Genomic DNA, 55,763 nt, shown 5'->3' with positions numbered 1-55,763 from the left:
TTGAAGGGGCGCGCCTGCGAGCTGAGCCGGCTGTGGGGCCGTCTTCCCCCGCAGGCACGTAACCGACGCTGAGGCAGCGATCCCACCAACCTGCGCACCACGCCGACGGACGTCCTCCTGGGAAATTGCGTGGTGCTCAAGCGCGGATCCCTGAGCGCGCAGGGTTCGATTAGTGCAGAGAAGGGTCTTCTCGCCCCAGGAACAGGAAGCGTCAGCCGTCGGGAGCGGGTAACGCTGTTGGCGTGCGATGCGCACCCGCATCGAGTCCTGCGCCGTCGCCGGGCTCCCCGGTCCGCGGATCCGCGTGCGCCGCGTCCTGCGCGAGGTGCTGCCTGGGTCACCCTTTCCAGGCATGCTGCCGCCGCACTTCGCCCAGGTACGGGGGTCCGACCCTGGGGTCAGCTGGTCGTGTCCGGTTCCGGCGTGGTGAGGTCGGCCGGACTGGCACGGAGCATGGCCTTGTGGAGGGCGTCGTGCTCGGGCGAGGCAGGCAGAGGTCCGCGGGCCGGGGCCTCCAAGGACTGGATGAACAGGGCGACGACGCGCCGCCAGGCGTCGGGGGCGGCGCCGCCGGTGGCGTTGACGACACCGGCGTTGGCCATGTGGAGCAGCACTATGTCCGAGGAGTCGAAGTCCTCGCGCAACCGGCCCGCGGCCTTGGCCCGGTTGATGAGCCGCACCATGCCCTCGTACGCCTCGCTGCGGCGCCCCTCCATGGCCTTGGCGGTGGGGAAGGACGTGGTCAGCACGTCGGCGAAGCCGTAGTCGGCGGCCTGCATCGCGCAGGCGGTCTCGATGTAGCCGACGAAACCGTGCCAGGGGTCGGGGTCGTCGAGGGCGACGGCGACCGCGTCGGCGTAGGCGTCCATGCGGTCGGCGAAAACGGCCGCGACCAGCTCTTCCTTGGTGGGGAAGCGACGGAACATGGTGGCGATGCCGACACCTGCCTCGCGGGCCACGGAGGCCATGGAGGCGTTCAGGCCGTCGCGGGCGAACACCCTGCGTGCGGCAGCGATGATCCGCCCCCGGTTGCGCTCGGCGTCGCTGCGCAGCGGCGGGGCAGCGGTGTCGTCGGGGTGCTGGGAGCCAGGGGTCATGCCCGCCAGTCTAGCAATCGGATTGACCTATCCACTTTTAGTGCCAGTCTGACCTCGTTGACCAGATAGACCTATCCGGTTCTCGAATTGGATGGGTCCATCCGAATCGCTCCTCCCTGCCGAGATTTACGAAAGGATCACCATGACCACCATCGCCATCATCGGAGCCGGCCCCCCAAACGGGTCTGGCCATCGCCCGCACCTTCGGCTCACAGGGCTTCGCCCCGGGGCCTGACAGCCTGGCCTGAGAGCCTGGCAGGCGGCCGGGCTCAGCGGGCGTTGCCGTAGAGCGTTACTACGCAGGCTCCACCCAGGCCGATGTTGTGTTGGAGTGCGGTTTGTGCGTTGTCGACCTGGCGGGCGTCGGCTTGGCCTCGCAGCTGCCAGACGAGTTCGGCGCACTGGGCCAGGCCGGTGGCGCCCAGGGGGTGCCCTTTGGAGAGCAGGCCGCCGGAGGGGTTGGTGACGACCTTGCCGCCATAGGTGTTGTCGCCGTCGAGGACGAACTTTTCGCCGCTGCCTTCCGGGGTGAGGCCGAGGGCTTCGTAGGTGATCAGCTCGTTGACGGTGAAGCAGTCGTGCAGCTCGACAACGTCGATGTCCTCGGGCCCGATCCCGCCCGCCTCGTACACCTGGCGGGCGGCCTCACGGGTCATGTCGTAGCCCACCACCCGCATCATGTCCCCCGAGTCGAAGGTGGTGGGCGTATCGGTGGTCATGGCCTGGGCGCGGATGACGACCGACGAGCGCACGTCGTGCCGGCGGGCGAAGTCCTCGCTGCAGAGCACGGCTGCGGCGGCCCCGCAGGTGGGCGGGCAGCACTGCAGTCGGGTCAGGGGCCCGTAGATGCGCGGCGAGGCGAGGACCTCGTCCTCGGTGACGGGGGTGCGGAAGACGGCGTACGGATTGCCTGCCGCGTGGCGGCGGGCCTTGACCGCGATCTTGGCGAAGGTGGCGGGGCCGGTGCCATAGGCGTCGGTGTAGGCGACACCGGCGCCGCCGAAGAGCTGGGCGGCGACCGGTATGTGCTCGTCGAAGCCCTGGAGTTCGGTCATACGGTCGAGGAATCGGCGCAGCGGGTCGGGACGGTCGTCCCAGATGCGGCCCAGGGCGCCGGGACGCATCTGCTCGAAGCCGAGGGCGAGTACGCAGTCGGCGCCGCCGGAGGCGATGGCCTGACGCGCGAGCCAGAGGGCGGAGGAGCCGGTGGAACAGTTGTTGTTGACGTTCAGGACAGGGATGCCGGTCAGACCGAGGGAGTAGAGGGCGGCCTGGCCTGCTGTCGAGTCTCCGTACACGTAGCCGGCGTAGGCCTGCTGCACGGCTTCGTACGGGATGCCGGCGTCGTCGAGCGCCGACCGGGCGGCGCGCTCGGCCATGACGGGGTAGCTCTCACCCGCGCTGGGCCTGCTGAACGGGATCATGCCTACGCCGGCCACCCGAACCGTGTCAGACATGCGAACTCCTTTGCAGCAGACGGGACTTGACTTCGCTCTTGAGGACCTTGCCGACCTTCGAGCGGGGCAGGTCCGGCCAGACTTCGACCTGCTTGGGAGCTTTGACACCGCCGATGCGGGCTTTCACGAAGGCGCGTATGTCGGGGACAGTGGTGTCCGCCGGGCTCAGGTCCGGGTGGAGCTGTACGACAGCGGTCACCCGCTCGCCCCATTTGCCGTCCGGGAGTCCGATCACCGCGCAGTCCTGGACGGCGGGGTGCTCCATCACCGCCTGTTCGACTTCGGCGGAGTAGATGTTGAACCCGCCACTGATGATCATGTCCTTGGCACGGTCGACGATGAAGAGGTAGTTGTCGGCGTCGAGGTAGCCGATGTCGCCGGTGTGGTGCCAGCCGTACCGGGAGGCTTCCGCGGTGGCGGACGGGTTCTTGTAGTAGCCGGCCATCACCAGGGAGCCGCGCACCACGATCTCGCCGCGCTCGCCCGGCGGCAGCAGCCGGCCCTCGCCGTCCATGATGGCGACGGTCACCAGGGGGGCAGGGCGCCCGGCAGACGTGAAACGCTCGACGGCGGGCGAGCCGTCGGGGCGGAAATGGTCCTCGGGCGCCATGGTGGAAATCATCATCGGTGCCTCGGACTGGCCGAAGAGCTGTGCCATCACCGGGCCGATCCGGTCGATGGCCTCCTCCAGCCGGGCCGCCGACATGGGGGCCGCGCCGTACCAGAGGCACCGCAGGGAGGTCAGGTCGGTGGTCGCCAGGGCGGGGTGGCCGAGGAGCATGTAGATGAGGGTCGGGGGCAGGAACGTGTGTGTGACACGGTGGCGTTCGACCTGTGCGAGGAAGTCCGTGAGGTCGGGCGTCGGCATGATGACGATCTCGCCGCCCAGCGTCATGACGGGGAAACACAGCACCCCGGCCGCATGGGTCAGGGGAGCCAGCGCCAGGTAGACCGGCCGGGTGCCGAACGGGTAACTCATCAGCGTCAGCGCCGACATGGTCTCGATGTTGCGGTCGGTGAGCATCACCCCTTTGGGGCGGCCCGTGGTACCGCCGGTGCCGACGAGCATGACGGTGTCATCGGCTGACGCTGCCTCCCAAGGCTCGGCGGACACGTCGTCCAGCCATCGGCCGAAGGGCGTGCCCAGGTCCGGGGATCCGTCGAGGCAGACCAGCGTGGTCAGTTTCGGCAGGTCGGGCAGGATCTTCACGATCAGGGGCGCGTACGCCTCCTGGAAGATCAGGCAGGTGCAGTCGAAGAGGTCCAGCAGGTCGCGGTTCTCGGCTGCTTCGTTGCGGGGGTTGACCGGACACCAGACCGCGCCCGCCCGGGAGATGCCGAAGACGCAGGAGAAGGCGGTGGGGTCGTTGGCGGACAGCACCGCCACTTTGTCCCCCGGCCGCACGCCTGACCGGTCCAGGGCCCGGGCAACCTGCCAGGACAATTCCTGGACCTCGCCATAGGTGAGGGTGCGGTCTCCCATGGTGAGGCAGGACGCCCCAGGACCCAGGGACGTGCCCTTGTCGAGGTAGTCGGTCAGACGCACGGCATCATCCTTGCTTTCGGGCGCTCTCAGGCACTTTCGGATGCTGTTGGGCCGGGAGAATCAGCTGTGGACGGTGAGCACCGGGTCGAGTACGAGCCCGAAGCTCTTGAGCGCGCCCAGCAGTTCGCGGTGGCCGAACGCCTGACAGCCCGAAGCCAGGCCGGTGCGCCTGGGCGGCTGCTGGATCAGGGAGTACGCGGCGTATGCCTGAAGCAGCCCGGTCTGCTTGTAGTTGCTGTTGCCGTGGATCACGCAGTGGGCGCGTCCCAGCGGGCCCGAGGCGTGGACGGAGTCCACCGAGGTGTTGATCCTGGGGTTCTCCCGGGGTGGCATACCGGCCTGAACGGAGGCGGCCACCGTTGCGAGAGCGTCGTCCTGCTCGTCGGCAGGGAGAGTCTTGATCTGGGCCTCGACCATCTTCACCGTGTCGGCGACGCCCTGCATGACCGCGCGGTCCATGACGCCACCGAGGGCCCTGCAACTCGCCACGCGCGGGTCGTTCTTGAACCACACGGGGTGGCTGGTGCCGCCCCATGGCAGGGCGAGGGCTGTTTCGTGCTGCCCCGGGACGACGACCTCGACGGCGGTCAGCGGGTCCCACTTCTTGTACTGGTTCTCCTCCAGGTAGTGCCAGTCGGCCTTGAGGATGGTGAAGATCGTCTGCGTCGAGGCGTAGGTCGGGAATCCCTTCCAGAGCACGAGGATGTCGAGGGTGTCCAGACCCGGTGTTTCGAGGCAGATGTTGGCCGCGATCTCGCCGGTGGTGTACATCTGCGCGAGGCCGGGTGACAGGAGCAGCCCATTCTCGGCGTACTGGTCGCCCCACCGGGCCTGGGCGTCCAGGACCCAGTCCTGTTCGCCGGTGGTGTCCAGGTAGTGGCAGCCGGCCGCGAGGCTCGCCTCCACGACCTCCGGCCCGTACTTGATGAACGGGCCGACCATGTTGCTCACGACCCTGGCGCCGCGGAAGAGCTCGGTCAGCGGTCCGACCGCGTGCTCGACCTCGACGACTTCGTGGTCCACGGTCTCGATGCCGGGGACCTTGTCAAGGACTTCCTGGATGCGGGCCTTGTCGCGGCCGGCGGCGATGAAGGGGACGTTGTACTCGCGGAGGTACTCGCAGACGAGGCGTCCGGTGTAGCCGGAGGCACCGTAGACAACAACGGGCTTGTCACTGCTCATGGTCATGCGCCTTTCACAGAGGGAGGAGCGGAGTCACATGCAGCGGGTCACATGCCCATGCCGCCGTCGACCGGCAGGCCGGCGCCGGTGATGAAGCGGGCGCCGTCGGAGGCGAGGAAGACCACGGCGTCGGCCATGTCGGCGACCTCGCCGAGCCGGCCGAGCGGGGTCAGGCCGATGACGTCGCCGACGGCCGCCTCGGCGCTGGGCCACAGGCCGAGGGTTGCCATGTCGGTCGCGAGCTTGGCGCCCATCTCGGTCGGTACGAGGCCGGGGTAGACGCAGTTGACGCGCACGCCGTAACCCAACTTCCCGGACTCCAGCGCGGCCACCCGGGTGAGCCGGTCGACCGCCGACTTCGTCGCCGCGTAGCCCGCGATGCCGGGGAACGGGATGGTCGCCGCGACCGAGGAGATGTTGACGACCGCGCCGCCGCCGCCGGCCGGGCCGCCGGGCCGCATCGCGCGGAACGCGTGCTTGATGCCGAGCGCCGTGCCGAGGATGTTCACCTCCAGCATCTGGCGGACGTCGGCCGGGTCGAGGTCGACGACCAGACCGGAGATCTCGACTCCGGCGTTGTTGACGACGATGTCCAGGCCGCCCAGCTCGGCGATCGTCTGCGCCACCGCCGATTCCCAGCTCGCGTCCTCGGTCACGTCGAGAGAGACGAACCCGGCGGTGGCGCCGGACTTCGCCAGCGCCTCGGCCGTGGCCTTGCCCGACTCCTCCTGGATGTCGCCGATGACGACGGCGGCGCCGGCCCGGGCGAGAGCCTCGGCCATTCCGGCACCCAGTCCGCGGGCACCGCCCGTCACCAGCGCCTTGCGTCCGGTCAGGTCGTACACACTCATGGAACATCTCCTCATTGAGATGACTGCACTGCGTGACAGCGCCACACGCTGAGCCGTGAGCCGAGAGCCCGGTCCGTGGGACGTGACGTCAGCGTAGAGATTTCTTGACAGTCGTCAAGACTTTCTTGGACGACTGTCAAGAATTTTGCTGAGCGCTGGTCACGCGCCGCGATAGCCTGGTTCGGTCCGTCCGCATGGTGCGGACGGGCGGAGGATTGAGGGAGACGGGGAGACGCGCTGTGACCCAGGTCGTGGGCAAGAACGTCGTGGGCAAGAACCAGGAGAGGATCTCCCGGCGACAGGTCGACAAGTTCGCCGAGCGGCGGGCCCAGCTGGCCGCGTCGGCGCTGCAGACCCTGTCCGAGCTCGGCTACGCCCGTACGAGTCTGCGCGAGATCGCGCAGAACTCCGAGTTCTCCCACGGAGTCCTGCACTACTACTTCCGCGACAAGGTGGAGCTGATCACCTATTGCGTGCGGCAGTACAAGGCCGAATGTGTCACCCGCTACGACCGGATCGTCGTCACGGCAGATTCCGCCGAGGAGCTCAAGCACGGCTTCGCCGTGGCGATGGCCGACACGTTGCGCGAGGACGCGCGGATGCACCGTCTCTGGTACGACCTACGGAATCAGGGCCTGTTCGAGGAGTCGTTCCGTGACGATGTCGTCGACATCGACCAGAGCCTGGAGCGGATGATCTGGCGCATCGTCAGCCAGTACGCCGAACTTGCCCAGTCGCCCCCCACGGTGTCACCCGCAGTGGCGTACGCGATCTTCGACGGGCTGTTCCAGCAGGCGCTGCTCAGGCAGCTGACCGGTCGCGACAGTGCCGGGGCCGACCTGCAGGCAAGCGTGGAACAACTCCTGGACCAGTTGGTCGCCCACGCCTGAGTGAGTCTGCGTGTTACAGGGCCAGACGGCTTCCAGACCTTCCGGCCCGTGCGATGCTCCAACGCCGTGAGCAGCCCTCGTGGGCGGCGCGCTCGCGCCCTGCGTGTCCGCGTCCTCCGGCCGGACCCCAGGATGCACCTGCGCTGCATGATGCCCTCGTATGAGACGGCTACCCGTGCGGGTGGAGGGCCTGCGGGAGGAAGTCGCGCGGCTGGCTGAGGTGTTGGAGGCCGCGGAGATGCGGCTGGACCGGGGGTTGTCGCGCGGGAGGCGTCGGCCGAGGAGTCGGCCGCCTCCGCGGCAGGGTGGGCGGCTGCGGTGACCGAGACCCAGTTGAGCAGGAAACGACGCCCCCACCGGTGCCGGGCCGACGGTGGCGCCCTGGCAGGACGGGCTGCCGGTGACCGTCCTGGCACCGGGCTACCAGCGCATTCTGGCGGTGCTGGACGAGCGGCGCTCGGCGGGCAGGGGGTCGGTGAAGGCCAGGGAGATCGCGGTTCAACGGGGTCTGGAGACGACGTCGGCGAACGTCGGGCCGTTCACCGGGGTCCGTAAGGTCATGCAGGGCTTCGCCCAGCCAGCCGACCTCGCCGACCGAATGGCTTCAACGCGGCCATCCACCACAGCACGACACCACCCCGGCGTCCGGCCGTCAGCGCAGGACCACCGTGCGCCTGCCCTGGACGAACACCCGGCCTTCGCAGTGCCACCGGACCGCTCGGGCCAGGGCCGCCGACTCCGCGTCGCGGCCGATGGCGGCGAGGTCGTCGGGGGTGTGGCTGTGGTCGACGTCGATGACCTCCTGGGTGATGATCGGGCCTTCGTCGAGGTCGGCGGTGACGTAGTGGGCTGTCGCGCCGACGAGCTTGACGCCGCGTTCGTGTGCCTGGTGGTAGGGCTTGGCGCCCTTGAAGCTGGGCAGGAACGAGTGGTGGATGTTGATCATGCCGCCGGCCAGTCGGGTGCACAGGTCGTCGGAGAGCACCTGCATGTAGCGCGCCAGCACGACCAGGTCGGGGTCGCACGCGTCGATGATTTCCAGTAGCCGGGCTTCGGCCTCGGATTTGGTCGCGGCGGTGACCGGCACGTGGAAGAACGGGATGTCGTGCCAGGCGACGAGTGCCTCGTGGTCGCGGTGGTTGGAGACCACCGCGACCACGTCGATGGGCAGGTCTCCGCTGCGGGTGCGGAAGAGCAGGTCGTTGAGGCAGTGGCCGTAGCGGGACACCATGATCAGCACGCGGCGCCGGGTGCTGACCGGTTCGAGGTGCCACCGCATGGTGAAGGAGGAGGCCACGGCGGCGAAGTCACGGCGCAGGGTCTGTGGGGTGTTCTCGCTGCCGACGGTGGCGAAGCGCACCCGCATGAAGAAGTGGCCGTCGCGGCGGTCTCCGAACTGCTGGTTGTCGATGATGTCGCTGCCGTGCTCGACCAGAAACCGGGAGACGGCGTGGACGATGCCGGGAGCCTCGGGACAGTCGAGGGTGAGTATGTGCTCGACCGGCGCCGTGGCGGGGTCGGTCCGTGAGTCGGAGTGGGCGGGGGACGCGGCGGAAGCCGGGGAATCAGTCATGGTGTCAGCATTCGGTGGCGTTGACGGCGAGGCCGCCGCGGGCGGTTTCCTTGTACTTGGCCTTGGTGTCCCGGCCGGTTTCGCGCATGGTCTTGATGGCCTTGTCCAGGGTGACCTTGTGCGTGCATGACCGACCACAGGTGCAGCAGTCCTGCACGCACCTCGGCCTCGGGCCGCCATGCCTGCTCGTTGGCGAGCATGATGTCGCTGATGACGAGGTCTTCCCGCGCGCAGTGCGCGAGCAGTTCGGCTGCCGAGCCGAAGGGAACCGTACGCGTGTGGTGTCCGCGACGACGCGGTCGGCGCCGGTGGCGTCCTCGTCGACGACGAAGCCGCCGCCCACGGAGTGGTAGATCCGTTCGGCGAGCACCCGGCCGTCGGCGGCGAAGGCGTGGAACATCATTCCGTTGGGGTGCGCGGGCAGGGACTCGCGCCGGTGCAGCACCAGGTCGGCATCGCCGTCGAAGCCGACCCGGTGCTTGCCGACCAGGAGCAGGGTGTCGCTGTCGCGTGCCTGCGCGACCGGGCCGTCGGCCCGGTCGGTGTCCACGGTGGCGGGATCCTCGTCCTCAAGGCCGAGCACGACCGCCTTGTCCGAGCCGTGACCGTGACCGGTCGCGCCGAGCGAGCCGAACAGCTCGGCCCGCACCCGGCTGACCGAGGGCAGGAGGCCCTCCTCGTCCAGGAGCCCGACGAAGCGTCGGGCCGCGCGCATCGGCCCCACCGTGTGGGAGGAGGAAGGGCCGATGCCGCCCGAGTACAGGTCGAACGCGCTGAACGCCATCAGGGAATCTCCGGGCCGTGGTACTCGCTCATCGCGTCGATGAGCCAGCGGGCCAGGTAGTCGGCGAACGAGGAGCGCGGGAGGAGCCGGTACGTCGGCGTGTCGGCGACCTGCCAGAGCAGTACGGCGACGGGTCCCACCGTGGTCGACACGGCCTGGCCGGGGCCGAAGGCCCGGGGGTGGAGGTCCAGTGGGCAGCCCTTTTCCAGCACGTGCCGGGCGGCCGGGCCGCTCAGCTCCAGCGTGGTGCGGTTCGCCGAGACGTCCACGACCGAACCCGGGTCTCCGCCGAGTGCCTCCCTCAACTCTGCGGTCACAGCGGTCGCGTCGGCCTGGGACAGCACGAGCCACTCGTCGGGGCCGAGCCAGAGGACCGTGTGGGGTCCGGATGCGGAGGTGTGGCCGCACCGCGGCGGGAGTGGCGCCCCCAGGGCCTTCTCGATACGGTCGGCCGCTTCGGACGCGGGGTCGACGCGCACGTTCACCATGGTGAGGAACGGCCACTCGGTCAGCGTGACGCCGCGGGTGCCGGTGACGGTGGCGGCGCGCATCCGTTCCTCCAGATGCGCCACGGGGCTGGTACGCGATGCGGCGATCAGCTCAGCCATCTCGCTTGGTCCCTTCGGGGTCGTAGAGGACGAAGTCGGCCACCTCGACGGGCACGAGATCCTCGCCCACCGGGGCGAGCAGGGTCTCGCCGATCCTTGCCCGCCCGTCGGCGACGAGGGCGAGCGCGAAGGGGCGGCCGAGGGCCGGGCTGTGGTAGCTGGAGGTCACGTGGCCGAGCATCGCAACCGGCCCGGCCTCGGGGGTGATGGGTACGTCCGGCGCGACGAGTTGGGTGCCCTCGGGCAGCCGGGTCGTCCGGTCGGCCGGCAGCAGGCCGACCAACTGCTTACGGTCGGCGCGGGCGGTGTCGGCTCGGGAGTAGGACCGCTTCCCGACGAAGTCCTTCTGCTTCGACACCACCCAGGACATACCCGCGTCCTGCGGGGTGACCGTGCCGTCGGTGTCCTGCCCGACGATGATGTAACCCTTCTCGGCCCGCAGCACGTGCATGGTCTCGGTGCCGTACGGGGTGATGCCGTACGGCTGCCCTGCCGCGTACACCTGCTCCCAGACGGCCAGGCCGTACCACGCGGAGACGTTGATCTCGTAGGCGAGTTCGCCGGAGAAGGAGATCCGGCAGATGCGGGCGGGGATGCCGGAGGCCAGGGTGGTCTCGCGGAAGGCCATGAAGGGGAAGGCTTCGGCGGACAGGTCGACTTCGGGTGCGAGGTGGGCGACGACCTGGCGCGACTGGGGGCCTACGACGGCGATCGTCGCCCACTGTTCGGTCACCGAGGTGCAGTGGACGTCGAGTCCGGGCCACTCGGTCTGGAGCCACTCCTCCAGCCAGTCCAGAACGCCCGCGGCTCCGCCGGTCGTGGTGGTCATGAAGTAGCGGTTGTCGTCGAGGCGGAGTGTCACTCCGTCGTCGAAGATCATGCCGTCGGGCTTGCACATGACGCCGTAGCGGGCCGTGCCGGGCTTGAGCTTCTTGAAGGCGTTGGTGTAGATGCGGTTGAGGAACTCGCCCGCGTCCGTGCCCCAGATCTCGATCTTGCCGAGGGTGGAGGCATCCATGAAGGCGACGCCTTGGCGGGCCGCGCGGCACTCGCGGGCCACGGCGGTGTCCATGTCCTCGCCGGGCCGGGGGTAGTACCAGGGGCGCTTCCACTGTCCGACGTCCTCGAACTCCGCACCGTGTGCCACATGCCAGCTGTGGATGGACGTGGTGCGCTCGGGGTCGAACAGCTCGCCGCGCTCACGCCCGGCCAGGGCGGCGAAGGCGATCGGCGTGTAGGGCGCCCGGTAGGCCGTGGTGCCGATCTCTCCCAGTGATCCGCCGAGCGCCTCGGCGATCACGCCGATCGCGTTGACGCCGGACGTCTTGCCCTGGTCGTTGGCCGTGCCGAGCGAGGTGTAGCGCTTGACGTGCTCGACGCCGCGCATGCCTGCACCGGTGGACCGCCAGACGTCGCCGACGGTGACGTCGCGCTGCAGGTCGACGAAGTGGGTGTCCCAACTGCCGGGGTCACCGTCGGGGGCGGGTACCAGCCACAGTGCACGCGTCGGGGCGGCTCCGGACCGCGCATCGACGGGCGCCGGTACAGGAATCGCGAACCCTGCGTCCGTCGCGGCCCGCGCACCGGCCCGCGCACCCTCGGACAGACAGCCGTCGAGGTCGTACGTCCCGCGGGCCGCACCGACGACCTGCTGGTCCCGTACGGTGCCGTCGGGGACGAAGGCGACCAGGTCCTCGTCCCAGCGCAGTCGGCCCTGGCGCTGGCTGTGCAGGTGCACCACCGGGCTCCAGCCGCCCGAGGCGGCGAGCAGGTCGCAGTCGAACGACTCGGGAGCACCGGTGAGTCGACCGCTCTCGTCGAGGGCCTGGACGGTGACGCCGGTCAGCCGACCGCCCCCCTGGGTGTCGACCACCGCACTGCCCGTCAGCACCCGCGCCCCCGTCGCCACGGCGACCTCGGCGGCCCGGTGGGACAGTTCGGGGCGGGCGTCCACGACGGCGGCGATGTCGATCCCGGCACCGTGAAGATCGGCGACCGTGTCGTAGGCACTGTCGTTGGTCGTGCTCACCACGGCCCGCGAACCCGGCGCCACGGCGTACCGGTTGAGGTACGAGCGCACGGCCGCGGCGAGCATCACTCCGGGGCGGTCGTTGCCGGCGAAGACCAGCGGACGCTCGTGCGCGCCGGTCGCCAGGACCACCTGGCGGGCCCGGATGTGCCACAGCCGTTGGCGCGAGACGCCCGCAGAGGCTTCGGGGGCGTCGGCGCCGAGGTGATCGGTACGCCGCTGGAGGGCCAGCAGGTAGTTGTCGTCGTACGAGCCGAAGGCCGTGGTGCGTTCCAGTACGACGACCTCGGGTGCGGCGTCGAGTGCCGCGCGGACCTCGGCGACCCACTCCAGGGCGCTCTGTGCGCCGACCCGCTCGGTGCGCCCGGAGAGCAGCGAACCTCCCGGCTCGGGCTGGTCGTCGACAAGGATCACGCGGGCGCCGGAGCCGGCGGCAGCGGCGGCGGCAGCGAGCCCGGCCGGTCCGCCGCCGACGACCAGGACGTCGGTGTGGACGTACTTCTTGTCGTAGACGGCGGGGTCGGACGACGGGTCGAGCCGCCCCATCCCGGAGAGTGTCGTGGCGGACAGGCCGTCGTACAGCTCCGTGGTCGTCGCGGGCAGCATGCCCTCCGAGTACGAACCGTCCAGCTGCAACAGGGCGTTCGGGTCCTCGACGCCCGCGGCGACGATGCCGCGCGGGCGACCGCGGTAGAGCGACGGGGCGACCTCGACAACGCCGTTCGCCAGCATCGCCGATGCGACGGTGTCGCCGGGGTGCCCGGTCAACTCCCGCCCGTCGACGGTGAACCGCAGTACGGCGTCGCGGTCGACGCGGCCGCCTTGCCGGAGCCGGAAGTGCTGGTCGGTCATCGCTGTCCTCCGGCCTGGGGCAGTACGGGGCGGGGCTCGTCGGGCCGGTAGGAGGTCAGTACCTCGTGGGTGGCGGTGTCGCGCAGGACGTTGAACCAGCGGCGGCAGCCGATGCTGTGCATCCACCGCTCGGCGAAGGGGCCCTTGGGGTTGTCTCGGTAGAAGACGTACTCGGCCCACTGCTCGTCGGTGAGGTCCGCGGGGGTGCCGGGGTAGGGGACGTGGGCCTGTCCCCCGTAGTGGTACTCGGTCTCGTTGCGGGGACCGCACCATGGGCAGCTGATCAGCAGCACGGTGTCCTCCTCAGTGGGCCACGGCTGCGGCGCCGTGCTCGTCGATCAGGGCGCCCGTCGCGAAACGTTCGAGGGCGAAGGGGGCGTTCAGCGGATGCGGCTCGCCCGTGGCGATGGTGTGCGCGAAGGTCCAGCCGGCCGCCGGGGTGGCCTTGAACCCGCCGGTCCCCCAACCGCAGTTGACGTAGAGGTTCTCGACCGGGGTGGTACCGATGATCGGGGAGGCGTCCGGGGTGACGTCGACGATGCCGCCCCAGGTCCGCAGTACGTGCGCGCGGGCGAAGACGGGGAACAGCTCTACGGCGGCGGCCATCTGCTGCTCGATCACATGGAAGGAGCCACGTTGTCCGTAGCCGTTGTACGAGTCCACGCCGGCGCCCATCACCAGTTCGCCCTTGTGGGCCTGGGAGACGTACACGTGCACGTGGTTCGACATGACAACCGTCGGGTGCACCGGCTCGTGCAGCTCGGAGACCAGCGCTTGCAGCGGATGGGACTGCACCGGCAGCCGTACGCCCGCCCGCTCGGCCAGCACGCTGCTGTGACCGGCCGCCGCGAGGCCGACCCGGCCGGCGAGGATGCGCCCGCGGTTGGTCTCGACGCCCACGACCCGGTCGCCGTCCTTGAGGAAGCCGGTGACCTCGCAGCCCTGGATCAGGTCCACGCCCATCTCATCGGCCCTGCGGGCCAGCGCCCAGGCGACGTGGTCGTGTTTGGCGATGCCGGCCCGCGGCTGGAAGGTGCCGCCGAGGACCGGGTACCGGGTACGGGACGAGACGTTGAGGATGGGGCAGACCTTGGCGACCTCGTCCGGTGTGAGCCACTCGGCGTCGACCCCGTTGAGGCGGTTGGCGTTGACGCGGCGCATGCCCTCGCGGACGTCCTGCAGGGTGTGCGCGAGGTTGAGGACGCCGCGCTGGCTGAACAGGAAGTCGTAGTCGAGTTCCTCCGGGAGCCGCTCCCACAGCTTGAGCGCGTGCTCGTAGATCGCCGCGCTCTCGTCCCACAGGTAGTTCGAGCGGATGATCGTGGTGTTGCGGGCCATGTTGCCGCCGGCCAGCCAGCCCTTCTCGAGGACGGCGACGTTGGTGATGCCGTGGTTCTTGGCAAGGTAGTAGGCGGTGGCCAGGCCGTGGCCGCCCGCGCCGACGATGACGACGTCGTAGGAGGAGCGCGGCTCGGGGTTGCGCCAGAGCCAGTCCGGGTGCTCCGGCGGCGGCTTGGTGGTCATGCCGCGTCTCCGTTCAGGTGGGGGATGGTGGCTGCTCGCCAAGGAGTGCATACGAGGCCGAATTGGCTCGATCGTGTGATCGTCCGCTTATTGGCTTGCGGAGTCTGCCCTGGTCCGACCGGGTTAACGTGATCCTGCGACCTGGGACGCCGGGTACGGCGTCAGAACGCCGGGGACCAGTGCGCCCACGACCGTTCGGGGCGTGCGGCTGAGCGAGCTCGCTCATGCTCAGTCCACAGGAACGGTCGAACGGCACCGCGTTGCGGTTGACGGTGATGCTGACGTGATGCAGGCCGGTCCTCGGCCTGCTTCCCGTCGAGCACGGAGTTGATCTTCTTGGCCAGGTCGGCGCGGCTGAGGATCACCCCGCCGCGCGGACCGCCGGGGCGGACGGGGTAGCCCTCGGCGTACTTGCTGGTCAGGACCGAGCCCTGGGCCCCTAAGACGGCGGCCGGGGCGAAGTTCTCCGAGGCGATCGTTTCGAGGGTGGACTGCTGACGGTGCAACTCGGCGTCCACCGCGGTGGCAACCTCCGGGTCGAGCTCGCCGAGCGGGAGGGAGAGGGAGGAGGCGACCGTGGTGATCGACGGGTTGGTTGCCATCTACACACCATTCTGAGAGCCGACTAATGAACGACTGATATATCAACCTCTGCGGTAAGGTATGTGAACGTGCTCGACGGGTCAAGGGGGCTATATGCAACAGGCGGCGACAGAGCCCGGGGGCGAGGAGCTGTCCCTCGCCGAGCGCGCATACCGCGCCATCCGAGACCGGCTCGTCATGCTGGAGATCCGCCCGGGTGCTCCGATCAACGAGGACCAGTTGGCGCAGTCCCTCGGCGTCGGCCGGACGCCGGTGCGCGAGGCGCTCAAACGTCTCCAGTACGAGCGCCTCATCGCGACCTACCCCCGGCGTGGCACCTTCGCCACCGAGGTCAACATCACCGACCTGGCCCACATCTCCGAGGTGCGCCAGGAACTGGAGCCCCTGGCCGCCGCCCAGGCCGCGCGGCGTGCCACGACCATTGACCGTGCGACGCTGACGGCCGTCCTACAGGAGCTGGAGAGCGTGGATCCCGGGCGGCGCGACGCTACCGAGCTCATGCACCTGGACCTCCAGGTCCACCGCGCCATCTACGCCGCCACGCACAACCCGTACCTGGAGGACACCCTCGTCCGCTACGACAACCTGGCCACCCGCATCTGGTGCCTGTTCATCGACCGGCTGTCCGACATGGCCGGCCACGTCGAAGAGCACGGACCGTTGATCGAGTCGATCGTCGCCGGTGACCCCGACAAGGCGGCGCATCTGGCCGGCAGTCACGTCGTGGGCTTCGAACAGGCCATTCGCGCGGCCATCTGAGAAAGCCCTCCGCGTCAGCAGTACGCGGCACCGCGCGCCGTTGCGCGGGCGACAGACCGTCGGGAACCGTAGCCGGATTTTTGACTCGGATGTATACGGACGGTCCAGCAGCGAAGATCGAGCGGTTGGCAACGCCGAGTGCAAGCCGAGTGCAAGTGGTTACGAAGCGGGTTGCGAGCGCGGGTGAAGCAGAAGCTGTCGGTCGGCAGAACCGCCCTGACCGAGAGACGGTCTCGGCCGGCCCTCGGCCGACTGGACCGCTCGCGGCGGGCGCCGCGCCAGCACGGCGTGGGCGGTTGCGGTGAGGTGGGAGGCGGCCCAGTGCGCGTCCGGGAGCCAGGCCAGCACCAGTCGGGTGTCCGGGTATCCGTGGACGGGCACTGCTCGTACGGATTCGCCGAGGCGGTCGCTGACGCTGTCGCCGACGACGACCACGAGTCGTCCGAGTGCGACGCGGTCGACCATGGTGTCCAGCGCCTCGTTGGGCAGTTGCGCCTCGTAGCCCGGCAGCGCCTCCACCTCGGTGGGTGTCAGGAACGGCCGGCCGGCCAGGGGTGGCCCGCCGGGAGCAGAACGACCGGCTGCTCCGGGCCGAGCTGCTTCGGACCATCTACTTCGAGCACCTCATCTCCCTCGCCCGTCCCGCCGGGTCTCCCGACCGCAGCGCGCTCCCGATCGCCGGCGACGACGAAGCGGCCAAGAAGTCCGTCACCGCTCTGCTCGACCGTCTCGGCTACGACACCGTCGACGCCGGCACCACGAACGAAAGCTGACGCATCCAGGAGGGCAGCCCCGCCTACGTCCTCCCCTACCTGTCGCGCCCGGCTGCCCGTGCCTCGGGACCCGGGGAAGCCGGCCGCCGCCAAGGGGATTCGTACGGCCCTGGAACAGGCACGCATCAGGCCCTGAACCGCGAACGGACCATGAGGAACTGCTCCATCGCAGCCGAATCACCGGATGTCGTCGGGGTCGAGGTCGGTGCCGATGACAAGGGTCACCACGCCCGCGACGGCGTCCGCCTGCCGCGTGGCCCGGGCGTCGGGCAGCCGCGACGCGAGTACCTTCGCCTGCTCGTCCATCTCCTGTGGGTAGGTGGCAGTGGTGGTGCGGGTGGTCTCCGGGGCGTTGCCCGTGCCGACGACGGTGAAGCCGTCCTCGCGTAGCTTCTCGGCGACGACGGCCGCGCGCCCCGTGACGCCGGTGCCGTTGAGGACCTGGACGCGCACACTGGACGCGTAGATCAGGTCCTTGGCGTCGGCTTGCAGTTCCTTCTTGTCGACCTCCTGGTCCTTGGCGAGGGAGGTGAACAGGCCGGCGGCCTGCGGGTACTGCCACACGACGTTGGCCTTGTCGGTGGCCACATCCGCCTCACGCGGATAGTTGGGCACAGTGAGGAACGTCAGCTTCTCGCTCGGGATGCCCTTCACCTCGGAGGCAAGGCTGTACAGCGGTTTGATGCCGGCCAGGTCCTCGTCCGTGGTCAGGGACTTGGTGGCCGACTGCAGGAAGTCGTACAGCGCGTTCGGGCTGGTCAGCTTGGACTGCGCCTTCTCGGCCAGCGCCTCCATGAACTCCTGCTGGCGGCCGATGCGCCCGAGGTCGGAGCCGTCGCCGACGCTGTAGCGGGCGCGCACGTAGCCGAGCGCCTTCTCGTCCTTGATGGTCTGGCAGCCGGCTTCCAGGTCCAGGCGGGCCTTCTCGTCACGGATGGCCTGCTCGGGGCAGACCTCGATGCCGTCCAGGGCGTTGACCATGCCTTTGAAGCCCTGGAAGTCGACGGACATGAAGTGGTCGATGCGCAAGCCCGTGGTCGCCTCGACCGTTTTGATGGTGCAGGCGGCGGCCCCGGCGACCTTGCCGCCGGTGCCGCCGAGCGCGAACGCCTCATTGATCTTGGCCTGGTGCGGGGCGGAGGTGGTGCTGTCACTCTTGTCGCATGCGGGTATCCGCACCCACGAGTCGCGCGGGAAGGACACCACGGTCGCCCACTTCCGGTTCGCCGGGACATGCATCACCATCAGGGTGTCCGACTGCATGGTGGTCAGGTCCTGGCCGTACTTCGCGTTGGCCCCGTCACGGCTGTCCGAGCCGACGACCAGGATGTTCTTCGAGCCCGGGCTGAGGTTGGCGGGACGGTCCTCGCCGAGTTTGTTGTCGAGGTCTGCGGCGTTGATGTTGTCGTCCAGGTCCTGGTATATCCAGGCGCCGACCCCGGCCACGCCGAGGATGAGCACCGCGAGCGCCGCGGCGGCCCGCGCGAGGATCCGGCCCCGCCGGGTCAGCCGCGTCCGCCTCCTGCCGGCGGGAGCGCCCCGCCGTTGTCCCGTACCGCCCACCGGCACCCCTTTCCTCCCGCTCGGCCGCATCCGGCCGGTCAGCCGCTCATGAGCGTTCGGTGCCCGTGCGTACCGAACGGCGGAACTCTACATTCATGTAGAGATACGGACGGGAGGCGGGTGCGTCTCACCGCACCCGGAACCGAGAACGCCGCAGCACCCGTCTCCGGACGCGCCGGCAGGCCCGGAAGGCAGGGGAGAGCACACCTGAGCAGCACCGACAGTGCGCAACCGGTGGACGGGGCGGGACAGCCTCGGCAGGGCTGAGGGCCGGAACCGGCCGGTCAGTGTCAGTGCGTTCTGCGCCCTCGGCGGCGTCGCGTTCCTTGGGAACTTCGTCACCGCGGCATCGTTGGGCCTTCGCCGCGCGGCCGGGGGGCCGCCGCCTCGATCGACCCCGGCGTCTTCGTCGGCCTGGCCCTGATAGCGCCCTGATCACCATCCCCGTCGGGCATGCAGGCCGTCCGCCACTCTCCGCTTCGCTCGAGCGGGAAGTACCCCCGTCGGGGACGCCGACCGGACGGGGAGGGCGCGGGATCGCGCTGACCGGCATCCTGACCGGCTGGCTGGTGCTGTTCACGATCGGCAGGCCCCATCTCGGCGGCCATGGAGACGAGCCGGGCATTGGGCATACCGGAGATGAGAGGCAGTACTGCACACTGGAGTTCGCTCAACTCGATCAGTTCATCAGCCCATTTGGCTGTCGGGCAGGGGTTGCCCCGCCACCCCGGCAGCCGTAAGGCTGATGGCCCCTCGGGGCGTACCGGAATTCCAGCGCGAGAGGACGGCATGCCGCAACAGGACGCCGGACCCGCCGGGGCCGCGCCCCGCAACGGCCCGGGAGACACTTCCCTCATCATGGGCATTGTCGCCCTCGTGGGTTCCTTCATCCCCGTCATCGGTGACTTCGTTGCCGCGCCCCTCGGACTCCTCGCCCTCCTTCTGGGAGTGCTGGGGGTCTGGCACAACGAGCGGGGCCTCGCCACGAACTTCGGACCCTCCCTCATCGGCGCCACCCTCGGTGCCCTGGCGCTCCTCATCGTCCTGCTCATGTTTGCCGTCACCCGCTGAACGGCGCCCTGAGTACGCGAGCACAACCACGGAAGCGTCTCTAATCAGCTAGTAGGGCTCCGTTAGGTGTGCGTATGAGTCCTGTTTGGGGGCATGCGGGGGATGTGGATGCACATGAAGTGGAGCGTGCTCGGGCGAAGTTGGCGTTATTCGTGGCGGATGTGTTCGCGTCGGTGCCGCGCAAGGATCAGCGGGCGAAGGGGGACTGCTATCTGCGGGGGCTGATGCTGGAGGGGCGGCGTAAGTCCATCCAGCCGATGGCGGAGCGGCTGCCGGACGGCAACGAGCAGAACCTGCAGCAGTTCGTGAACCAGTCGACGTGGGATCCGCTTCCGGTGCGGCGGCGGATCGCGGAGCGGATGGTGCCGCAGATCCGCCCGGGTGCCTGGGTGGTCGATGACGTGTCGTTCCCCAAGGACGGGAAGATGTCGGTGGCGGTCGCGCGCCAGTACTGCGGCGCTTTGGGCAAGCGGGCCAACTGCCAGGTCGCGGTGAGCGTGCATGCGGTCTCCGATGCCGCGTCCTGTCCGTTGCAGTGGCAGTTGTTCGTGCCCCAGGAGTGGGCGGACGATCCGGTCCGCCGGCGCAAGACGGGGGTCCCTGACGGGATCGGGCACCGGGAGAAGTGGCGCCTGGCGCTGGACACCTTCGACGAACTGGCCGGGTGGGGGCTGGCGCCGCCGGTGGTGGTGGCCGACGCCGGCTACGGGCAGAGCGCCGACTTCCGCGACGGCCTGAGCGAGCGGGGCCTCGACTATGTCGTGGCCATCCGTTCGGACGTGAGCGTCCACCCGCACGACGTCCGGCCCACCGCCCCGGCGTGGTCCGGCAACGGCCGCAAACCGCAGCCCCGCTACCGGCACAAGCCGTCCTCGGTCGCCGCGCTCGCGGCCGGTCATGGGCGGCAGGCGTTCACCGAGGTGACCTGGCGGGAAGGCTCCCGCGGGCCGATGCGCTCGCGCTTTGCGGCACTGCGCGTGCGGCCCGCCGGAGTGAGGGCCCGCCGCCTGGCCCAGGCCGCCGCCACCGCCCGCGAGGGCTGGTGGGACGGTGTCCTGCCTGAGGTCACGCTGCTTGCCGAATGGCCCGAAGGCGCCCAAGCACCCACCGACTACTGGCTGTCCAGCCTGCCCGCCGGCACTCCGCTGTCCGAACTGGTCCGCCTGGCCAAGATCCGCTGGCGCATCGAGCACGACTACCGGGAACTCAAGCACGGCCTGGGCCTGGACCACTTCGAGGGCCGCTCCTGGACCGGGTGGCATCATCACGTCACCCTGGTCACCGCCGCCCACGCGTTCCTCACCGAACAGCGTCTGACCCCAAAAGCCGATACAGCGGGCTCACCCTCTACCAGATCCTCGACGCCATCCAGGACCTGCTGAACTACTGGACCGGCACCTGCACCACCTGCCACCGCCCCCTGCCCAGAACAGCCACCACCAGCCCAAACCCAAGAGCCAGAACAACCTAACGGAGTCCTACTACGACCCGACACGGGTACCCGACGCACGGCATGACGTCGGCGGATGACGAATCACCAGGGATACCTAAGGAAAGACGTGAGCCTGACACCCCGAAGCGCCTTGCCCGTCCGCCGCCGTCCCCGAGAACACAAGGCTGCTCCGTGCGGCAGGAACAAGATCCTCTCTCAGAGGTGCGTCTCACAGGGGGGTCGCGGCGTGCAGGATGAGCACCATCGTCACCGCGGAGTTCGCGGACGACAGCGCGGACACCGCGGTGCCCGCCGCCGCAGCCCAGGCGGCCAGGCCCACCGAGGTGAACACCGACGGCCAGCTGCGCATCGCGGGCGGAGGGCCGAGCAGGGCGGCAACCCGGCGCGGCACCGGGCCCGGCGCGGCAATACCCGCGAGCGTGGGCACCGGGGTGCCCCGGGAGACCAGGGCCGCCTTGCCGATCGCGCAGGCCACCGCCCTGCGGCTGCCGACCGTTTGGGCCGCCTCCTCGTCCGCCCACCGCTCCGCCGTGTAGGACACGGCCGTGCGCAGCGGCCGCAGGAACGGGTTGGCGCGCGCGGCCAGCTGGACGGCGAGCAGGAACCGGTGGTGCCCGGCGGCGAGGTGGGCGCGCTCGTGGGCGAACAGAGCGCGCCGCTCGGCCGGTTCGAGGCAGGACAGCAGGGCGGTGGTCACCACGACCCGGTTCCGTAAGAGCCGGTTTCGTCGCCCGCCGGGGAGGGCGTAGGCGTACGGCACCTCGTCGGGCAGTACGGCCACCTCCGTGCCCGGCAGTCCGGCCAGGGCCCGGTGGGCGTGGCGGCGGACCCGCCCATGCCGCCACAGGGACCGGCCGCACGTCAGTAGCACCGCCAACAGCGCCGGAATGGCCAGCTTTCCGGCGACCTCGTCGTAGGGCACCGCCTCACGCACCTCGGGGTCCGACCAGCCGTCGGGTAGCGGGTTGCCGGGCAACTGTGCCGTGCCGACCACCATCAGGAGCCCCAGACACACGGTGCTGCACACCGCCATCACCACGGCCAGCCCGGTCAGCAGCCGGGTGGCGGTCCGCGGATGCAGCCGCTGCTCGGCCAGGCGCGCGACCGGCCACGCCGTCAACGGCAGGACCAGCGGCAGAAAGACGAACACCCCCATGACGCTTCAGTCTTCCCTCTCGCCCTTGGCGCGACCCAGCAGTTCGCGCAGCAGCCGCTCGTCGTCCAGTCCGAGGCCGGTGACGAAGCTCGCCAGCACCGCCTCGCGGTCGCTTTCCGCGTCGAGCACCTTGCGCATCTTGTGCGCGGCCAGGCCCGCCTGGTCCGACGCCGGGGTCCACGCGAAGGACCGGCCGGCGCGCTCGCGGGTCACCGCGCCCTTGGCCAGCAGCCGCGTCAGGATAGTGATCACCGTCGTATAGGCGAGGTCTCCGCCGAGACGCTCCTGCACCCACCCCGCGCTCGCCGGGCCGTCCGCCTCACTCAGGGCCGACAGGACGAGCGCCTCCAGTTCACCCTGCCCCCGCCGCCGGGGACGCCGCCGGTGCTCCGTCACTCCCTGTATCCCTTCCGCCGACCCCGGATTCACAGGCGGCCCATCGTATCGACGCCCCGCAGACGGCCACCGCATCGCGACCGGTATCCGCCGCCCCTCACCACAACATCTACATGATTGTAGAAGCTAGGCTGCCCGGACACGTCCTTACATGCCGCACCGACGGCAACCACACAAGGAGAGCCGGCAGACACGGGCGTCATCGCATGGCTGGTTCCGGGACCCCTCGTCGGGGCCATCGCCAAGGCCCTCCTGCCCAGGCGCGATCCGGGCGGACTGACCGGCACGACGGCCATCGGCACCGCGGGGGCCTTCCTGGGCGGCCGGCTCTCGGCGAGATTCCTCGACCGGCCGGTGCAGCCGGAGTTCTTCGACGCCACCACCTGGGGCTCAGCCATCGCGGGCGCACTGGTCCTGCTGATCGGCTACCGCCTCCTCTTCGGCAACTCCCGTGACTGACCGGCCACTTCGCCGCGTCCACCATTTCTCGGCCAGACGCGACACGGCCGGTCTCCGAAGCCGCGTAAACCCTTCCTTATTTTCTACAGTGTTGTAGATTTTACCCCCGGGTCCACCGGGCCCTGACCTGACGCATCGAGAAGGAGTACACAGTGGGAGTTTCCCTGGCCAAGGGTGGCAATGTCTCGCTCAGCAAGGAGGCGCCGGGTCTGACCGCCGTGCTGGTCGGTCTGGGCTGGGACGTGCGCAGCACCACCGGCACCGACTTCGACCTCGACGCGTCCGCCCTGCTGCTCGACACCTCCGGCAAAGTGCTCTCCGACCAGCACTTCGTCTTCTACAACAACCTGACCAGTCCGGACGGTTCGGTCGAGCACACCGGCGACAACCTCACCGGCGAGGGTGAGGGCGACGACGAGGCCGTCAAGGTGAACCTCGCCACCGTGCCCGCCGAGATCGACCGGGTCGTCTTCCCGGTCTCCATCCACGACGCCGAGAACCGCGGCCAGAGCTTCGGCCAGGTCCGCAACGCCTTCATCCGCGTCGTCAACCAGGCCGGCGGCGCCGAGATCGCCCGTTACGACCTGTCCGAGGACGCCTCCACCGAGACCGCCATGGTCTTCGGCGAGCTCTACCGCAACGGCGCGGAGTGGAAGTTCCGCGCGGTCGGCCAGGGTTACGCGTCCGGCCTGGCCGGGATCGCCTCCGACTTCGGCGTCAACGTCTGACACGGACAGCCCGCCCCCGGGCCTGATCCCCGGGGGCGGGCCCGGCGCAACCCTCGTCCAGCACCGAAGCGCCTCTGCCCGTCAGGAGGCCACGTGGCCGACCCCTCCGGCCTCCGCCCCGAGGACCGGGCGGACTTCGAAGCCGTACTGCACCTGGCGCTGGCCACGCCGGACATCCGCCACATCCGCCATGCCCTGCGCGCCGACCCGACCGGCCGGGCGGCCGCCACGCACCTGCGCCTACGGGCACTCACCGAAGCCGACGAGATCACGGCTGCAGCCGACGGCGAGTACCACACCTATCTCACCTGTTTCGCGATGAACGCGTCCGCCGACCAGACCACACCGCGCCGGCCCGCCGACGCCGGCCCGGTGGCCACCCTTGCGGTGCTCACGCCATCGGTGGCCACCTCGTCCGCCGCTGCCCTCGTCCTCGGCTACCTGCTCCAGCTGACCAACGTTCGGGGCGCACTGCCCGGCTCGCTCATAGCCGCCGGCTGGATCCTCGCTCCCGTCGCGGCCCTGAGCGCTCTCATCGCCCTTGCCGCGCTGCTGGGCACGGCGATACGCGGGCGTGGCAGCTCCGTGCCCCTCCGTCCGGCTGGAGCAGGCACGGCTGGACTGGCGGCAGGTCCTGCTGGAGCGCGGCTTGCTCCCCCACCTGCACCGGCAGATCGACGAGGATCCGCTCCTCCACCCGGCGCCGCCCACTGCCACGCCCGCCACCGGTTCCAAGAGCGGCCCTCCGCTCACCCCCTAGCAGCCGCACCGGTCCGGGCGGCCGAGCAGACAGCCCCGGACAGTTCAATCCACAGCGTCGAACCCGAAGGAGAAACACGCCCATGTCGGTCAACATGACCAAGGGTCAGCAGATCAGCCTCAACAAGGCCGACGGCAGCGCCCTGACCTCCGTCCGGATGGGCCTGGGCTGGCAGGCCGCACCCCGCAAGGGCTTCCTGGCCAAGCTCACCGGAGGCGGAGAAATCGACCTGGACGCCTCAGCCGTACTCTTCGCCGCCGGGCAGCCGGTCGACGTCGTCTTCTTCCAACACCTGGTCAGCGACGACGGCTCCGTGCGCCACACCGGCGACAACCTCACCGGCGGAGCCGGCTCCGGAGGCGACGACGAATCCGTCCTCGTCGACCTGGCCCGTGTCCCCGCACAGGTCGACCAGATCGTGTTCACGGTCAACTCCTTCACCGGCCAGACCTTCGCCGAAGTACAGAACGCCTTCTGTCGCCTGGTCGACGAGACCACGGGAGCCGAACTGGCCCGCTACACCCTCACCGGCGGCGGCAAGCACACCGCCCAGATCATGGCGAAGGTCCACCGCACCGGTGGCAGCTGGCAGATGAAGGCCATCGGTGAACCCGCCACCGGCCGCACCTTCCAGGACCTGCTGCCGTCCATCGCACCCCACCTGTAGTCCAGGGCTGCCCGCCCGTCTCCCCCGATGCGCTCGGCCTTACCCCGACCGGGCCACACAGCAGACAGGACCCGCATGTTCGGACTCAGCGAGCTCGCGATCATCCTTGATCGTCGTCATAGCCGCCCTCGCCGCCAAGAAACTCCCCGACCTCGCCCGCTCGGCGGGCAAGTCGGCACGCATCCTCAAGGCGGAGGCCAGGGCGATCAAGGGACTTGCCGGCGCCGTTGGGGCCGAGGAAGCCGGTCACCCGGCCGGGCCGGACCGTGAAGCTCAGCCGGTCGACGGCGGTCCGGTCGCCGTACCGCTCGGTGAGTTCGTGCGCTTCGATCATGCCAACGACGGTAGGAAGCACGGGCGTTGTGGACATCCGCCGCCGGGAGTCGGCGGCTACTCCCGCGGGAGTAGAGCCCCGCCACGTCTTGGCCGACTGATCGCGGACGGCACGACGGCGCCTCGAGGTGGACCAGCAGCTTCGGTGGAGCGGCTTCGGCACCCCTGACCTACCGAGGGTCTGTCGAGCGCGTTCGCTCGGCGACGACATCGCGGGCGCCCTGCCGATGCTGATCGCCTTCACGGTCGACCCCTGGTACGCGCTGTGTGTGCTGATCTACGCGGGCGTGCTGATGGTGCTTGTCTTCGGTGTCGGCACCGACTACGCGCTGCTGCTCATCTCCCGCTATCGCGAGGAGCTGCACCGCCACGCCGACCGGCACGAGGCGATGCGCATCGCGCTCGGCCGCTCCGGACCGGCGATCCTCGCCTCGGCCGGCACCATCGTGGTCGGCCTGACCTGCCTCGCCTTCGCCGACAGCAACTCCTCACGCTCGCTGGGACTGGTCGGTGCGGTCGGCGTGCTCTGCGGCTTCCTCGCGAGGGTCACGGTACTTCCAGCGCTTTCTCGTCATAACCGGCCGCTGGAAGTTCTGGCCGTTCGTCCCGCGCCACGGCACTCCCGCCCACAAGCTGCACACCGTCTGGTCCCGGATCGGAACAGCCGTAGCCCGGCGTCCGCGCTGGTCGTGGATGATGTCCGTCGCCGCCACCGGCGTGCTCGCCCTCAGCGCGGTCGGCATCAACATGGGCCTGAGCCAGGCCGAGATGTTCCAGGACAAACCAGAGTCGGTCGTCGCCCCATACCAGCGCGGGTCCAGGCCGTGCTCGAGACGCACAACGTCACGCTCCGCCAGTCCACGCCGCCGACGCCGAATGGATCCGGCTGCAGCGTGTCCGTCGGCACTGCGGCCGTCAGGTCCCCTACCGCGCCATGCAAGATCCGCGGTGCCGCCCATCGCCCTGACGTACTGCATCACGAGACGACATCTCGCACATTGACGATGCCCCAGACGTCTCCTAAGGTTGAGGCACTTCTCGAAAGGACGGGACCAGCATGAGGCCAGTCGCTCTGATCGGCGTCTTGCTCGTGTCGTGCGCCGGCCGCCGGACCTACGACGAGCCGCTCAGCTACTTCCCGCCGCGGAAGGGACTGCGCCCCGGCACAGCTGTCGGCGAGCCTCAGACTCCCTTCTGAGTGCAGCTCGTCGCCGCGCGACGAGCCCCCGCCACACCGAACGTCTGTCGTCCGTCAACGTTCGTCGTCCGTCGTGGCTTCGCCGACGGGCATTTCCATCACCTCTTCGAGGAGTGCATCATCGTGACCACCACTGTCGGCCTTCAGCCGATCTCCGGCCCGTCCGCCTGGCGCGGCGACGAGCTGTCGAATTCCACCGAATGGATCTACGTACTCAGCGACGCCGAGCGCACCGAGCTGGAAGACCTGGGACGGCGCTTCGTCGCCGACGACCCCGACCTGCGCACCGTCACCGCCGCCGACTACCCCTTCGACGCCTGTCGCGCCCTCAACGACGAGTGCGCCCACCAGATGGACGCCGGCCGGGGCTTCATCCTGGTGCGCGGCCTGCGCACCGAGGAGTACGGCGACCCCGTGGCCGGGGCCATCTTCTTCATCATGGGCCTGCATCTCGGCCGGCCGATCGGGCAGAGCCAGCGAGGCGACCTGCTCGACCACGTCATCGCCACGTCGAACAAGACGATGTCCGACGAGGGCGCCCTGCCCTCCCGCATCCGGGACCGGCTGCCGTTCCACTCGGACAGCTCCGACGTCGTCGCCCTCATGTGCCTACGCGGCGCCAAGGAGGGCGGAGCCTCCAGCCTGGTCAGCGGCACCACGATCTACAACGAGATGCTGCGCCGCCGGCCGGACCTCGCTGCGCGGCTCTTCGACACCTACCACTGGGACTGGCGGCGTCAGGACCCCGACTCCCCTGAACTCACGTATACCTCGCCGATCATCAGCCACGTCAACGGCATCTTCAGCACCTACGCGGGCAACTCGATGATTTTCAGCGCCCAGGAGTACCCCGGCGTCCCCCAACTGACGCCCGACCAGGCCGCGGCCATCACCCTCTTCGACGAGATCTCGCAGGAGCCCGGCCTGCCGATCGACATGGATTTCCAGCCGGGGGACGTGCAGTGGCTGCTCAACTACGCCGCACTGCACTCGCGCACCAGCTACATCGACCACCCCGAACCGGAGCGCCGCCGGCACTTGTTGCGTCTGTGGCTCAAGCGCGACGTCGGCCGACCGCTGGCCCCCCGATTCGGCAAGCACGTCGTCGTGATGGGTGAGCCCACTACACCCCTGGTGCCCGGCGGCCGGTTCCGCATCACCGACGCCGTCACCGTCAACGACGACTGGGGCGTTTGAATCCTCCCCTCCCTGAAGAGAAGGGGATTCCTGGCTCAGGCCGCCTCCTGGAGCAGCGCTCCAGGAGGTCTTCCGCCATCAGCACCAGCCGGGTTGAGACCAGCCCGGACGAGCATCACGCGTGCGGAGTTCTTGTCCCGTGGGGACACGGTTCCGCACGCGGTGCGGGCGCGGGCTTGGGTCAGCATCCTGTCGAGCTGAGCCGGGCCGCATGTGACCTGCTGGCCGGTGGACTCGTTGCGCATGTGTACGGCCCTGGACTTGGCGACGCATTCGTTCCACACCCAGCGTCATCGGTCCCACTCCGCCGCCAGGGCGGTGCGGGCGGTTAACGACACGCGCAGCCGGTAGGTGTAGCGGGCATGCCCGGCCTCCGCAGCCGCCGTCACCCGCGCCATCTCGCCCCCTCACGGCCCCGGCCAGGACACGGTGCCGTCCCGAACTCTCCGGAGAACCATATGTACGACAGCCGCACAAACGCACCCCGATCCCACAGCCACCACCCCGACCAGCGATCACAGGCACACCCGTTCGGATCACCTCGGCGATGCCAACAGCGGTACGGGCGCTACGCGCCCTGAACCGGATGCGCCGACGCTCCACGTCGCGACACCCGGATGCGATTCCTCCCCGGCGTGAACGCCGGGGCCTCCTCGCAAGAAACAGGTGAACGCCCACACGGCGGCGCCGGCCCCCGGCGCCCCTCGGACACCGGTCGCTCGACGAGCGCTGCTGACCGTCGTGGTGCCGTCGAGGAGAACTCCCGACCGCCACAGCCGTTGAAGCCCTCGACTGCGCCTGCGACCTCGCCTTGGCGACCCCACACCCTGGCCAACGGCCTCGTCACGAATCTTCCACGCGGGGACGTGGCTCCAACAGACCAGCGCCGGACGGCCAGTCAGCTCACCGATCCGACCACAGGTGCCCACTCCCGGATGCCCGCCACCTCTACCCCCTGCGTCCGGTAGTAGGGATCCGCGTCGAGGATGCGTCCCAGTTCCGCACGCTCGACATCGAACACCAGCAACGCCCCCGAGTCGTCTGCCCAGGGACCCGCCGCGAGCAGACGCCCCTCCTGGTGGAGCCGGGCAAGGAACGACCGGTGCGCCGGACGTGCGGCGAGACGTTCCGGGGAAGCAGTGAAGGCGAGCTCAAGGATCATCATGCGGCCGACGGTACGGTCTGACGATGACGAGTTCAGCATCAGCTGATACACCAGCGCCTTGGCAGGCATTGGCCACCGTGCCTCTGCTGGCCGCACTGCCTGAAGACCGGCTGCGCGTGCTGTGGTCCAGCTCAATGCCGCGCCGCTACCACGAGGGAGAGGTACTGCGCAGAGCCGGCGATCCAGCCGAGCACCTCCTTCTACTGCTGCGCGGCCGGGTGTCCGCCACCATCAGCACGGCCGCCGGCCGGGTCGTCCGCTTCGGCGACTGGGCCGGGCCTTGCGCACTGGACAAGGTCGCCGTGATCGACGGCCGCGGGCACACAGCCACCCTCACAGGGCTCACCGCCTGCACCGTGCGCAGTCTCCCGCGAACCCGGTTCGAGGAACTGGTCGACGACGTGCCTTCGGTTCGCAGACACGTACTGCGCCTCCTCGCCGACCAGGCCCGGCATCAGCAGGAGCGATTCACCAACGCCGCCACACTGCCCGTCGAGGCCAGGCTGGCGACCTGGCTGTTGGCGCAGGCTGCAGCGTCTCCCCAAGCGACGGTCGAGCTGCCAGGTACGCAACAGGAACTTGCCGACCTGCTGGGAACGACCCGGGTGACGATCAACCGCATACTCTCCCAGCTGCGCCGCGACGGCTTGGTCGAGGTCACCCGCCGCACTGTCGCAGTGCTCGCACCAGAGCTCCTCGCATTGCGCGCAAGTGCCCCCTTGCCGCCAGCGGAAACACGGCACCCAATCGAGCGATGACCATCAACACGTCATCAGTAGCCCCAACGCCCAACGCCCTCCACGACGTGCGCGGAACAGCACCAACTACCAGGTGGGTGTCTCCCTGCACCTGGCCAATGACCGTGCCTCCACGGCCGTGAACTGGCGGCTGTTCCTGCCTGCCTCGTGGGATCCCGCTTCGCCGGAGACCGATGCGGGGTGTGCGCCGGCACCGGAGCCGGCACCGCCCCCGGTGCGCGCAGTGCTCGGCGGGACAACGCCGGAATCTGCGGGTTACACCGGCAACTCGGTCAACAGCCTGCGGTAGATGCGCGCGTAGGCGGTCAATTGCCCCAACGACAGGGCATCGCGACGTGGATCGTCGACGGCCGGCTTCGCCTGCGGGCCGAGGCGCACGGTGTCGACTCCGCGGGCGCGCAGTACGACGCCGTCGGTCGAGCCCGTCCAGCCGGTGATCGGCGGCGGCTGCGTACCGAACTCGTCGAGCCAGGCCGCGCGGGCGGCCGTCACCACCGGGGCGTCGGCCGGTGTCGCCGCGGCTGCCGCGACCGGTTCGGTCTCCACCTCGACCGCGCAGTTGCGCAGCACTGACTTCGCGCACCGTTCCCGCAGTCGGTCGGCCAACTCGGCCGCCAGCACCGCCGGCTGAACCCGGTCACCGGCGACGACATAAAGATCGATCCGCAGTTCGGCCGGCAACAGGTCCGGCTTGTCCGGCCACCCTCCGCTGATCGCGCCGATGCCGCACGCCCGGCCGGTCTGCCCCTCCCGCGGGTCGGCGGCCAGGTAGGCCGTGCGCCAGCGGGCCAGCTCGTCCAGGAGGACGCCTGCCCCGGCGACGACTCCCCCGGGTGGTGTGGCCGACTGCGCCATCATCGCGGCCCCGGAGCGGCCGGTCAGGCGGACGGTCAGGTAGAGCGCGCCCGGCTCGTGCCACAGCAGCGTTGGCGGGCCGCACTTGGCGACGATCGCCGACCGCGGCAGCTGGTACGCGTCGGTGTAGGCCTCCAGGCCGGTGATCCCGCCGGAGCGGCGGTGCGTCCCGGAGCCGGCGAGCAGCAGCCGCCCCGCGCCCGCCTCGGCGAACGCGACCAGCGCGGCGGTCGCCGGCCCGCGGGCGACCCCGAGACCGAAGCCGGCCACCACGTCACCGTCCACGCCGAGCGGACCGACCGGCGCGGCGTTGCCGGTGACCAGCTGGTTCTGCGGCCCGCCGTCGTCCAGTGACGTGTCGAGGTGGGAATACAGGAGCGGGCCGGCCCCGTGCGCGGCGATCAGGCTGCCGCCCGCGGGGCCGTGCTCCAGTACCTGCCACTCGACGTGCGGCCACCGGTGTGCGCACCAGGCGCGCAGCCGGTGGGCCGCCGTCCGCTCCTGCCCGCGTGGAGCGGGGGTCGCGTCGAGCAGGTGCAGGACGTCGAGCAACTGCTGGCGCAAGGACAGCTGCTGGCTCAAGGGCAGCCGCTGGCTCAAAAGCGTCCCCAGTCGTCGGACGCCGGACGCCATACGTCGATGTTGCGCGGGTCGGCCGGCATCCTGCGGGCCCGGTGCGTCTCGTGCTCCTCCGGCGTGAACACCCGGTGCCGGTCGCACAGTTCGAACCGCGGGCCGAAGCGCGGGTCGTGCAGGTAGAACGCGATCGACGTCGACGCCGAGTGGTTGACGATGTCGGAGGCGATCGGCGCGCCCTTGTACAGCGCGCGGGCGCGCATCCGCATGACGTGGTCGAGGCTCTTCATCGCGAAGCACAGGTGCGCGACGTAGTGCTCCTTGTTGTTCTGCACCGCGAGGCTGTGATGGTGGCGGTCCTCGCCGCGGAAGAACGTGGTCGAGCCGACGACGTAGTCCGAGGGCAGGAACCTCAGGACGTTCTGGTAGAAGTCCTGCGTCTCCTGGTATTTCGTGGTGGCGATGAAGGGGTGCACCAGGTTGAGCGGCCGGATCTCGATGTGCGGCGGCTCGGCGTACTCCTGGAACTCGGTGAACAGCTCGATGATGAGGCCGTTGGGGTCCTTCACCGCGAAGCCGTTCTCGCACAGAGCCTGCTGGCGCTGCTGCAGCTCGAGAACCTCGAGGCCGGCTTCGAGGACGCTCTTGTGCAGCTGACCGAGGACCTCCTCGCTCTCCACGCTGTAGCCGACCGCGGTCGTCCACCCGTCGGTACGCTCGGGCGCGTTGATCAGCTCGATCGCGTGGTGCTCGATGTCGGCGCGCAGGTAGGCGTACTCGTCCGTACGCTGCTCCAGCTGCAGCCCGACGTGGTACTCGAGGAAGTCGATCGTGGCCTGCATGTCCGGAACCTCGATCCGGGCGTACTCCATGGCGTACGGGCCGTGCGGGCGGGTGCTCACGGGCGCTGTCCTTCCTGGGGCGAGCGAGGGACGCTCGGCGTACTCGAACGAGGTGATGGCCTGCCGGCCGATGACCGGTCGCCAGCGCGTGTGCACGAAGCTCTCGTGGGACTCGCTGCCGAGATAGGCCAGCAGGTCGTCCCGGCTGTCGAAGTCGACGGCCATGGTGTGGGTGAAGGTCCGGTCGCGGGTGCTGATGTTCTCGCCGAGGACGAAGCCGCGCATGGCCGGGTACCGGTCCGGGAAGGTGCGCAGCTCGGCCAGCACGGACTCCCGTGTGGCCGGGTCGATTCCGTCGGCGAAGCGGAAGGACAGGGTGTGTCGGATCATCGGGTCACCATCCGTCGCCGGCTAGAGGATGAAGCTGAGCCGGGCGCCTGCCGCCAGCGACTCATGGCCGAGGACCGAGCGCCGCAACCGGAAACGCAGTCCGTCCCCGGTCGGCACCAGCACATGCTCGTACCAGCCGACGTAGGCGTCGAAGTGCCCGTCGCGGGCGCGGTGCACCACGAAGGACGCCGCCACTCGGAAGGAATCCTCCGTGTGCTCGGACAGGCGCACGTTGGACACCAGCCGGTGTGTGCGCGAGTGCGGGTTCTCGGCGTGCGCCTTGCGGGACTTGAGGCGCTTGACCCGGGCGCGGATCAGGTCCCAGTCGTCGTCGACGAAGGATCCGGTCTCGTGCGGCGACCAGCCGGGGCGGTAGTCGGTCGTCGGGATCTCGTAGCGGGCGCCGGGCTCGAAGAGGGCCAGCCAGCCGTCGTAGTCCCAGTGGTCGAGGATGTCCGCCTCCGCGTAGAGGAAGTCCTCCACCTCCGGGCGGGTGACGGTGCGTCCCTGGCACTGCACGGAGTGGGTGTTGGCGATCGCGGTCATCGTACGTCCCTGCCCTCGAGGAAGGACGTCGGTCGCTCGCCGTGGACGGCGAGGCCGTCATCGAGGCCGACGGCTTCGATCCAGTGCCGCCAGAACCCCCGCATCGCGCCTTCGTCGGTCGACCTGCCCTGTACGCCCTTGACCTCGTCGGCCATGCCGCGCGACATGTCGCTGTAGTCCAGCTCGGGAACAGCGGTGCCCGCCGTGGCCTGGATGCCGCGCTGGACCGCCTCGTACGCCTCGATGTCGTCCGGCGTGGCGAGGCCGCCCGGGCCGACGAAGCTGACGACGGTCTTCATGCGCAGGGCGCGCGCTGCCGGATCCTCGTCGCGAGGGACCAGCTGCCAGGCGCGTACGTCGGTCTGGTCGGGCGCCACCGGTTCCAGTTGCCGGATCGACAGCCCTTCGATGTCGAACAGCAGCAGGTTGGGGAACACGAACAGGATGTGGCTCTCGTCGGCCACGTAGTGCGCCCGCTTCTCCCCCAGCCGCTGCGTCATCTCGTCCCGGTGCTGTTCGGTGCGCACCCGCTCGTCCTCGCCGAAGCGCGGTTCCCAGAGCATGCTGATCCGCCCGCCGTGGCCGGTCAGGACCAGCAGTCCGTGGCCGTTGCCGAGGTTGTACGCGTACTGGTTGTCGTCGGTGACGGCGAAGCCGCTCTCGCGCAGGTAGCCCACGAACGTGTTGTGGGTCGGCGCGAAGTGGTAGCCGTCCATCGCGTTCTCGACGGCGAGTTTCCAGTTGCCCCGCACGCTGTACTGCTGGGTGCCGGGCAGCGTGGTCATGCCCCCGACGTGCTGCTGCTCGATCATCGTCATGTAGTCGGCCGCGTCGCCGAGGTGTTCGAGCAGCGGCGGGACGTCGGGGTCGAAGGCGACGAAGACGTATCCCTCGTGGATCTCCAGGCGGGGGACGCCGCGCAGCCCCATGGACGCCTTGAACTCGTCGCTCGACTCGTACGCGTCGGCGTCGGGGATCGCGGCGAGGTCACCGTTGTTGCGGAATGTCCAGGCGTGGTAGAAGCACTGGAAGAGCCTGGTGGAGCCCTCGTTCTCGCGGCACAGCACGGTGCCGCGGTGCGGGCAGGAGTTCAGGAAGGCGTGCACCTCGCCGGCGGTGTCCCGGCAGAAGATCAGCGGTCGGCCACCGAGGGTGCGGACCTTGAAGTCGTTGGGGTTGGGGATCTCGGTCTCGTGGCCGAGGTAGAGCCAGGTGTGTGTCCATACCCAGCCGCGTTCCCGGGTGAAGATCTCCGCGCTGCGGTAGGCCTCGCGGTTGACCCGGAAGGTGAGCTGGTCCCAGTCCTCGACGATCATCGGTGCTGGGACGGTCCGGGGGTTGCTTCCCATTACGGCGTATGCCTCTCACAAGTCCCGACCCGAGTGGCGCGCTGTGAGACGCCATCTCGTATGTCGCATTAGCTTCCCCTAGCACGCGTGGCAGTGTCAAGCAATCACCGACGGTTGACACCCTGGGCCGACGCCACCATCATCCATTCCGTAATGGAAGACGCCATCTCGCATCCTGTGCGACCGCGTGAAGGGCAAGAAGCCCGTGCCGTACGTCATCACTGAGGCATGTCTCGACGTCATGGACAAGTCGTGCATGGAGGAGTGCCCGGCCGACTGCATCTACGAGGGCGACCGGATGCTCTACATCCAGCCCGACGAATGCGTCGAGTGCGGGCGCTGCGAACCCGTCTGCCCGCAGATCTCGATCTTCCACCACGAGGATCTGCCGGCCGAGGCCCAGCAGGCCGAGCGCATCAACGCCGAGTTCTTCACCCTCGGGACCCCCGGAACCCCCGGAACCCTCGGAATCGAACCGCTCGGGTCGCCCGGGGGCGCACGCAAGATCGGCCGGGTCGGCCGCGACCATCCCGAGGTGGGAGCGTGAGTGGCTTCCCGGCCGCCACGGGCGCCGGCCCCGAGGTGTCCGTCGACCTGCTCGTCATCGGCGCCGGCCCGACGGGGCTGTACGGCGCGTACTACGCCGGCTTCCGCGGACTGAGCGTCGCGGTCGCCGACGCCCTGCCCGAGGTGGGCGGCCAGATCGCCGCGCTGTACCCCGAGAAGCTCGTCTACGACGTGGCCGGCTTCCCCGCCGTCCGCGGCCAGGACCTGGTGGACCGGCTGGCCGAGCAGGCCGGGCGGTGGAACCCGGCCTACCTGCTCGGGCACGGGGTCACCCGCCTCGACGACGCGGGCGAGGGCATCGTCGCGACGACCGACGCCGGCGCGCGGATCGCCGCGGGGGCGGTGCTCGTCTGCGGCGGGATCGGCAACTTCGTCCCCCGCGAGCTCCCGGTGGGCTCCGACTACCTGGGCCGCGGGCTGCGGTACTTCGTGCCACGGCTGGACGAACTCGCCGGACAGGACGTCGTGGTGGTCGGCGGCGGGGACTCCGCGCTGGACTGGGCGCTGTCGCTGGAGCCGATCGCCTCGTCGGTGACGGTAGTGCACCGACGTACGCGGTTCCGGGCCCACGAACGCACCGTCGAGCAGGTGCACGCGTCCTCCGTGCGGGTCCTCACGCCCTACGAGGTCGAGAAGATCTCCGGCGACGGGTCGGTGTCGGAGGTCGTGGTCGCGGGCTCGGACGGCGACCGGATCAGCCTGCCCGCCCAGTCCGTCGTCGCCGCGCTCGGCTTCATAGCCGATCTCGGCCCGATCGAGCAGTGGGGACTGGAGCTGCGCCGCCGGCGCATCCTCGTCGACCGCACGATGCGCACGAGCCGGCAGCGCGTCTTCGCGGCCGGCGACATCGCCGACCATGACGGCAAGGTCAGCCTCATCTCGATCGGCTTCGGCGAGGCCGCTCTGGCCGTCAACCACATCGCCTCCCTGCTGGACCCGGCACGCTCGCTCACGCCGGGACACTCCTCCGATGCGTGAGGTCTTCGCACGGAGCCGGCGACCTGACGGGGGTGCGCTTGCGCGGCCACCGGGCAGTGTCCACCGCGTCCGGGCCGGTCGAGTTCGTGCTCGCACGCGGCGACGCGAAGCCGGCCCGGCGCCTTCCGCTCGGCGCCCGCCTGCGGGTGCGAAAATTCCGCGCGGAGGGCCGGTCCCGGCGGCAGGGGATGCAGTTCCTGCTCGGCTCCCCTTCACCGCCGTAGCTCGCCGTGGTGGAGCACCTCAGCTCTTCCCGCACATTTGCACGGCCCTCAACGTTACGCTATCCAATACGGCGTTCCATTCAACGTCTTACCACCTTACTAAGTACGGGACAGGAGCAAGAATCCATGGCCACGAAGGCGCAGCCCGGCACCGGCGAGCGAGGCGGTCCCGAAACGACCGCGCCGACCATCCAGACGGTGCAGCGTGCGGCGCTGATCCTCGGCTCGTTCACGGTCGGCAAACCGCACATGAGTCTCAATGAGATCACCGCGCGCCTCGGGGCGAGCAAGGCGACCGCGCACCGCTACACGAAGGCGCTGCGGGCGGCGAACCTGCTGCGGTACGACGAGCGCACCTCGCTCTACTCCCTCGGCCCCCAGGTGCTCACGCTCGCCGCGGCCGCGCGGGCCGGCCTGCCGATCGTCGCCGCCGCCGAGCCGTACATGGAGGAGCTGGTCCGGCGCATCGACGAGACGATCGTGCTGTCGGTCTGGGACGGCGAGTCGCCGACCGTGGTGCGCTCGGTGGACAACACCGCCCACATGGTGCGCATCAGCGTCCGGGTCGGTTCGCGTCTCGACCTCACTTCCTCGGCACAGGGACGGATCTTCCTCACGTTCCTGCCCCCGGACCAGGTACCGACGCTGCCGCGCTCGGTCCGCAAGTCGTCCGAGCTCACCGAGGAGTTCGACGCCATCCGGCAGCACGGGCTGTCGGTCAACTCCCCGGCCGTCAACGGGGTCCGCACCATCGCGGCGCCGATCTTCGAGGGCGACAAGATCAGCGGGACGCTCGCGGTCGTCGGCACGACGGCGACCGTCCCCGACGACGTCAAGTCGCCGATGGCCCAGGCACTGCTGGAAACCGCCCGCGCGCTGTCGCAGCGGCTGGGCACCTCGGACGGCGAACCCAACGGCAGCTGACCCACGTACCCGGACGACAGCCGGCTCGCCGCGCAGGGCGGCGAGCCGGCTGTCGTGACGTGCACGTTGCTGACGCTGTGACAGATGGTGAGGGGCCTCCAGGCGGAGTGGACACGTCCGGCATTCGCCCCCGGAGGTCTCGGTGGCTCACGCCTTCGTTGTGCGCGCATCCACGTGCCGCCGCAGCCGCTCCGGCTCCTTCCTCTGACCGGCCGGCGCGCCCAGTGCAAACGGGGCGCGATGTCCGAACTGCCGCTTCACCAAGGTCCTTTCGGGGGCCGTCGCAAAGGGCCGGTTCCTGTCCCGGCACGGGATACCGCACATTCGGGCGGGGCAACAAGCCTGCTTCCCGGCCCGCCCTTCGGTCAGGGGAGCAGGTCGGCCCTCGGCGGGACGAAGAAGTCGATGTTCACGCAGGGGGCCTCCGTCGGCTCCACGTAGTGCTCGCTGCCGCGGGGAACCAGCAGGAACGACCCCGCACGCATGTCGTGCGCGACACCGTCCACGTAGTAGTTCGCACGCCCCTGGGCGATATGGACCAGCTGGTCGAACTCCTCGTGCCGGTGCGGGTTGAGTGTCATGCCGACGTCGAGCTCGTGGTGGCAGATCATCATCTCGTCCGTCGCGTAGACGCGGCGGCGGACCCCCGGCCGCACCTGGGTCACCGGCAGCTCGTCCCAGTTGAGGACGGTGTGGAACAGCGCCGCGTTGCGTGTGGTCACTGGTTCTCCTCTCCGGCGGCCGCGCGCAGGGCGGCCGCCAACATCTGCAGGTCCGAGCCGACGACCAGGTAGTCGGCGCCACTCAGGCCCAGGTCCACCGCGGCACCCGGGGCCGGCACCCAGCCGCCGAACGCCACCGCCGCCGAACGGGCAGCCTCGCGCACGCGGTCCACCGCGGCGCGCAGCACCGCCGGGTCAGCCGGTAGCCCCAGGTCGACCGCGAGGTCGGTGCTGCCGACGAAGCACACGTCGAGGGCGGAGAGCAGATCCGGCAGAGGATCGGTCCGCGCCGTCTCGATCTGGCCCACCAGCACCGGCGGGTCGTCCTGCTCGGCACGCAGGAAGGCGGCCAGCGGGACCGCGCCGAACCGGGCGGCCCGGTTGGCCAGGCTGACCGACCGACGGCCGGCGGGCGCGAACCGGGTCGCCGCCACGAGTGCCTCGGCCTGGGCGGCGCGGGTGAGCATGGACAGCTGGATACCCGCCGCCCCGGCCTCCAGCAGCCGGTTGACGACGGCGGCGTCCACCTCGGGCACGCGGACCAGGGCCGGCAGGCCGCATGCGTGGGCGTGGCGCACCAGGTCGACGGCGTTTTGCTCGGTGAGGGTGGAGTGTTCGAGGTCGACGACCACGAACGCGAACCCGGCCGCCTCGGCCAGTTCCACCACGTCGGGCGACGCCAGCTTGACGAACGTGCCGACGGCGGGTCCCCCCTTCGTCAGGGCCGCGCGCAGCCGGCGCCGCAGCAGGTGGATGTCAGCGAGGGTCATCGCTTCTTCCTCAGGACGGGAGGGCGCCTCACGCCGACGGCAGACCGCGCCACGGCGTGATCTCGACCTCCGCACCGGCGTGCAGCACGACGGTCGGCTCCAGGCGCGGCGCGACAATCGTGTTGCCCGCGGCGTCGGGCAGGGTGACCTCGTCGGTCCAGTCGACGACCGTGACGTCGGCCCGTCCGCCGACCGCCAGGCGCCCGTAGCCCTCGGCATCCAGCCCGAGCAGCTGTGCGGGGGCGACGGTGGCCCGCCGGACGCACTCCTCCAGCGGCGCGCCGAGCGCGATCAGCTTGGAGATGCTGGTGAGCAGGTCGAACACCGGGCCGCGCCAGTTGCGGGCGCTGGTGTCCGAGCTGAGGATGTCGGGCAGGAATCCGTCGGCGATCGCCCGGCGCGCCACCTCGAAGCTGAGGTTGCTCTTGCCGTGGGCGGAGTCGAACAGCACGCCGCGCTCGCGGGCCGCCGTGACCGCGGGGTGCACCTGGTCGCCGTCGAGGATGCCGTTCGGCTTGCCGGTGTAGCAGTGCGCCACGATGTCGCCGGGGCGCAGGAAGTCCAGGACGACGGGCACCGGCTCCTCGGTCTCGCCGATGTGCACCATCAGTGGCAGTCCGGCCTGTTCGGCCAGCGCCACGGACTTCTTCAGCAGCGACTCCCAGTTCTCGCCGACGACGTCCTCGGACAGCCGGATCTTGAAGCCGCGCACGATGTCGGGGTGGGCCTCGGCGGTCGCGAGCGCGTCCTCGGGGACCAGGGTGTCGGGGTTGAGCAGTTCGCCGAACCTGAAGTCGATCAGCCCGAGCACCGAGACGTTGAGGAAGTTGACGATGCGCAGCGGGTTCGCCTCGACCACCAGCTTGCGGAAGGCCGCGAACGTGGAGGCGCCGGCCGTGCCGGCATCCGCCGCGGCGACGACGCCGCGGCGCAGGTGGGCCTCCTCGGCCGGGGCGCCGACGGCGGAGACGTACTGGAAGATGTGGGTGTGGCCCTCGACGAGGCCCGGCAGCACGGTGGAGCCGGTGACGTCGATCGTGCGGGCCGCGCCCGCCGCCAGCCCTTCCCCGATCGCGGCGATACGGTCACCGGTGACCGCCACGTCGAGCCGGGCGTTGGTGCCCGACGCCGGATCGATGACGGTGCCGCCGGCCAGGACGAGGTCGTAGGACGACGCGGAGGAGTTGGGCATCGGTGTGTGCTCCAGGGTGAGGGGCGGTCAGCTGACCGGTTCGGTCAGCCGGTGGTCGTGCGATGAGGCGTCCAGGGGACGCACGATGCGGGTGACAAGGGGCAGTACGCCGTCCACCTCGACCTGTATCTCGTCGCCGTCGGCGAGGAAGCACGTGCGGTCCTGGCCGGTGCCGGCCGGGGTTCCGGTGAGGACGACGTCGCCGGGTTCGAGGGCGGTGAAGCACGAGAGCCGGCTGAGCAGATCGGTGACCGAGAAGATCATCCCGGCGCTCGTGTCGTCCTGCACGAGCTCGCCGTTGACCCGCGTCCGTACACGGATCGCGTCGCGGTCGGGGAGGTCGTCGGGGGTGCAGATGGACGCGCCGAGCGGCGTGAACCCCGGGTAGCTCTTGGCGAGGGCGGGCACCGCCGTGGTGCGCATCACGTCGCGTGCCGTCATGTCGTTGGCCGCGGTGATGCCGGCGACCGCGGGCCAGACCTGCGCCTCGGATGCCTGGTACAGCCGATGCCCGACGACGACCGCGATCTCGCCCTCGTAGTCGGGTTCGGTCGCGGCCTGCGGGATCACCACCTGCGCGCCGGGTGCCAGGACGGCGGACGACGCGGCCAGGTACAGGATCGGCTGCTCGGGCAGTCCCCGACCGGCCCGGGCCGCCTTCGACAGGTAGTTGAGCCCGACGCCCCACACCGCGCGGGGACGGCCCAGCGGCGCGACGAGCGCGGCCTGGTCGAGCGGGATCCGTCGGCGCACCGCGCACGAGGCCAGGCTCTGCAGCGAGCCGTCCTGTTCGAGGACCGCGCCGACGTGCGGAAAAGCCGTGTCCAACAGGGCGATGGCCCCATCCTCTATTCGGCCCAGGCCGGCCTGTGTCGTCACCAGTCGCATGACGGCATCTTTCAATGCGAGACGCCATCGTGTCAAGCAATACGAGACGGCGTCATGCGAAGCGATACGCAGGCCGGGCTGCGGACGCGCCGACACCCCGTCCGCGCGAGAGGCGGACGGGGTGTCAAGGAGCTGGATCCGGGCCGTCGGCAGGGGTATCAGGCGAGCTGCCGCTGCACCTCGCCGCTGTCCCAGTAGTCCGTGCGGCGGGTGATGAGGCCGTCGGCGACAGTGAACACGAAGACCCCGCGCACGCGGACGGGGCGGTCGCCCGCCGAACGCATCAGGAACGTCATGACGTACGACACCGCGGCCGACTCGCCATCGACGAGGAAGCTCTCGGGCGCGTAGTGCAGGTCCCCGAAGTTGTCGAGGAACCCGGTCAGCGCGGCGCGGTACTCGGCGCGGCCCCTGCGGCTCTGTCCCATCGACGACGTGTGCTCGTTGACGAAGTCCTCGGCCACGCAGGCGGCCACGGCGTCGGCGTCGTGCGCGTTCAGCGCCGCGAGGTACGCCTCGACGGCGGCGCGGGTGTCCTTCAGGACGAACCCCACTTCTCCCGAACCGAGTCGAACACCCGCTGGTCGTGGGAGATCTCGACGACGTTGCCGTCCGGATCCTTCAGCGCGCAGATGTAGCCGACGGGATAGGGCATCTGTCGGGGCTCCCAGTGCAGACAGCCGAGCTCACGGGCCCTGTCCGCGAGCGCGTCGACGTCCTCCCGCGCCGGCACTTCGATGCCGAGGTGTGCGAACGGGTGCAGCAAGCCCAGCTGGTTGCCCTTGTCCTTGTTGAACGACACCAGGACGAGCACGAACGGTGTCTCGACCTGCTGGTCGTTGGAGAGCCAGACGCTCTCGCCGTCGGCGTCCTTGAACCGCTCGACCACGACCAGCGGAGTCAGCGTGGTGTAGAACGCGATCGCCTTGTCGAGATCGCCGGTCGGCAGCGCGACGTGAGTCCAGCGTGCCGAGGTGAGGCCGGTGGCCACGGTACCTCCATGGTGAGTGGTTCGGATTTCTTTGAGCCTAGGTGCGCCCGCACCCGCGGGTCGATGTGCTGCGGACACAACACGCAGGCCAGGGATGCTGGCCCCGCGCGACATCGGTTTGCGGCCTGCCGCCGTGCGAGCCTGCGAGAGGACAGCGACAGGGCGTCGGCTGGGAGACGAGGGCGAGCGTGCACTACCGGATTCTGGGTGGGACGGGCATCGAGGTGAGTCAGCTGTGCCTGGGGTCGATGATGTTCGGCGCCTGGGGCAACACCGACGAGGCGGAGTGCCACCGCATGGTGGCGACGGCGCTGGACGCCGGGGTCAACGTCGTCGACACGGCGGACGTGTACGCGTTCGGCGAGTCGGAGGAGATCATCGGCCGGGCGGTGAAGGGTCGGCGCGACGACGTCGTCCTGGTGTCGAAGGTCGCGAGCCGGATGCCCGCAGGACCGCTCGACCGCAACCGGGGCGGCACTTCCCGGCTGTGGATCACGCGTGCCGTGGAGGACAGCCTGCGACGGCTGGGGACGGACCACCTGGACGTGTACCTCGTCCACCGCCCTGACCCCCACACCGACGTCGAGGAGACCCTCGGTGCGCTCAGCGACCTGGTGCGGGCGGGCAAGGTGCGCGCGATCGGCACGTCGAGCTTCCCGGCCGAGGAGATCGTGGAGGCGCAGTGGGCGGCGCGGCGCGGTGGCCGCGAGCGGTTCACCGTGGAACAGCTGTCGTACTCGATCCTGGCCCGGCACGCGGAGGCCGCGGCCCTGCCCACCGCGCAACGGCACCGCATGGGCGTCATGGTCTGGAGCCCCCTCAACGGCGGCTGGCTGACGGGCAAGTACCGGGCCGACGCCGAACCGGCGGCAGACTCGCGCGCTTTGCGAAACAGCGAGCACTTCGACTTCGCCGACGAGCAGGTACGCACGCGCAAGCTCGCCGTCGTCGAGGAACTCGTGCGCCTGGCCGCCGAGGAGGGCTGCACGCTCGTCGAGCTGGCGCTGCGGTTCGTGCTCGCCCATCCCGGCGTCAGCACGGCCGTCATGGGCGCGCGCACCCATGACCAGCTCCTGTCGCAGCTCAGCGCGGTGGACCGGCCGCTGTCGGCCGAGGCGCTGGACCGGATCGACGCACTCGTCGCGCCGGGCAGCGTGCTCAACCCGCTCGACGTCGGCTACACGCCGCCGGCGCTGGAGACCGCGGCGCTGCGCCGCCGCTGACAGCGGGAGTGCGCACCCGCGGCGGATGCCGGTCCCGCGTGTTCGCGGCACCGGCGTCCGTCCTCGCCAGACCTGGGCCGTCACGTCGACCCACGCTCGAAGGGCCGGCCGAGCGCGCCGGGTTCCCGGTGCTGGGTGGTGAACAGCAGCATGGCCAGGAGCGCGAGCAGGTACGGGGCCGCGACGAGCAGTTGGGCGTTGAGGGTGACGCCGAGCGCCGGGAGCGCGAGGCGCATCGCGTCGGAGAGGCCGAAGACCAGGCAGCCGAGCATGGTCCGGCCGAGCCGCCACGCCCCGAAGATCACCGCGGCGATGACGATGTATCCGCGCCCGGCGGTCATGTTCTGGTTGAACGATCCGACCTCGCCGACCGCGAGGTACGCGCCACCGAGTCCGGCCAGTGCGCCGCACCACAGCAGAGCCTGCCGGCGCCGCATGTTCACCTTGATGCCCGTGACGTCGGCGGCCTGGGGGTTCTCCCCCACCGCCCGCAGTTCCAGGCCCCAGCGGCTGCGCTCCACCAGCCACCAGGTGAGCGGTATCAGCGCGAGCAGCAGGAAGGCGGGCCAGCGTTCGGAGAACAGCGGCTTGCCGAGGAGCGGGATGTCCTGCAGCAGTGGGATCGACAGCATGTGGACCTGGTGCGAGACGAACTCGTTCGTCGTGATCAGGTAGCTCGTCAGCCCGAGCACCAGCGCGTTCAGCACCAGGCCGACGACGAAGGTGTTGATCTGCGCCCGGTGGGACAGGTTGCCGTGCACGAAGCCCAGGACGAGGCCTGTGACGACTCCGGCAACGAGACCGACGCTGGCGCTGCCGGTCGCGCTCGCGGTGGCGATCGAGGTGAACGCGGCGCCGAGCATCATCGCCTCGACGGAGATGTTCATCGTGCCGGCGCGCTCGGCCACGTACTCACCGCAGGCGGCGAACGCCAGGGGCACGGTCAGCCGGACACCGCTGGCGAGAATGGTGGTGGTGCTGTCCAGAACGCTCACGCGGCTGCCTTCACCTTGGTCGGGACGACGGACAGGTCGGGCGCCGCCTGCGGGGTGGCACCGCGACGCCTGCTGAAGAGATCGATGAGGACGGGCGGCGCGACGAACGCGAGGACCAGCAGTGCTTTGACGACATCGACGAGGTAGTACGGCACGCCCGTGGCCGAGAGGAAGTCGCCGCCCGCACGCAGCACGGCGAACACCAGCGACACCGGGATCGCGATTAGGGGCCGGTTGCGTGCGACGAGCGCGACGAGCAGGCCGTCCCAGCCGAAGTTGTCCGAGAGCCCGGCCTGCAGCCGGTTGGTGCCGACCGGGCTGACCAGCAGCAGCCCGCCCGCCAGTCCGGCGAAGGCACCGGACAGGGCCAGGGTGAAACCACCGAGCGCGGCCACCCTCACACCGGTGTGCTTGGCCGTCAACGGATTCAGTCCGAGCATGCGCACCCGAAAGCCCCACCGGCTGCGGGTGAGGACCACGGCGACGCCGGCCGCGGCAGCCAAGGCGATGAACAGGCCGATGTTCCACCGCACCGACGGGTACTGCCCGAAGCCGCCGAGCTGGGCGCCTGCCGGCAGGGGGTTGGACGCCGCGTCGGCGATGCCCGAGGAACCCTGCGCGCTCTCCTGCAGCCACGGCGTGCTGACCGCGAACGTGACGAGCTGGATGGCCAGAAACGTCATCAGCAGGGTGCTCACCGGGACGTTGACGCCGCGCAGGCGGAGCATCATCGCGCTGAGCGCGGCCCAGGCGCCACCGCCGACGGCCGCAGCGATGAGCACCACGACGACCAGCATCGGGCCGGGCACGGCCAGCCGCAGTCCGACCCAGGCTCCGAACAGGCCGCCGATGAGCACCTGCCCCTCCTGGCCGATGTTGAACATGCCGGCCGACGCGCAGATACACGCACCGACCGCGACCAGCAGCAAAGGCGCCGCGTTGAGCAGCGTCGTCGTCCATCCCGTGGCGTCGGCCAGACTCCCGGTCCATATCGCGTCGGCCGAAGCACTCGGCGAACCACCGGTCAGCACGAGCAGCAGCGCGGAGGCGCCCGCGGCGACGGCGACCAGCACGGCGGTCAGGCCCGCCGTCATCCAGCCGCCGCGCCCGGGCCGGAGCCGGGCGAGAAAGCGCCGGGCGAGGGCGTCCCCGTTCGTCAGCGAGGCGGCACTCATGCGGCCTCACCGCCGACCAGCATGCCCAGTCGCTCGGGGGTCGCCTCCGAGACGGGGAGTGCTCCGGTGATCCGCCCGGACGAGATCACCGCGATCCAGGTTGCAAGGGCCATGACTTCCTCGAGTTCGGTGGAGATGAGCAGCACTCCGACGCCGTCCGCGGCCGCCTGGCGCAGCCGGGCGTACATGTCCTCGATGGCGCCGACGTCCAGCCCGTGGGTGGGCTGCGCGGCCACCAGGACGCTGGTGTGACCGGACAGTTCCCGGGCGAGGACGACGCGTTGCTGGTTGCCTCCGGAGAGGCTGCGCACCGGCGCGTCGAGCGAGGGCGCGATGATGTTGAACTCGTCGGCGAGGCGACGGGCTTCGGCGTGCATCGCGCGCCGGCGCAGCAGGAACCGGCCGCTGAGCTTGTCGAGCGACTTCATGGTCAGGTTTTCGGTGACACTCATGTCCAGGACGACGCCGCTTTGGTGACGGTCCTCCGGCACGATGCCCAGACCCGCCTTCCCGAGCGCGCCGGGTCGGCTCACGTCGACCCTGCGTCCGGCGACCTCGACGGTGCCGGCGGTCGGCGCGAGAAGCCCGGCCAGTACCTCGCCGAGCACCGCCTGGCCGCTGCCTTCGACACCGTAGAGGGCGCAGATCTCGCCCGCGCCCACGGTCAGGTCGACATCTTGAAGGACATTCACCCCGCCTTTTTCGACGGTCAGTTGAGCCAAGCGCAGGACGGGCGGGGGCCGGTCGTGTGCCCCGCCCTGGCCCGTGCGGGTCGTGTTGACCGGCAGCAGGCCGAGGGCGGCTCCCTCCTCGTGCAGCGACACGTCCCGGCCCACCATCTGGCGGGCCAGTTCCGGCGCGGTGGTCTCGGCGGTGACCGCCCGGAAGGCGACACGGCCCTTGCGCAGGACCGTCACCCGGTCCGTGGCCTGCACGATCTCGGCGAGCTTGTGGCTGATGAGGATGACCGCGCGCCCCTCCTCCTGCACCACCCGGCCGAGCACGGCGAACAGTTCCTGCGACTCGGCCTGGGTCAGCACCGAGGTGGGCTCGTCGAGGATCAGGATCTGCGGGTTGCGCCGCAGACACTTGACCACCTCGACGCGCTGCCGCTCGCCCGCCGAGAGCGCGTCGACGCGCGCCTCGGGGTCGACCGGCAGCCCGTACCGTGCGGCGACCTCGGCGATGTCGGCGCAGATGGCCTGCTTGTTCACCGCGCCGGTGTCGCCGAGTGCGACGTTCTCCCACACGGTGAGCCCGCTGATGAGGCTGAAGTGCTGGTGCACCATGCCGATGCCCAGCTCGGCCGCTTCCTGTGGGCTGTCCAGCGCGACCTGTTCGCCGCGCACCAGCACGGTGCCGGCGTCGCGCCGGATCAGCCCGAGGAGAACCTTCATGAGACTGGACTTGCCTGCCCCGTTCTCGCCCAGGAGACCGTGGATCTCGCCGGCGTCGACGGTGAGGTCCACGGCGTCGCAGGCCGTGACGGACCCGTAGGACTTGGTGATGCCACGCAGCTCGAGGATCCGAGCCGCTGAGGTCGTGGGTGTCATCGCGTGTGACTCTCCTGGGTCGGTGTCGGCACGGTCAGCCGAGGCGCTTGACCTCGGACTCCGGGTCGATCTCCTTGCTGCCGATCTTCTTCATGAACTCCGCCAGCTGCTGGTCCTCGTCGCCCTGGCCCTTGCAGATCTTGACGGTCGGGAAGGGGTCGACGCCCAGCTGCCACACGCGCGGCGTGCCCATCTTCAGGTCGTCCTTCGCGAAGTCCTCCAGCGCGGCGCGGAAGTAGTCACCCGGGCTGAAGATCACCGAGATGTCGAACTTCGGGCTGGTCGAGTCGCACCGGTCGGTGCCCGGGGTGAGTGTCAGCACGCCCTTGGCGTTCGCCACCTGCGCCGCGGCGTCGGTCGCACCCCCGAGGTAGGGGTAGATGACCTTGGCACCCTGGCTGATCTGGGCCTGAATGGCCTCCTTGGCCTTCGCCGAGTCGTTGAAGTCACCGGTGTAGGTGCTCACCAGGGTGGCCTTGGGGACAACCTCCCGGATCCCGGCCAGGAAGGCCTTGGCTCCGAGGACACTGAAGTCGGCCTTGATGCCGGTGACGAACCCGGCCTTGGTGTAGCCGGCCGCCTTCATCTTCAGGCCCGCGGCGTAGCCGGCGGCGAGCATCGACTGGTTGGGGTTGTCGGAGGACAGCATGATCCGCGGCGTCTGGTCGATGTTCGCCGACGACGGCACGTACCACGCGGTCTTGGCGCAGACCGGCTCCTCGGAGGCCGGGATGGCGGCCTTGAGCTCGCTGGCGGCGAGCGCGACCATGTCGACGTGCTGCTGGCACAGCGCGCGTGCGGCGCTGAGCGCGTCGCTCGCGGGCACGCTGCCGCGCTTGATGACCTTCCAGCCCTTTTCCTTGGCGAAGGCGTCCGCCGAGTCGACGAAGCTCTCGTAGTAGCCGTGGTCGTTGATGTCTCCGGGGCTGAGGACACCGACGACGACCTTGCCGTCGCCGTTGACGTCGGGTTCGTTGAGGCCCGAGCCGCCGCTGCCGCCGCTCGCCGCGGCGGTCGTCTTGGGTGCCGTCGCGTCGTTGTCGGCGCAGCCGGAGAGCGCGAGGACTCCGGTGAGGGCGAGGCCGAGCGCCGCCCGACAACGCCAGAGAGATCTACCTGCAGTCATGGTGAGGTTCCGTTCGCTGGGTGGCACCGCCTCGTCGAGGCGGTGGTGAGTCGGGGGGTGGTTAAGTCGGGGAGGTCAATTGGCGGATGTGCCGGCCCGGCCGAGCTCGGCGTAGGCGATCCGCTCCTGGTGGAAGATGGACTGCTCACCCGCGGTGACGAACCACGGGAAACCCATCCGCCCCACCGCTCGTACCTGGGTGGGGTCGACGCGGCCCGGGGCGGACATGATCGAGTCGTCGGTGGTGATGCAGACGACCTCGGCGAGCAGGATGTGCACGCCCGAGAAGCAGGATGTGTGGTCGCCGCGGTCGATGACCTCGTGCACCCGGCACTCCAGATGCGCGGGGCTGTCGGCCAGCGACGGCGTGTCGACGACCTGTGAGGGCACCGACCGCCAGTCGGCGACGTCCATCTCGCTGACGCCGCGGGGATACTCGCGGGCCACCGCCTCGATGTGCTCGGCGATTTCGGCGGTGGTGACGTTGACGACGAACTCGCCCGTGCGCTCGATGTTGAGCCAGGTGTCCTTCGGCTCCGGAGTCGCCTCGCGCTGGGCGCCGATGGTGACCGCGATCAGCGGCGGTTCGCCGCTGACCGGCATGTAGTAGCTGTACGGTGCGACGTTGACCCCTCCGTCCGGGTCGAGCGTGGTGATCATCGCGATCGGCCGCGGTACCACCAGTTGCGAGAGCAGGCCCTGCTTCTGGGCTGGGGAGCGTCCGGACATGTCGATGACGTTCAACGGGTGGTCTCCTTTACGGGGTGCCCGCCGGCTTTGTCGGCCAGGTCGGGCGGGGCGTGATGCCGGCGCGCCGCAGGAGGGCGGCGGATCGCTCGGCGGCGGCCTCGGCGACGGCGGCGAGGTCGATGCCGGTCGGTCGCCGGTCGCGGACGACCACGCGGCCGTCGACCAGCACGTCACGGACGGTGCGCGATACGTGGCCCCATACGAGCTGGCGGGCCAGATCGCCGCGGGGCATCCAGGCGGGGTCGCCGGCGTCGAGCACGACGAGGTCGGCGGCCTTGCCGACCTCGAGGGAGCCGGTCCGCTCGCCGAGACCGATCGCCTCGGCGCCGTCGACCGTCGCGAGTGCGAACGCCTGCTCGGCGCGGATCGGGTCGGGCAGGTCGCGGTCGCGTTCGAGGCCGGCGAACAGGTAGGCGGCCAGGAGGACGTCCGGGGCGTCGCCGGCGTTGTGGGCGTCGCAGCCCAGTGCCACCCGGCCACCCCGGCGCACCAGTTCGGCGTGGCGCGACGCGCGGGTATATCCCTGGGCGAGACGCAGGTACGCCCCCGGGCAGGCGGCGACCGCGGTACGGGTCTCGAGGATCGCGTCGACCTCCGCGTCGTCGAGCCACACTGCGTGCCCCAGCAGCAGTCGCGGGCCGAGTACTCCCAGCTCGCCGAAGTGGACCACCGGTCGCCGGGCGCAGCGCTTGGCGTAGGCCTCGACGTCGGCGGGACCGGGCGAGACGTGCCAGGTCAGTCCGACATCGAGCCGCTCGGCCAGGCTCGCCGCTCCGGTGAAGAGTTCGTCGCTGGCGAGGTCGTGGCCGACGAGCGTCACCCACCCGGTGACCGGCCCGGTGACCGGCAGGGACCGGACGATGTCCTCCTGCCGGGCGAGCACCTCGTCGGCGGGCGCACCGAACGGCACGCCCTCGGCGTCCCAGCCCCAGCCGCCGACCCGCGCGCGGATCCCCGCGGCGGCGAGCCCTGCGGCGACCCGTTCCGGGTAGGCCACCGTGCCCGGCTCCAGCACTGTGGTGATGCCTCGGGACAGGCACTCGACGGCGGTGATGGTCGCGGCCAGTTCGTCGTCGTCACCGTCGGCGTGGGCGTGCAGCGGGACGATCCAGTCGAAGATCGACTCCTGTGAGCTGATGTGATCGGGGATGGTGCTGCGCACGAGGGGGTCGACGGTGGTGTGCTGGTGGGCGTCGACGAGGCCCGGGATGACGACACAGCCCGACGCGTCGATCTCCTGTGCACCGGGGAAGCGGGCGCGCAGGTCCTCGGCCGTGCCGAGCGCGGCGATGCTGTCCCCTGACACGGCGACCGTCGCGCCGGTGAGTACCCGCCGCGCGGGGTCCATGGTGACGATGTCGCCGCCCACGATGAGCAGGTCGGTCATGGCGCGATCACGACCTTGCCGATGGTGTCGCGGGCGTCGAGCACGTCCCAGGCGTCGGCGAGATCCTCGAGCGGGAACCGGGCGGCGGTAGGCAGGTGCAGGAGGTCGGCGAAGCAGGCTGACGTGGCGGCGACGAAGTCGGCTGAGGTGTAGCCGCCGGCGCCCAGCAGTTTGAGGCCGCGGTGGAAGACCTCTCTGAGCGAGAACGAGACCTCGTCACCGCTGGTGTTGCCCAGCAGCAGCAGACGCCCGCCAATGCCGAGGCAGTCCAGTGAGGTGCGCCAGGTGTCGGCCCCGACGTGGTCCAGGACCAGGTCCGCTCCGGCGCCGTCGGTGAAGGCGGTCACCGCTTTCACCGGGTCAGGTTCGTCGTTGCGCAGGGCCAGGTCCGCGCCGGCCGCGCGGGCCGCGGCCAGCTTCGCGTCGCTGCTCGCGAACGCGACGACCGAGGCACCGGCCTGCTTGGCCAGCGCGATGGCCGCCAGGCTGACGGGACTGGCGGCCGCGTGCACGACGAGGGTCTCACCGGCGTCCAGTGCTCCGACGGTGTGCACCGCGTGCCACGCCGTGGCGAAGGCGGTGGGCAGGGTGACGGCCGCGGCCAGCGGCAGGGATTGGGGGACCCTGACGATCGATTCGGCAGATGCCAGTACGTATTCAGCCAGCGCGCCGGGGGTGTTGCCGCCGAGGATGCGCGGGCTGACGCAGTACGCCCGGTCGCCCACCGAGCAGCGCGGGCAGTTGCCGCAGCCCTGGGTGGGATCGGCGATGACCCGGTCGCCGGGGACAACCGAGCTGACCGCGGATCCGGTCGCCGCCACCGTTCCGGCGAAGTCCATGCCCGGCACGTGCGGTAGGCGAAAGCCGGGGATCAGGCCCGGCCCTTGGCGCTGCAGCAGGTCCAGCCGGTTCAGCCCGCAGTACGCGACCTCGACGACGACGTCGCGCGCACCGCACACCGGCTCCGGGACTTCCTGCAGGGACACGACCTCGGTTCCCCCGAAATCGGTCTGCACCATCGCTCGCACCGCGGCCCTCCTCACCTCAGCCGTCTCGCATTGCGAGGCGGTGGAACGTATTGTGAGGCCACTCTGCCTATGCCAACCAGCGCTGTCAACGCTCCGCTGGAACAACTTGGTTTCGTCGACGTTTCGCCTACTCGTAAGACTCACGGCGCAGGAAACGGCCGGCTGGAAGCCGGTGCGGAGGCATGCGCCGCGCCATCCCGGCGGCGCAGCGAAGGGTGGTTCAGTGCCCCGCGGAAGCCGGCTCGTCGTCGCCGCGCAGCCGCTGGTCGTCGGCGGCAAGCAGGTCGAGCGCCGCGAGCGCCAGATGCAACTGCGCCGAGGCGGCCGGAAGCAGCGGGTCCGTGCCGAGGAGTGTCTTGATCTGGCGAACCCGGTAGCCCACCGAGTTGCGGTGGAGATGGAGCTGTTCGGAGACGCTTTGCCTGCTGCCCCGCTCGGCCAGCCAGGCACGCAGAGTGGCCATCAGTTCCGGACGCTGCCGGATCGGCCCGAGGTGCGCTTCGGCGTACGCCTCGAGCTCCACGCGTGGCAGGGACAACAGCACCTGGACCACCCCGCAGCGGCCGAAGGTGAGCAGCGGGACGCGCCGGCTCCGGGCCAGGCCGAGCAGCCGTTCGGCCTCGGTGAAGGACCGGGCCAGACCGATCGGTGAGTCGGGGTGGGAGCCGCTCGCCGCGACGACGTGGTCACCGGCGGCTTCGTCGCCGGTCATCAGGCACAGCCGGCTTCGCAGGCGGGCGAGCACCACCTCGCCCGGCACCACCGTCCACGCCGTGCGCGCCTCCTGCTGCACCGGGTGCTCCAGCCAGGCGAGGGCGGTGGACCAGGCGCGCAAGCGGGAGCCGCTGTAGTGCAGTACGGCACCGGCCGGCGGTCGCTGCAGATCGATCCCCAGTTATGCGGCCGCCGCCCCCACCGAAGGGCTCACCGTCCCGCACCGCAGCGCGGCGACGACGTCGGGCGGTGTGTACTGCGGCGCGACCTCGGCAGAGCCGTCCCCTGCGCGCACGGCGTCGATGAGGAGCGCGGTGACGGCGGCACCGGCCAGCGCCTGCACGCGCGGATCGCCGGGACCGACGGTCAACAGCACACCGGCCACTGTCGTGCCTGCACGCACGGGCAGCGCCGTGACCCGCAGTCCGTCAAGCGTGTCGACCACCGGTCCGGCGACGCCGGCGAGCACGCCGTCCGCCACCGCGGCCGGCACTCCTGAGCCGCCGTCGGTGGACGCCAGCGGCATGCCCTCTGCGGACAGCAGGCGCACATGCCCGCCGGTCGCCCGGCCAAGCGCCCGGAGCACGTCCGATCGCGCGGCCCCGGCGAGCACGGCCTCGGTCAATTCCCGTTCCAGCAGGGCGGGTTCGGCCTCTGGCCCCGCCCTCTCCCGGGCCGGTCCGGACCACGCTCCGGCGATGGTTCCCATGGTGTCGAGTCTCAGCCGGCCAGCAGCCGGATGGCCACGCCCTTCTCCTGGGTGTACTCGCGCAGCGCTCCGTACCCGCCGCCCCGGCTGAACCCGCTGTCCTTCTGCATGTTGAACGGGAAGCCGATCACTCCGGCGTCGTGGAACTGGTTGACCGCCACCTGCCCGGAGCGGACGTCCTTCGCCAGCCGCAGTGCCCGGGAGACGTCGTTGGTCCAGATGCAGGCCAGCAGGCCGAAGTCCGTCGCGTTCATCAGCTCGGTCGCCTCGGCCGTGTCGCGGAACGACTGGACGGCGAGGACCGGACCGAAGACCTCCTCGCGGGCGACGCGCATGCCCGCGTCCACACGGTCGTACACGGTCGGCTGGACGAACCACCCGTCGCCGGTGGGTGCGCCACCGGTGACCAGCCGCGCGCCCTCGCGAGGCGCGCCCTCGAGGAAGCCGCTGACGCGGGCGAACTGCGCGGCGCTGACCAGCGGTCCCATGTCCAGGTCGGCGCCCCAGGGCCCGGTCTTGACCGCGGCCATGGCGGCGGCGACCCGCTCCACGACCTCGTCGTGCACCGTTCCCTCGACGAGCAGCCGGGAACCGGCATAGCAGTTCTGCCCCGCGTTCTCGGTGATCGAGGCGACGACCGCCTCGATCGCCGTGTCCATATCTGCGTCGGCGAACAGCACGTTCGGCGATTTGCCGCCGAGTTCGAGCTTCACCGGTACGAGGTTCTGCGCGGCGGCCGTCATGATCGCCCGCCCGGTGGCGGTGGAGCCGACGAAGCTGATGTGGTCGACGCCCGGGTGCGAGGTCAGGGCGGCGCCCGCCTGGGGGCCGCCCGCGACGACGTTGAGCACCCCCTGCGGGAAGCCGGCGCGGCGGGCGAGTTCGGCGAGGGCGAACGGGGCCAGCGGCGCGATCTCGGACGGCTTGAGGACGACCGTGTTGCCCGCGGCGAGCGCCGGCGCGACGTTCGCGGCCATGAGCACGGCAGGCACGTTCCACGGGATGACCACGGCGCACACGCCGTACGGCTCGGGAACCGTGTAGCCGAGGTAGTCGGGGCTGCGGGTGGGCAGCGTGACCCCGGTGAGCTTGTCGGCCGCGCCCGCGAAGTAGTTGATGATGTCGTGGGCGATGTACATGTTCGCCCGGCCCCCGGACAGCGGCTTGCCCACGTCCCTCGCCTCGACGGCCGCCAGCGCCTCGACGTCGGCGAGGATCAGGTCGGCCCAGCGCCGGATCAGTGCCCCGCGCTCGGTGGGGTTGGTCGCCGCCCAGCCAGGGGAGGCGCGGCGCGCCGCGGCGACCGCGTCGTCCACATCGGCTCCGCCCGACAGTGCCACCTTGGTGATCACCTGCTGGGTGGCCGGATCGACGATGTCCAGGGTGCCGCCATCGCGGGCCGTAACCCACTCGCCGTCGATGAAGTGCTGGGAAGAAGGGAAGTCAACAGCAGCCATACGTGAACCTTGACCGACCCTGTCACGCATGTCAATATGCGATCTCGCTATGTGAGTCACCGAGGAGGCCTGGTGCGTGCCACCGCCGCTCTGCTGGAGCAAGCCGGACAGCCATTCGTCCTGACCGAGGTGGATCTGGAGGAGCCCCGCCCCGACGAGGTGCTCGTCCGCGTCGCCGGCGTCGGCATTTGCGGCACCGACCTCGAGTTCGCCACCTTCTTCCCCACGCCGGCGCTGCTCGGGCACGAGGGGTCGGGCGTCGTCGAGAAGGTCGGCGCGCACGTCACCTCCCTGCGCCCGGGCGACACCGTCACCATGTCCTTCGCGTCGTGCGGCACGTGCACGCTGTGCCGCACCGGCTCGCCGGCCTACTGCCGCGGCTTCGACGCGGTGAACTTCTCCGGCCGCCGCCCCGACGGCTCCACCGCGGTGACCCATGAGGGGCGCGAGGTCAACGCCCACTTCCTGGGCCAGTCGTCGTTCGCCAGCCACGTCGTCGCACCGGAGCGGGCGGTCGTCCGGATCGACCCGGCGTTGGACCTGCTGCGGGCCGGGCCCTTCGGCTGCGGCTTCCAGACCGGCGCCGGGGGCGTGCTCAATGTGCTGCAGCCGCGCCCCGGCTCGTCGATCGCCGTCTTCGGGGCGGGGGCTGTCGGTGTGGCCGCCATCATCGCGGCCTCGCTGAGCGGCTGCGCGGTCGTCGCCGCCGTCGACGTGAACCCGGCCAAGCTGGAGGCTGCCCGCGGTTTCGGCGCCACGCACACCGTCGACTCCTCGGCCGGGCCGGCGGCCGAGCAGTTGGCCGCCCTCGTCCCCGAGGGGTTCGACTTCGTGATCGACACGACCGGGCGCGAGGACGTCCTGCGTACCGCGGTGGAGTCTCTCGGGCCGCTCGGCCGCGCCGGGGTCATCGGCGTCGGGCCGAGCGAGTCGATGAGCTTCGACTGGCGCAGCATCCTCAACGGGCGCAGCGTCACCGGCATCATCGGCGGGTCCAGCCTGCCGCAGGTATTCCTGCCTCAGCTGCTCGAACTGAACGCCAAGGGCCGGTTCCCGGTCGAGAAGATGATCACCTACTTCCCGTTCGAGCAGATCAACGAGGCCGTCGCGGCGGTCCGGTCCGGCTCGGTCGGCAAAGCTGTGCTGACCTTCTGAGGCAATGCCGTACTGACCTTCTGCGGCAAAACCGTGCTGACCTTCTGAAACGTCGTCCAAGAGGCGTTGTCGCACACGGCGGCAGCACCTTAGGGTGGGCCGACGCCGATGAGGCACAGACATCCGGTGGCGCGGCCGGACAACACCGCGCAGAAGACACGAGCACGTGGAGCGTGCCCACCATGTCCGCCGACATCGACTTCGACCACCACTCCGACGAGGCCAACGCCGATCCGGTCGCCTACTACGCGCGCTTGCGCGAGTCCTGCCCGGTAGGCCGTTCCGCCGCCTACGGCGGCTTCACCTACACCACGCGGTATGCCGACGTGGCCCGCATCGCCCGCGACGACGAGACGTTCTCCTCGGCCCGCAGCGACCACGGCGGCCAGGGCGTCGGCATCGTCATCCCCAAGGGACCGGGGCTCGACCAGTATCCGATCGAGCTCGACCCGCCGCGGTCGACCGAGTACCGGCAACTGATCAACCCGCTGCTCACCCCGGAGGCGATAGAGCGGCTGGTGCCCATGATCGAGCGCCACGCCGCCCGCGTCGTCGACGACTTCGTCGAGCTCGGCTCCTGCGACTTCGTCCGTGACCTCACCAACCCGCTGCCGGCGGCGGTGACCTTGGACTGGCTCGGATTCCCCGAGGAGGACTGGGCGAAGCTGGCGGGGCCGATCCACGACATCTTCGCCGCAGCGGCGGGCAGCGAGCGCGCCGAGCGCGGGGCCGCCGGACTGGCCTACATGGATCAGCGCATCCGCGAGCTGATCGCCGAGCGCCGCTCCGCGCCACGGGCCGACGCGGTCAGCGCGCTGGTGGCCGGCCGGCGCGGTGACGGCAGCGACTTCGGCGAGGACGAGCTGGTGTCGGTGATCGGCCTGCTCATCGCCGGTGGCGTCGACACCACCACCTCCCTGACCGGATCGACGCTCGTCCACCTCGCCCGCCACCCCGAGCAGCGCCAGAGGCTGATCGACTCCCCCGATCTGCTGGACACCGCGACCGAGGAGTTCCTGCGCGCCTTCGCCCCGTCGCAGTCGATGGCGCGCACGGTCACCCAGGACGTCGAGGTCGGCGGCTGTCCGATGCACCAGGGCGACCGGGTACTGATCCCGTGGGTCGCCGCGAACCACGACCCCGCGGTGTTCCCCGACCCCGAACAGGTACGGCTGGACCGAGACGCCAGCCGGCATCTCAGCTTCGGGATCGGGTCGCACCGGTGCGCCGGCGCACCGGTGCGAC

55 protein-coding genes and 6 pseudogenes are annotated in these 55,763 nt (G+C 70.2%); 22 read left to right on the top strand and 39 right to left on the bottom strand.

Going from position 1 to position 55,763, the window contains the following annotated elements:
- Window positions 1-398: 398 nt before the first annotated feature.
- From ACTWQR_RS38395 to ACTWQR_RS38375, 5 genes are all read right to left on the bottom strand, one after another.
- Window positions 399-1,097 carry a TetR/AcrR family transcriptional regulator gene (locus ACTWQR_RS38395; protein ID WP_443231878.1) on the bottom strand — a complete coding sequence of 233 codons (699 nt, stop codon included), beginning with the start codon at window positions 1,095-1,097 and terminating at the stop codon, window positions 399-401.
- Between the two features lie 269 nt (window positions 1,098-1,366).
- Window positions 1,367-2,554, bottom strand: a complete 1,188-nt coding sequence (locus ACTWQR_RS38390) for a lipid-transfer protein (RefSeq protein WP_443231877.1) — start codon at window positions 2,552-2,554, stop codon at window positions 1,367-1,369.
- Window positions 2,547-4,100, bottom strand: coding sequence for an acyl-CoA synthetase (locus tag ACTWQR_RS38385; RefSeq protein WP_443231876.1), 1,554 nt, complete (start codon window positions 4,098-4,100; stop codon window positions 2,547-2,549). The genes ACTWQR_RS38390 and ACTWQR_RS38385 overlap by 8 nt, the downstream gene beginning before the upstream one ends.
- A 60-nt stretch (window positions 4,101-4,160) precedes the next feature.
- Complete coding sequence (locus tag ACTWQR_RS38380) at window positions 4,161-5,282, bottom strand: DUF5938 domain-containing protein (RefSeq protein WP_443231875.1); 1,122 nt, start codon at window positions 5,280-5,282, stop codon at window positions 4,161-4,163.
- A gap of 47 nt (window positions 5,283-5,329) precedes the next feature.
- Window positions 5,330-6,133: an SDR family NAD(P)-dependent oxidoreductase gene (locus tag ACTWQR_RS38375; RefSeq protein WP_443231874.1), complete on the bottom strand. Its 804-nt coding sequence runs from the start codon at window positions 6,131-6,133 to the stop codon at window positions 5,330-5,332.
- Window positions 6,134-6,372: 239 nt separating this feature from the next.
- On the opposite strand from ACTWQR_RS38375, the gene ACTWQR_RS38370 reads away from it, so the two are divergent.
- Entirely contained in the window at window positions 6,373-7,023 is a 651-nt protein-coding gene (locus ACTWQR_RS38370) for a TetR/AcrR family transcriptional regulator (protein ID WP_443231873.1), read from the top strand.
- 652 nt (window positions 7,024-7,675) lie between these two features.
- Here the strand turns inward: ACTWQR_RS38370 and purU are convergent.
- The 7 genes and pseudogenes from purU to ACTWQR_RS38335 all read right to left on the bottom strand — a co-directional run.
- Window positions 7,676-8,596, bottom strand: a complete 921-nt coding sequence (gene purU, locus ACTWQR_RS38365) for a formyltetrahydrofolate deformylase (RefSeq protein ID WP_443231872.1) — start codon at window positions 8,594-8,596, stop codon at window positions 7,676-7,678.
- Between the two features lie 4 nt (window positions 8,597-8,600).
- Complete coding sequence (locus ACTWQR_RS38360; protein WP_443231871.1) at window positions 8,601-9,380, bottom strand: serine dehydratase beta chain; 780 nt, start codon at window positions 9,378-9,380, stop codon at window positions 8,601-8,603.
- The gene (locus ACTWQR_RS38355) at window positions 9,380-9,988 is read right to left on the bottom strand and encodes a sarcosine oxidase subunit gamma (protein ID WP_443231870.1); all 609 of its coding nucleotides are present in this window, start codon (window positions 9,986-9,988) and stop codon (window positions 9,380-9,382) included. Before ACTWQR_RS38355 ends, ACTWQR_RS38360 begins: the two co-directional genes overlap by 1 nt.
- Complete coding sequence (locus ACTWQR_RS38350; RefSeq protein WP_443231869.1) at window positions 9,981-12,869, bottom strand: sarcosine oxidase subunit alpha family protein; 2,889 nt, start codon at window positions 12,867-12,869, stop codon at window positions 9,981-9,983. The genes ACTWQR_RS38355 and ACTWQR_RS38350 overlap by 8 nt, the downstream gene beginning before the upstream one ends.
- Window positions 12,866-13,162 carry a sarcosine oxidase subunit delta gene (locus ACTWQR_RS38345; RefSeq protein WP_443231868.1) on the bottom strand — a complete coding sequence of 99 codons (297 nt, stop codon included), beginning with the start codon at window positions 13,160-13,162 and terminating at the stop codon, window positions 12,866-12,868. The genes ACTWQR_RS38350 and ACTWQR_RS38345 overlap by 4 nt, the downstream gene beginning before the upstream one ends.
- A 10-nt stretch (window positions 13,163-13,172) precedes the next feature.
- The gene (locus tag ACTWQR_RS38340; RefSeq protein WP_443231867.1) at window positions 13,173-14,393 is read right to left on the bottom strand and encodes a sarcosine oxidase subunit beta family protein; all 1,221 of its coding nucleotides are present in this window, start codon (window positions 14,391-14,393) and stop codon (window positions 13,173-13,175) included.
- A gap of 386 nt (window positions 14,394-14,779) precedes the next feature.
- Window positions 14,780-14,995: pseudogene (locus ACTWQR_RS38335) on the bottom strand (serine hydroxymethyltransferase); the annotation flags it as partial.
- Between the two features lie 94 nt (window positions 14,996-15,089).
- Between ACTWQR_RS38335 and ACTWQR_RS38330 the strand changes: the two are divergent.
- Window positions 15,090-15,755 (top strand): GntR family transcriptional regulator, encoded by a 666-nt coding sequence (locus ACTWQR_RS38330; RefSeq protein WP_443231866.1) that lies wholly within the window; start codon window positions 15,090-15,092, stop codon window positions 15,753-15,755.
- A gap of 159 nt (window positions 15,756-15,914) precedes the next feature.
- Here ACTWQR_RS38330 and ACTWQR_RS38325 read toward each other — a convergent pair whose 3' ends face one another.
- Window positions 15,915-16,274: a hypothetical protein gene (locus ACTWQR_RS38325; RefSeq protein ID WP_443231865.1), complete on the bottom strand. Its 360-nt coding sequence runs from the start codon at window positions 16,272-16,274 to the stop codon at window positions 15,915-15,917.
- Window positions 16,275-16,282: 8 nt separating this feature from the next.
- Here ACTWQR_RS38325 and ACTWQR_RS38320 point away from each other — a divergent pair, with 8 nt between their 5' ends.
- Window positions 16,283-16,528 carry a hypothetical protein gene (locus ACTWQR_RS38320; RefSeq protein ID WP_443231864.1) on the top strand — a complete coding sequence of 82 codons (246 nt, stop codon included), beginning with the start codon at window positions 16,283-16,285 and terminating at the stop codon, window positions 16,526-16,528.
- A 177-nt stretch (window positions 16,529-16,705) separates the two neighbouring features.
- Here ACTWQR_RS38320 and ACTWQR_RS38315 read toward each other — a convergent pair whose 3' ends face one another.
- Window positions 16,706-18,091: an LCP family protein gene (locus ACTWQR_RS38315; RefSeq protein ID WP_443231863.1), complete on the bottom strand. Its 1,386-nt coding sequence runs from the start codon at window positions 18,089-18,091 to the stop codon at window positions 16,706-16,708.
- Window positions 18,092-18,880: 789 nt separating this feature from the next.
- Between ACTWQR_RS38315 and ACTWQR_RS38310 the strand changes: the two genes are divergently transcribed.
- Complete coding sequence (locus ACTWQR_RS38310) at window positions 18,881-19,162, top strand: hypothetical protein (protein ID WP_443231862.1); 282 nt, start codon at window positions 18,881-18,883, stop codon at window positions 19,160-19,162.
- A gap of 104 nt (window positions 19,163-19,266) precedes the next feature.
- Window positions 19,267-20,544: an IS701 family transposase gene (locus ACTWQR_RS38305; RefSeq protein ID WP_443231861.1), complete on the top strand. Its 1,278-nt coding sequence runs from the start codon at window positions 19,267-19,269 to the stop codon at window positions 20,542-20,544.
- A gap of 279 nt (window positions 20,545-20,823) precedes the next feature.
- Here the strand turns inward: ACTWQR_RS38305 and ACTWQR_RS38300 are convergent, their stop codons facing one another.
- Together ACTWQR_RS38300 and ACTWQR_RS38295 are read right to left on the bottom strand one after the other, a co-directional pair.
- On the bottom strand, window positions 20,824-21,771 hold the full coding sequence (locus ACTWQR_RS38300) for a M56 family metallopeptidase (RefSeq protein WP_443231860.1): 948 nt from the start codon (window positions 21,769-21,771) through the stop codon (window positions 20,824-20,826).
- A 6-nt stretch (window positions 21,772-21,777) separates the two neighbouring features.
- On the bottom strand, window positions 21,778-22,167 hold the full coding sequence (locus ACTWQR_RS38295) for a BlaI/MecI/CopY family transcriptional regulator (RefSeq protein ID WP_443231859.1): 390 nt from the start codon (window positions 22,165-22,167) through the stop codon (window positions 21,778-21,780).
- A gap of 201 nt (window positions 22,168-22,368) precedes the next feature.
- Here ACTWQR_RS38295 and ACTWQR_RS38290 point away from each other — a divergent pair, with 201 nt between their 5' ends.
- The 5 genes and pseudogenes from ACTWQR_RS38290 to ACTWQR_RS38270 all read left to right on the top strand — a co-directional run.
- Window positions 22,369-22,626, top strand: a complete 258-nt coding sequence (locus ACTWQR_RS38290) for a GlsB/YeaQ/YmgE family stress response membrane protein (protein ID WP_443231892.1) — start codon at window positions 22,369-22,371, stop codon at window positions 22,624-22,626.
- Between the two features lie 152 nt (window positions 22,627-22,778).
- A complete protein-coding gene (locus ACTWQR_RS38285) occupies window positions 22,779-23,354 on the top strand; it encodes a TerD family protein (protein ID WP_443231858.1) in 576 nt (191 codons plus the stop codon).
- Window positions 23,355-23,447: 93 nt separating this feature from the next.
- Complete coding sequence (locus ACTWQR_RS38280; protein ID WP_443231857.1) at window positions 23,448-24,212, top strand: hypothetical protein; 765 nt, start codon at window positions 23,448-23,450, stop codon at window positions 24,210-24,212.
- Window positions 24,197-24,781, top strand: coding sequence for a TerD family protein (locus tag ACTWQR_RS38275; RefSeq protein WP_443231856.1), 585 nt, complete (start codon window positions 24,197-24,199; stop codon window positions 24,779-24,781). The genes ACTWQR_RS38280 and ACTWQR_RS38275 overlap by 16 nt, the downstream gene beginning before the upstream one ends.
- Before the next feature lie 75 nt (window positions 24,782-24,856).
- Window positions 24,857-24,993, top strand: a pseudogene (locus ACTWQR_RS38270) (twin-arginine translocase TatA/TatE family subunit); the annotation flags it as partial.
- Here the strand turns inward: ACTWQR_RS38270 and ACTWQR_RS38265 are convergent.
- Window positions 24,993-25,151 (bottom strand): annotated as a pseudogene (locus tag ACTWQR_RS38265) (ATP-binding cassette domain-containing protein); the annotation flags it as partial. The pseudogenes ACTWQR_RS38270 and ACTWQR_RS38265 overlap by 1 nt on opposite strands.
- Window positions 25,152-25,395: 244 nt before the next feature.
- Between ACTWQR_RS38265 and ACTWQR_RS38260 the strand changes: the two are divergent.
- The 3 genes and pseudogenes from ACTWQR_RS38260 to ACTWQR_RS38250 form a co-directional block, all read left to right on the top strand.
- Window positions 25,396-25,915: pseudogene (locus tag ACTWQR_RS38260) on the top strand (MMPL family transporter); the annotation flags it as partial.
- A 256-nt stretch (window positions 25,916-26,171) separates the two neighbouring features.
- Window positions 26,172-26,312, top strand: a complete 141-nt coding sequence (locus ACTWQR_RS38255) for a hypothetical protein (protein WP_443231855.1) — start codon at window positions 26,172-26,174, stop codon at window positions 26,310-26,312.
- A 123-nt stretch (window positions 26,313-26,435) separates the two neighbouring features.
- A complete protein-coding gene (locus ACTWQR_RS38250; protein ID WP_443231854.1) occupies window positions 26,436-27,509 on the top strand; it encodes a TauD/TfdA family dioxygenase in 1,074 nt (357 codons plus the stop codon).
- A 158-nt stretch (window positions 27,510-27,667) separates the two neighbouring features.
- Here the strand turns inward: ACTWQR_RS38250 and ACTWQR_RS38245 are convergent.
- Together ACTWQR_RS38245 and ACTWQR_RS38240 are read right to left on the bottom strand one after the other, a co-directional pair.
- Window positions 27,668-27,907, bottom strand: a pseudogene (locus tag ACTWQR_RS38245) (RNA-guided endonuclease TnpB family protein); the annotation flags it as partial.
- A 500-nt stretch (window positions 27,908-28,407) separates the two neighbouring features.
- A complete protein-coding gene (locus ACTWQR_RS38240; protein WP_443231853.1) occupies window positions 28,408-28,674 on the bottom strand; it encodes a YciI family protein in 267 nt (88 codons plus the stop codon).
- A gap of 77 nt (window positions 28,675-28,751) precedes the next feature.
- Here ACTWQR_RS38240 and ACTWQR_RS38235 point away from each other — a divergent pair, with 77 nt between their 5' ends.
- Both ACTWQR_RS38235 and ACTWQR_RS38230 read left to right on the top strand, forming a co-directional pair.
- The gene (locus tag ACTWQR_RS38235) at window positions 28,752-29,432 is read left to right on the top strand and encodes a Crp/Fnr family transcriptional regulator (protein ID WP_443231891.1); all 681 of its coding nucleotides are present in this window, start codon (window positions 28,752-28,754) and stop codon (window positions 29,430-29,432) included.
- A gap of 61 nt (window positions 29,433-29,493) precedes the next feature.
- Window positions 29,494-29,607 (top strand): annotated as a pseudogene (locus ACTWQR_RS38230) (transposase); the annotation flags it as partial.
- An 80-nt stretch (window positions 29,608-29,687) separates the two neighbouring features.
- On the opposite strand, the gene ACTWQR_RS38225 reads toward ACTWQR_RS38230, so the two are convergent.
- From ACTWQR_RS38225 to ACTWQR_RS38210, 4 genes are read right to left on the bottom strand one after another with little or no spacing between them, the layout of a single operon-like run.
- Window positions 29,688-30,920, bottom strand: coding sequence for a hypothetical protein (locus tag ACTWQR_RS38225; RefSeq protein WP_443231852.1), 1,233 nt, complete (start codon window positions 30,918-30,920; stop codon window positions 29,688-29,690).
- The gene (locus ACTWQR_RS38220; protein WP_443231851.1) at window positions 30,884-32,095 is read right to left on the bottom strand and encodes a Dabb family protein; all 1,212 of its coding nucleotides are present in this window, start codon (window positions 32,093-32,095) and stop codon (window positions 30,884-30,886) included. Before ACTWQR_RS38220 ends, ACTWQR_RS38225 begins: the two co-directional genes overlap by 37 nt.
- Window positions 32,096-32,116: 21 nt before the next feature.
- Window positions 32,117-32,641 (bottom strand): aromatic-ring-hydroxylating dioxygenase subunit beta, encoded by a 525-nt coding sequence (locus ACTWQR_RS38215; RefSeq protein WP_443231850.1) that lies wholly within the window; start codon window positions 32,639-32,641, stop codon window positions 32,117-32,119.
- Window positions 32,638-33,990, bottom strand: coding sequence for an aromatic ring-hydroxylating oxygenase subunit alpha (locus tag ACTWQR_RS38210; RefSeq protein WP_443231849.1), 1,353 nt, complete (start codon window positions 33,988-33,990; stop codon window positions 32,638-32,640). Before ACTWQR_RS38210 ends, ACTWQR_RS38215 begins: the two co-directional genes overlap by 4 nt.
- 187 nt (window positions 33,991-34,177) lie before the next feature.
- On the opposite strand from ACTWQR_RS38210, the gene fdxA reads away from it, so the two are divergent.
- The 4 genes from fdxA to ACTWQR_RS38190 all read left to right on the top strand — a co-directional run bounded on the left by fdxA (window position 34,178) and on the right by ACTWQR_RS38190 (window position 36,683).
- Window positions 34,178-34,537 (top strand): ferredoxin, encoded by a 360-nt coding sequence (fdxA, locus tag ACTWQR_RS38205; protein WP_443231848.1) that lies wholly within the window; start codon window positions 34,178-34,180, stop codon window positions 34,535-34,537.
- Window positions 34,534-35,535: an NAD(P)/FAD-dependent oxidoreductase gene (locus ACTWQR_RS38200; protein ID WP_443231847.1), complete on the top strand. Its 1,002-nt coding sequence runs from the start codon at window positions 34,534-34,536 to the stop codon at window positions 35,533-35,535. Before fdxA ends, ACTWQR_RS38200 begins: the two co-directional genes overlap by 4 nt.
- Window positions 35,532-35,759, top strand: coding sequence for a hypothetical protein (locus tag ACTWQR_RS38195; protein ID WP_443231846.1), 228 nt, complete (start codon window positions 35,532-35,534; stop codon window positions 35,757-35,759). The genes ACTWQR_RS38200 and ACTWQR_RS38195 overlap by 4 nt, the downstream gene beginning before the upstream one ends.
- A gap of 126 nt (window positions 35,760-35,885) precedes the next feature.
- Window positions 35,886-36,683 carry an IclR family transcriptional regulator gene (locus ACTWQR_RS38190; protein ID WP_443231845.1) on the top strand — a complete coding sequence of 266 codons (798 nt, stop codon included), beginning with the start codon at window positions 35,886-35,888 and terminating at the stop codon, window positions 36,681-36,683.
- A gap of 365 nt (window positions 36,684-37,048) precedes the next feature.
- On the opposite strand, the gene ACTWQR_RS38185 is transcribed toward ACTWQR_RS38190, so the two are convergent.
- The 6 genes from ACTWQR_RS38185 to ACTWQR_RS38160 form a co-directional block, all read right to left on the bottom strand.
- Entirely contained in the window at window positions 37,049-37,405 is a 357-nt protein-coding gene (locus ACTWQR_RS38185) for a cupin domain-containing protein (RefSeq protein WP_443231844.1), read from the bottom strand.
- Complete coding sequence (locus ACTWQR_RS38180; protein WP_443231843.1) at window positions 37,402-38,175, bottom strand: HpcH/HpaI aldolase family protein; 774 nt, start codon at window positions 38,173-38,175, stop codon at window positions 37,402-37,404. The genes ACTWQR_RS38185 and ACTWQR_RS38180 overlap by 4 nt, the downstream gene beginning before the upstream one ends.
- Before the next feature lie 28 nt (window positions 38,176-38,203).
- Complete coding sequence (locus tag ACTWQR_RS38175) at window positions 38,204-39,367, bottom strand: amidohydrolase family protein (RefSeq protein WP_443231842.1); 1,164 nt, start codon at window positions 39,365-39,367, stop codon at window positions 38,204-38,206.
- A 27-nt stretch (window positions 39,368-39,394) separates the two neighbouring features.
- Window positions 39,395-40,255 carry a fumarylacetoacetate hydrolase family protein gene (locus ACTWQR_RS38170; RefSeq protein WP_443231841.1) on the bottom strand — a complete coding sequence of 287 codons (861 nt, stop codon included), beginning with the start codon at window positions 40,253-40,255 and terminating at the stop codon, window positions 39,395-39,397.
- A gap of 158 nt (window positions 40,256-40,413) precedes the next feature.
- Window positions 40,414-40,809 carry a nuclear transport factor 2 family protein gene (locus tag ACTWQR_RS38165; RefSeq protein ID WP_443231840.1) on the bottom strand — a complete coding sequence of 132 codons (396 nt, stop codon included), beginning with the start codon at window positions 40,807-40,809 and terminating at the stop codon, window positions 40,414-40,416.
- Window positions 40,794-41,246 carry a VOC family protein gene (locus ACTWQR_RS38160; protein WP_443231839.1) on the bottom strand — a complete coding sequence of 151 codons (453 nt, stop codon included), beginning with the start codon at window positions 41,244-41,246 and terminating at the stop codon, window positions 40,794-40,796. The genes ACTWQR_RS38165 and ACTWQR_RS38160 overlap by 16 nt, the downstream gene beginning before the upstream one ends.
- Before the next feature lie 188 nt (window positions 41,247-41,434).
- On the opposite strand from ACTWQR_RS38160, the gene ACTWQR_RS38155 reads away from it, so the two are divergent.
- A complete protein-coding gene (locus tag ACTWQR_RS38155) occupies window positions 41,435-42,469 on the top strand; it encodes an aldo/keto reductase (protein WP_443231838.1) in 1,035 nt (344 codons plus the stop codon).
- 80 nt (window positions 42,470-42,549) lie between these two features.
- Here ACTWQR_RS38155 and ACTWQR_RS38150 read toward each other — a convergent pair whose 3' ends face one another.
- The 10 genes from ACTWQR_RS38150 to ACTWQR_RS38105 all read right to left on the bottom strand — a co-directional run bounded on the left by ACTWQR_RS38150 (window position 42,550) and on the right by ACTWQR_RS38105 (window position 53,363).
- Complete coding sequence (locus ACTWQR_RS38150; protein WP_443231837.1) at window positions 42,550-43,464, bottom strand: ABC transporter permease; 915 nt, start codon at window positions 43,462-43,464, stop codon at window positions 42,550-42,552.
- The gene (locus ACTWQR_RS38145) at window positions 43,461-44,639 is read right to left on the bottom strand and encodes an ABC transporter permease (RefSeq protein ID WP_443231836.1); all 1,179 of its coding nucleotides are present in this window, start codon (window positions 44,637-44,639) and stop codon (window positions 43,461-43,463) included. Before ACTWQR_RS38145 ends, ACTWQR_RS38150 begins: the two co-directional genes overlap by 4 nt.
- Complete coding sequence (locus ACTWQR_RS38140) at window positions 44,636-46,192, bottom strand: ABC transporter ATP-binding protein (protein ID WP_443231835.1); 1,557 nt, start codon at window positions 46,190-46,192, stop codon at window positions 44,636-44,638. Before ACTWQR_RS38140 ends, ACTWQR_RS38145 begins: the two co-directional genes overlap by 4 nt.
- 34 nt (window positions 46,193-46,226) lie before the next feature.
- The gene (locus tag ACTWQR_RS38135) at window positions 46,227-47,318 is read right to left on the bottom strand and encodes a BMP family ABC transporter substrate-binding protein (protein ID WP_443231834.1); all 1,092 of its coding nucleotides are present in this window, start codon (window positions 47,316-47,318) and stop codon (window positions 46,227-46,229) included.
- A gap of 75 nt (window positions 47,319-47,393) precedes the next feature.
- A complete protein-coding gene (locus tag ACTWQR_RS38130; protein ID WP_443231833.1) occupies window positions 47,394-48,062 on the bottom strand; it encodes a flavin reductase family protein in 669 nt (222 codons plus the stop codon).
- A 13-nt stretch (window positions 48,063-48,075) separates the two neighbouring features.
- Window positions 48,076-49,455 (bottom strand): amidohydrolase family protein, encoded by a 1,380-nt coding sequence (locus ACTWQR_RS38125; RefSeq protein WP_443231832.1) that lies wholly within the window; start codon window positions 49,453-49,455, stop codon window positions 48,076-48,078.
- On the bottom strand, window positions 49,452-50,474 hold the full coding sequence (locus ACTWQR_RS38120) for a zinc-binding dehydrogenase (RefSeq protein WP_443231831.1): 1,023 nt from the start codon (window positions 50,472-50,474) through the stop codon (window positions 49,452-49,454). Before ACTWQR_RS38120 ends, ACTWQR_RS38125 begins: the two co-directional genes overlap by 4 nt.
- Window positions 50,475-50,703: 229 nt before the next feature.
- Complete coding sequence (locus ACTWQR_RS38115) at window positions 50,704-51,318, bottom strand: PucR family transcriptional regulator (protein ID WP_443231830.1); 615 nt, start codon at window positions 51,316-51,318, stop codon at window positions 50,704-50,706.
- Window positions 51,319-51,378: 60 nt separating this feature from the next.
- Entirely contained in the window at window positions 51,379-51,906 is a 528-nt protein-coding gene (locus ACTWQR_RS38110; RefSeq protein ID WP_443231829.1) for a hypothetical protein, read from the bottom strand.
- Window positions 51,907-51,917: 11 nt separating this feature from the next.
- Window positions 51,918-53,363 (bottom strand): aldehyde dehydrogenase family protein, encoded by a 1,446-nt coding sequence (locus ACTWQR_RS38105; protein ID WP_443231828.1) that lies wholly within the window; start codon window positions 53,361-53,363, stop codon window positions 51,918-51,920.
- A 72-nt stretch (window positions 53,364-53,435) separates the two neighbouring features.
- Between ACTWQR_RS38105 and ACTWQR_RS38100 the strand changes: the two genes are divergently transcribed.
- Complete coding sequence (locus ACTWQR_RS38100; RefSeq protein WP_443231827.1) at window positions 53,436-54,518, top strand: NAD(P)-dependent alcohol dehydrogenase; 1,083 nt, start codon at window positions 53,436-53,438, stop codon at window positions 54,516-54,518.
- Window positions 54,519-54,700: 182 nt separating this feature from the next.
- Window positions 54,701-55,763: cytochrome P450 (locus ACTWQR_RS38095; protein ID WP_443231826.1), on the top strand; the 1,063-nt coding region annotated here is incomplete at its 3' end.

Origin of the sequence: Streptomyces sp. 2A115, assembly GCF_052245575.1 — a bacterium.
Classification (GTDB): Bacteria; Actinomycetota; Actinomycetes; order Streptomycetales; family Streptomycetaceae; genus Streptomyces.
This window is presented reverse-complemented; position numbering and strand designations above follow the sequence as displayed.

Coding starts and splice junctions, on each gene's coding strand:
- ACTWQR_RS38395 (WP_443231878.1), bottom strand. CDS start 1,097: ATGACCCCTGGCTCCCAGCACCCCGACGACACCGCTGCCCCGCCGCTG.
- ACTWQR_RS38355 (WP_443231870.1), bottom strand. CDS start 9,988: ATGGCTGAGCTGATCGCCGCATCGCGTACCAGCCCCGTGGCGCATCTG.
- ACTWQR_RS38340 (WP_443231867.1), bottom strand. CDS start 14,393: ATGACCACCAAGCCGCCGCCGGAGCACCCGGACTGGCTCTGGCGCAAC.
- ACTWQR_RS38105 (WP_443231828.1), bottom strand. CDS start 53,363: ATGGCTGCTGTTGACTTCCCTTCTTCCCAGCACTTCATCGACGGCGAG.
- ACTWQR_RS38330 (WP_443231866.1), top strand. CDS start 15,090: ATGCAACAGGCGGCGACAGAGCCCGGGGGCGAGGAGCTGTCCCTCGCC.
- ACTWQR_RS38175 (WP_443231842.1), bottom strand. CDS start 39,367: ATGCCCAACTCCTCCGCGTCGTCCTACGACCTCGTCCTGGCCGGCGGC.
- ACTWQR_RS38225 (WP_443231852.1), bottom strand. CDS start 30,920: ATGGCGTCCGGCGTCCGACGACTGGGGACGCTTTTGAGCCAGCGGCTG.
- ACTWQR_RS38220 (WP_443231851.1), bottom strand. CDS start 32,095: ATGATCCGACACACCCTGTCCTTCCGCTTCGCCGACGGAATCGACCCG.
- ACTWQR_RS38215 (WP_443231850.1), bottom strand. CDS start 32,641: ATGACCGCGATCGCCAACACCCACTCCGTGCAGTGCCAGGGACGCACC.
- ACTWQR_RS38145 (WP_443231836.1), bottom strand. CDS start 44,639: ATGAGTGCCGCCTCGCTGACGAACGGGGACGCCCTCGCCCGGCGCTTT.
- ACTWQR_RS38170 (WP_443231841.1), bottom strand. CDS start 40,255: ATGCGACTGGTGACGACACAGGCCGGCCTGGGCCGAATAGAGGATGGG.
- ACTWQR_RS38135 (WP_443231834.1), bottom strand. CDS start 47,318: ATGACTGCAGGTAGATCTCTCTGGCGTTGTCGGGCGGCGCTCGGCCTC.
- ACTWQR_RS38310 (WP_443231862.1), top strand. CDS start 18,881: ATGCCGCAACAGGACGCCGGACCCGCCGGGGCCGCGCCCCGCAACGGC.
- ACTWQR_RS38300 (WP_443231860.1), bottom strand. CDS start 21,771: ATGGGGGTGTTCGTCTTTCTGCCGCTGGTCCTGCCGTTGACGGCGTGG.
- ACTWQR_RS38360 (WP_443231871.1), bottom strand. CDS start 9,380: ATGGCGTTCAGCGCGTTCGACCTGTACTCGGGCGGCATCGGCCCTTCC.
- ACTWQR_RS38140 (WP_443231835.1), bottom strand. CDS start 46,192: ATGACACCCACGACCTCAGCGGCTCGGATCCTCGAGCTGCGTGGCATC.
- ACTWQR_RS38120 (WP_443231831.1), bottom strand. CDS start 50,474: ATGGTGCAGACCGATTTCGGGGGAACCGAGGTCGTGTCCCTGCAGGAA.
- ACTWQR_RS38190 (WP_443231845.1), top strand. CDS start 35,886: ATGGCCACGAAGGCGCAGCCCGGCACCGGCGAGCGAGGCGGTCCCGAA.
- ACTWQR_RS38350 (WP_443231869.1), bottom strand. CDS start 12,869: ATGACCGACCAGCACTTCCGGCTCCGGCAAGGCGGCCGCGTCGACCGC.
- ACTWQR_RS38125 (WP_443231832.1), bottom strand. CDS start 49,455: ATGACCGACCTGCTCATCGTGGGCGGCGACATCGTCACCATGGACCCC.
- ACTWQR_RS38390 (WP_443231877.1), bottom strand. CDS start 2,554: ATGTCTGACACGGTTCGGGTGGCCGGCGTAGGCATGATCCCGTTCAGC.
- ACTWQR_RS38380 (WP_443231875.1), bottom strand. CDS start 5,282: ATGAGCAGTGACAAGCCCGTTGTTGTCTACGGTGCCTCCGGCTACACC.
- ACTWQR_RS38255 (WP_443231855.1), top strand. CDS start 26,172: ATGAGGCCAGTCGCTCTGATCGGCGTCTTGCTCGTGTCGTGCGCCGGC.
- ACTWQR_RS38375 (WP_443231874.1), bottom strand. CDS start 6,133: ATGAGTGTGTACGACCTGACCGGACGCAAGGCGCTGGTGACGGGCGGT.
- ACTWQR_RS38240 (WP_443231853.1), bottom strand. CDS start 28,674: ATGATGATCCTTGAGCTCGCCTTCACTGCTTCCCCGGAACGTCTCGCC.
- ACTWQR_RS38210 (WP_443231849.1), bottom strand. CDS start 33,990: ATGGGAAGCAACCCCCGGACCGTCCCAGCACCGATGATCGTCGAGGAC.
- ACTWQR_RS38275 (WP_443231856.1), top strand. CDS start 24,197: ATGTCGGTCAACATGACCAAGGGTCAGCAGATCAGCCTCAACAAGGCC.
- ACTWQR_RS38110 (WP_443231829.1), bottom strand. CDS start 51,906: ATGGGAACCATCGCCGGAGCGTGGTCCGGACCGGCCCGGGAGAGGGCG.
- ACTWQR_RS38180 (WP_443231843.1), bottom strand. CDS start 38,175: ATGACCCTCGCTGACATCCACCTGCTGCGGCGCCGGCTGCGCGCGGCC.
- purU (WP_443231872.1), bottom strand. CDS start 8,596: ATGACTGATTCCCCGGCTTCCGCCGCGTCCCCCGCCCACTCCGACTCA.